At 62.9% G+C, this 50,599-nt stretch carries 62 protein-coding genes (1 of these 62 running past the window's edge); 40 read left to right on the top strand and 22 right to left on the bottom strand.

Going from position 1 to position 50,599, the window contains the following annotated elements; genetic code table 11:
- The 7 genes from ACEQXE_RS13590 to ACEQXE_RS13560 all read right to left on the bottom strand — a co-directional run.
- On the bottom strand, positions 1-1,405 hold a 1,405-nt coding region (locus ACEQXE_RS13590; RefSeq protein ID WP_372524244.1), incomplete at its 3' end, for an FHIPEP family type III secretion protein.
- A complete protein-coding gene (locus ACEQXE_RS13585; protein ID WP_370180109.1) occupies positions 1,402-2,304 on the bottom strand; it encodes a lytic transglycosylase domain-containing protein in 903 nt (300 codons plus the stop codon). The genes ACEQXE_RS13585 and ACEQXE_RS13590, both read right to left, overlap by 4 nt.
- 74 nt (positions 2,305-2,378) lie before the next feature.
- Positions 2,379-2,699: a hypothetical protein gene (locus ACEQXE_RS13580; RefSeq protein ID WP_370180107.1), complete on the bottom strand. Its 321-nt coding sequence runs from the start codon at positions 2,697-2,699 to the stop codon at positions 2,379-2,381.
- An 11-nt stretch (positions 2,700-2,710) separates the two neighbouring features.
- The gene (locus ACEQXE_RS13575; protein ID WP_370180105.1) at positions 2,711-2,923 is read right to left on the bottom strand and encodes a flagellar biosynthesis anti-sigma factor FlgM; all 213 of its coding nucleotides are present in this window, start codon (positions 2,921-2,923) and stop codon (positions 2,711-2,713) included.
- 191 nt (positions 2,924-3,114) lie between these two features.
- Entirely contained in the window at positions 3,115-3,552 is a 438-nt protein-coding gene (locus ACEQXE_RS13570; protein ID WP_370182889.1) for a flagella basal body P-ring formation protein FlgA, read from the bottom strand.
- Positions 3,553-3,675: 123 nt separating this feature from the next.
- Positions 3,676-4,116: a hypothetical protein gene (locus ACEQXE_RS13565; RefSeq protein ID WP_370180102.1), complete on the bottom strand. Its 441-nt coding sequence runs from the start codon at positions 4,114-4,116 to the stop codon at positions 3,676-3,678.
- A complete protein-coding gene (locus tag ACEQXE_RS13560; RefSeq protein WP_370182887.1) occupies positions 4,113-4,793 on the bottom strand; it encodes a MotA/TolQ/ExbB proton channel family protein in 681 nt (226 codons plus the stop codon). Before ACEQXE_RS13560 ends, ACEQXE_RS13565 begins: the two co-directional genes overlap by 4 nt.
- A gap of 188 nt (positions 4,794-4,981) precedes the next feature.
- On the opposite strand from ACEQXE_RS13560, the gene flgB reads away from it, so the two are divergent.
- The 14 genes from flgB (at position 4,982) to ACEQXE_RS13490 (ending at position 15,420) form a co-directional block, all read left to right on the top strand.
- The gene (gene flgB / locus ACEQXE_RS13555) at positions 4,982-5,329 is read left to right on the top strand and encodes a flagellar basal body rod protein FlgB (protein WP_370180099.1); all 348 of its coding nucleotides are present in this window, start codon (positions 4,982-4,984) and stop codon (positions 5,327-5,329) included.
- A complete protein-coding gene (gene flgC, locus ACEQXE_RS13550) occupies positions 5,326-5,736 on the top strand; it encodes a flagellar basal body rod protein FlgC (RefSeq protein WP_370180097.1) in 411 nt (136 codons plus the stop codon). The genes flgB and flgC overlap by 4 nt, the downstream gene beginning before the upstream one ends.
- The gene (locus tag ACEQXE_RS13545; RefSeq protein ID WP_370180095.1) at positions 5,733-6,050 is read left to right on the top strand and encodes a flagellar hook assembly protein FlgD; all 318 of its coding nucleotides are present in this window, start codon (positions 5,733-5,735) and stop codon (positions 6,048-6,050) included. Before flgC ends, ACEQXE_RS13545 begins: the two co-directional genes overlap by 4 nt.
- 16 nt (positions 6,051-6,066) lie before the next feature.
- Entirely contained in the window at positions 6,067-6,876 is an 810-nt protein-coding gene (locus ACEQXE_RS13540; RefSeq protein WP_370180093.1) for a flagellar hook-basal body complex protein, read from the top strand.
- 4 nt (positions 6,877-6,880) lie between these two features.
- The gene (locus ACEQXE_RS13535) at positions 6,881-7,621 is read left to right on the top strand and encodes a flagellar basal body rod protein FlgF (protein ID WP_370180092.1); all 741 of its coding nucleotides are present in this window, start codon (positions 6,881-6,883) and stop codon (positions 7,619-7,621) included.
- 18 nt (positions 7,622-7,639) lie between these two features.
- The gene (gene flgG, locus ACEQXE_RS13530) at positions 7,640-8,428 is read left to right on the top strand and encodes a flagellar basal-body rod protein FlgG (protein ID WP_370180090.1); all 789 of its coding nucleotides are present in this window, start codon (positions 7,640-7,642) and stop codon (positions 8,426-8,428) included.
- 24 nt (positions 8,429-8,452) lie between these two features.
- Positions 8,453-9,124, top strand: a complete 672-nt coding sequence (locus ACEQXE_RS13525; RefSeq protein WP_370180088.1) for a flagellar basal body L-ring protein FlgH — start codon at positions 8,453-8,455, stop codon at positions 9,122-9,124.
- Between the two features lie 15 nt (positions 9,125-9,139).
- Positions 9,140-10,237 (top strand): flagellar basal body P-ring protein FlgI, encoded by a 1,098-nt coding sequence (locus tag ACEQXE_RS13520; RefSeq protein WP_370180087.1) that lies wholly within the window; start codon positions 9,140-9,142, stop codon positions 10,235-10,237.
- Positions 10,234-10,569, top strand: a complete 336-nt coding sequence (locus ACEQXE_RS13515; RefSeq protein WP_370180086.1) for a rod-binding protein — start codon at positions 10,234-10,236, stop codon at positions 10,567-10,569. Before ACEQXE_RS13520 ends, ACEQXE_RS13515 begins: the two co-directional genes overlap by 4 nt.
- Positions 10,570-11,910, top strand: a complete 1,341-nt coding sequence (gene flgK, locus ACEQXE_RS13510; protein ID WP_370180085.1) for a flagellar hook-associated protein FlgK — start codon at positions 10,570-10,572, stop codon at positions 11,908-11,910.
- Complete coding sequence (gene flgL, locus ACEQXE_RS13505) at positions 11,907-12,827, top strand: flagellar hook-associated protein FlgL (RefSeq protein ID WP_370180084.1); 921 nt, start codon at positions 11,907-11,909, stop codon at positions 12,825-12,827. The genes flgK and flgL overlap by 4 nt, the downstream gene beginning before the upstream one ends.
- Before the next feature lie 27 nt (positions 12,828-12,854).
- Positions 12,855-13,718 (top strand): flagellar motor stator protein MotA, encoded by an 864-nt coding sequence (gene motA, locus ACEQXE_RS13500; RefSeq protein ID WP_370180082.1) that lies wholly within the window; start codon positions 12,855-12,857, stop codon positions 13,716-13,718.
- Between the two features lies 1 nt (position 13,719).
- Entirely contained in the window at positions 13,720-14,541 is an 822-nt protein-coding gene (locus tag ACEQXE_RS13495) for a flagellar motor protein MotB (RefSeq protein WP_370180080.1), read from the top strand.
- A 210-nt stretch (positions 14,542-14,751) separates the two neighbouring features.
- Positions 14,752-15,420: a TonB family protein gene (locus ACEQXE_RS13490; RefSeq protein WP_370180078.1), complete on the top strand. Its 669-nt coding sequence runs from the start codon at positions 14,752-14,754 to the stop codon at positions 15,418-15,420.
- A 108-nt stretch (positions 15,421-15,528) separates the two neighbouring features.
- On the opposite strand, the gene ACEQXE_RS13485 is transcribed toward ACEQXE_RS13490, so the two are convergent.
- Positions 15,529-16,332, bottom strand: coding sequence for a flagellin (locus ACEQXE_RS13485; RefSeq protein WP_370180076.1), 804 nt, complete (start codon positions 16,330-16,332; stop codon positions 15,529-15,531).
- Positions 16,333-16,567: 235 nt separating this feature from the next.
- Here ACEQXE_RS13485 and ACEQXE_RS13480 point away from each other — a divergent pair, with 235 nt between their 5' ends.
- The 19 genes from ACEQXE_RS13480 (at position 16,568) to ACEQXE_RS13390 (ending at position 32,821) form a co-directional block, all read left to right on the top strand.
- Positions 16,568-17,872 (top strand): sigma-54 interaction domain-containing protein, encoded by a 1,305-nt coding sequence (locus tag ACEQXE_RS13480; RefSeq protein ID WP_370180074.1) that lies wholly within the window; start codon positions 16,568-16,570, stop codon positions 17,870-17,872.
- Positions 17,869-18,234: a flagellar hook-basal body complex protein FliE gene (fliE, locus tag ACEQXE_RS13475; RefSeq protein WP_370180072.1), complete on the top strand. Its 366-nt coding sequence runs from the start codon at positions 17,869-17,871 to the stop codon at positions 18,232-18,234. Before ACEQXE_RS13480 ends, fliE begins: the two co-directional genes overlap by 4 nt.
- Positions 18,235-18,237: 3 nt before the next feature.
- The gene (gene fliF, locus ACEQXE_RS13470; RefSeq protein WP_370180070.1) at positions 18,238-19,872 is read left to right on the top strand and encodes a flagellar basal-body MS-ring/collar protein FliF; all 1,635 of its coding nucleotides are present in this window, start codon (positions 18,238-18,240) and stop codon (positions 19,870-19,872) included.
- Positions 19,869-20,891, top strand: coding sequence for a flagellar motor switch protein FliG (locus ACEQXE_RS13465; protein WP_370180068.1), 1,023 nt, complete (start codon positions 19,869-19,871; stop codon positions 20,889-20,891). Before fliF ends, ACEQXE_RS13465 begins: the two co-directional genes overlap by 4 nt.
- Entirely contained in the window at positions 20,875-21,468 is a 594-nt protein-coding gene (locus tag ACEQXE_RS13460; RefSeq protein ID WP_370180066.1) for a FliH/SctL family protein, read from the top strand. The genes ACEQXE_RS13465 and ACEQXE_RS13460 overlap by 17 nt, the downstream gene beginning before the upstream one ends.
- Before the next feature lie 10 nt (positions 21,469-21,478).
- Positions 21,479-22,810 carry a FliI/YscN family ATPase gene (locus ACEQXE_RS13455; protein ID WP_370180116.1) on the top strand — a complete coding sequence of 444 codons (1,332 nt, stop codon included), beginning with the start codon at positions 21,479-21,481 and terminating at the stop codon, positions 22,808-22,810.
- Positions 22,800-23,186 (top strand): hypothetical protein, encoded by a 387-nt coding sequence (locus ACEQXE_RS13450; RefSeq protein WP_370180064.1) that lies wholly within the window; start codon positions 22,800-22,802, stop codon positions 23,184-23,186. Before ACEQXE_RS13455 ends, ACEQXE_RS13450 begins: the two co-directional genes overlap by 11 nt.
- 72 nt (positions 23,187-23,258) lie before the next feature.
- Complete coding sequence (locus ACEQXE_RS13445; RefSeq protein WP_370180062.1) at positions 23,259-24,824, top strand: hypothetical protein; 1,566 nt, start codon at positions 23,259-23,261, stop codon at positions 24,822-24,824.
- A 30-nt stretch (positions 24,825-24,854) separates the two neighbouring features.
- Entirely contained in the window at positions 24,855-25,442 is a 588-nt protein-coding gene (gene fliL / locus ACEQXE_RS13440) for a flagellar basal body-associated protein FliL (RefSeq protein WP_370180060.1), read from the top strand.
- Complete coding sequence (locus ACEQXE_RS13435; protein ID WP_370180058.1) at positions 25,439-26,341, top strand: FliM/FliN family flagellar motor C-terminal domain-containing protein; 903 nt, start codon at positions 25,439-25,441, stop codon at positions 26,339-26,341. The genes fliL and ACEQXE_RS13435 overlap by 4 nt, the downstream gene beginning before the upstream one ends.
- A 3-nt stretch (positions 26,342-26,344) precedes the next feature.
- Positions 26,345-26,710, top strand: a complete 366-nt coding sequence (fliN, locus tag ACEQXE_RS13430; RefSeq protein WP_370180055.1) for a flagellar motor switch protein FliN — start codon at positions 26,345-26,347, stop codon at positions 26,708-26,710.
- Entirely contained in the window at positions 26,710-27,021 is a 312-nt protein-coding gene (locus ACEQXE_RS13425) for a flagellar biosynthetic protein FliO (protein WP_370180054.1), read from the top strand. Before fliN ends, ACEQXE_RS13425 begins: the two co-directional genes overlap by 1 nt.
- Positions 27,018-27,794, top strand: coding sequence for a flagellar type III secretion system pore protein FliP (gene fliP / locus ACEQXE_RS13420; protein ID WP_370180053.1), 777 nt, complete (start codon positions 27,018-27,020; stop codon positions 27,792-27,794). Before ACEQXE_RS13425 ends, fliP begins: the two co-directional genes overlap by 4 nt.
- Positions 27,795-27,802: 8 nt before the next feature.
- Positions 27,803-28,075, top strand: coding sequence for a flagellar biosynthetic protein FliQ (locus ACEQXE_RS13415; protein WP_370180052.1), 273 nt, complete (start codon positions 27,803-27,805; stop codon positions 28,073-28,075).
- Between the two features lie 6 nt (positions 28,076-28,081).
- A complete protein-coding gene (gene fliR, locus ACEQXE_RS13410) occupies positions 28,082-28,867 on the top strand; it encodes a flagellar biosynthetic protein FliR (protein WP_370180049.1) in 786 nt (261 codons plus the stop codon).
- Entirely contained in the window at positions 28,864-29,988 is a 1,125-nt protein-coding gene (locus tag ACEQXE_RS13405; protein WP_370180047.1) for a flagellar biosynthesis protein FlhB, read from the top strand. Before fliR ends, ACEQXE_RS13405 begins: the two co-directional genes overlap by 4 nt.
- A gap of 214 nt (positions 29,989-30,202) precedes the next feature.
- A complete protein-coding gene (gene fliD / locus ACEQXE_RS13400; RefSeq protein WP_370180045.1) occupies positions 30,203-31,630 on the top strand; it encodes a flagellar filament capping protein FliD in 1,428 nt (475 codons plus the stop codon).
- Positions 31,631-31,632: 2 nt separating this feature from the next.
- Positions 31,633-32,019 carry a flagellar export chaperone FliS gene (gene fliS / locus ACEQXE_RS13395; protein ID WP_370180043.1) on the top strand — a complete coding sequence of 129 codons (387 nt, stop codon included), beginning with the start codon at positions 31,633-31,635 and terminating at the stop codon, positions 32,017-32,019.
- Positions 32,020-32,179: 160 nt separating this feature from the next.
- Positions 32,180-32,821 carry a response regulator transcription factor gene (locus ACEQXE_RS13390; RefSeq protein ID WP_370180041.1) on the top strand — a complete coding sequence of 214 codons (642 nt, stop codon included), beginning with the start codon at positions 32,180-32,182 and terminating at the stop codon, positions 32,819-32,821.
- Positions 32,822-32,830: 9 nt separating this feature from the next.
- Here the strand turns inward: ACEQXE_RS13390 and ACEQXE_RS13385 are convergent, their stop codons facing one another.
- Together ACEQXE_RS13385 and ACEQXE_RS13380 are read right to left on the bottom strand one after the other, a co-directional pair.
- Complete coding sequence (locus tag ACEQXE_RS13385) at positions 32,831-33,574, bottom strand: Crp/Fnr family transcriptional regulator (protein ID WP_370180039.1); 744 nt, start codon at positions 33,572-33,574, stop codon at positions 32,831-32,833.
- Positions 33,575-33,733: 159 nt separating this feature from the next.
- Entirely contained in the window at positions 33,734-34,516 is a 783-nt protein-coding gene (locus tag ACEQXE_RS13380; protein WP_370180038.1) for a Crp/Fnr family transcriptional regulator, read from the bottom strand.
- 178 nt (positions 34,517-34,694) lie between these two features.
- Between ACEQXE_RS13380 and putA the strand changes: the two genes are divergently transcribed.
- From putA to ACEQXE_RS13365, 3 genes are all read left to right on the top strand, one after another.
- On the top strand, positions 34,695-37,865 hold the full coding sequence (gene putA, locus ACEQXE_RS13375; protein WP_370180036.1) for a bifunctional proline dehydrogenase/L-glutamate gamma-semialdehyde dehydrogenase PutA: 3,171 nt from the start codon (positions 34,695-34,697) through the stop codon (positions 37,863-37,865).
- A gap of 69 nt (positions 37,866-37,934) precedes the next feature.
- On the top strand, positions 37,935-38,489 hold the full coding sequence (gene dcd, locus ACEQXE_RS13370) for a dCTP deaminase (protein ID WP_370180035.1): 555 nt from the start codon (positions 37,935-37,937) through the stop codon (positions 38,487-38,489).
- A 910-nt stretch (positions 38,490-39,399) separates the two neighbouring features.
- Positions 39,400-40,119, top strand: coding sequence for a type II toxin-antitoxin system antitoxin SocA domain-containing protein (locus ACEQXE_RS13365; protein ID WP_370180033.1), 720 nt, complete (start codon positions 39,400-39,402; stop codon positions 40,117-40,119).
- Positions 40,120-40,607: 488 nt separating this feature from the next.
- On the opposite strand, the gene ACEQXE_RS13360 is transcribed toward ACEQXE_RS13365, so the two are convergent.
- From ACEQXE_RS13360 to ACEQXE_RS13340, 5 genes are read right to left on the bottom strand one after another with little or no spacing between them, the layout of a single operon-like run.
- Positions 40,608-41,090 carry a hypothetical protein gene (locus ACEQXE_RS13360; RefSeq protein WP_370180031.1) on the bottom strand — a complete coding sequence of 161 codons (483 nt, stop codon included), beginning with the start codon at positions 41,088-41,090 and terminating at the stop codon, positions 40,608-40,610.
- The gene (locus tag ACEQXE_RS13355) at positions 41,083-41,583 is read right to left on the bottom strand and encodes a group III truncated hemoglobin (RefSeq protein WP_370180029.1); all 501 of its coding nucleotides are present in this window, start codon (positions 41,581-41,583) and stop codon (positions 41,083-41,085) included. Before ACEQXE_RS13355 ends, ACEQXE_RS13360 begins: the two co-directional genes overlap by 8 nt.
- Positions 41,580-41,915 carry a DUF1971 domain-containing protein gene (locus ACEQXE_RS13350; RefSeq protein ID WP_370180027.1) on the bottom strand — a complete coding sequence of 112 codons (336 nt, stop codon included), beginning with the start codon at positions 41,913-41,915 and terminating at the stop codon, positions 41,580-41,582. Before ACEQXE_RS13350 ends, ACEQXE_RS13355 begins: the two co-directional genes overlap by 4 nt.
- A 1-nt stretch (position 41,916) precedes the next feature.
- Positions 41,917-42,276, bottom strand: a complete 360-nt coding sequence (locus ACEQXE_RS13345) for a histidine kinase (RefSeq protein ID WP_370180026.1) — start codon at positions 42,274-42,276, stop codon at positions 41,917-41,919.
- Positions 42,277-42,305: 29 nt separating this feature from the next.
- The gene (locus ACEQXE_RS13340; protein ID WP_370180024.1) at positions 42,306-42,995 is read right to left on the bottom strand and encodes an alternative oxidase; all 690 of its coding nucleotides are present in this window, start codon (positions 42,993-42,995) and stop codon (positions 42,306-42,308) included.
- Positions 42,996-43,121: 126 nt separating this feature from the next.
- Here ACEQXE_RS13340 and ACEQXE_RS13335 point away from each other — a divergent pair, with 126 nt between their 5' ends.
- Together ACEQXE_RS13335 and fixJ are read left to right on the top strand one after the other, a co-directional pair.
- On the top strand, positions 43,122-44,621 hold the full coding sequence (locus ACEQXE_RS13335) for a sensor histidine kinase (RefSeq protein ID WP_370180022.1): 1,500 nt from the start codon (positions 43,122-43,124) through the stop codon (positions 44,619-44,621).
- Complete coding sequence (gene fixJ / locus ACEQXE_RS13330; protein WP_370180020.1) at positions 44,611-45,234, top strand: response regulator FixJ; 624 nt, start codon at positions 44,611-44,613, stop codon at positions 45,232-45,234. Before ACEQXE_RS13335 ends, fixJ begins: the two co-directional genes overlap by 11 nt.
- A 61-nt stretch (positions 45,235-45,295) precedes the next feature.
- On the opposite strand, the gene ACEQXE_RS13325 is transcribed toward fixJ, so the two are convergent.
- The 6 genes from ACEQXE_RS13325 to ACEQXE_RS13300 form a co-directional block, all read right to left on the bottom strand.
- Positions 45,296-45,613: a multidrug efflux SMR transporter gene (locus ACEQXE_RS13325; RefSeq protein ID WP_370180018.1), complete on the bottom strand. Its 318-nt coding sequence runs from the start codon at positions 45,611-45,613 to the stop codon at positions 45,296-45,298.
- A gap of 136 nt (positions 45,614-45,749) precedes the next feature.
- Positions 45,750-46,418, bottom strand: coding sequence for a hypothetical protein (locus ACEQXE_RS13320; RefSeq protein WP_370180016.1), 669 nt, complete (start codon positions 46,416-46,418; stop codon positions 45,750-45,752).
- Positions 46,363-47,217, bottom strand: coding sequence for a hypothetical protein (locus tag ACEQXE_RS13315; protein WP_370180014.1), 855 nt, complete (start codon positions 47,215-47,217; stop codon positions 46,363-46,365). Before ACEQXE_RS13315 ends, ACEQXE_RS13320 begins: the two co-directional genes overlap by 56 nt.
- Positions 47,217-47,960, bottom strand: coding sequence for a hypothetical protein (locus ACEQXE_RS13310; RefSeq protein ID WP_370180012.1), 744 nt, complete (start codon positions 47,958-47,960; stop codon positions 47,217-47,219). The genes ACEQXE_RS13315 and ACEQXE_RS13310 overlap by 1 nt, the downstream gene beginning before the upstream one ends.
- A 61-nt stretch (positions 47,961-48,021) precedes the next feature.
- Entirely contained in the window at positions 48,022-48,933 is a 912-nt protein-coding gene (locus tag ACEQXE_RS13305) for a 3'-5' exonuclease (protein WP_370180114.1), read from the bottom strand.
- A complete protein-coding gene (locus ACEQXE_RS13300) occupies positions 48,930-49,322 on the bottom strand; it encodes a hypothetical protein (protein ID WP_370180011.1) in 393 nt (130 codons plus the stop codon). The genes ACEQXE_RS13305 and ACEQXE_RS13300 overlap by 4 nt, the downstream gene beginning before the upstream one ends.
- Positions 49,323-49,459: 137 nt before the next feature.
- Here ACEQXE_RS13300 and ACEQXE_RS13295 point away from each other — a divergent pair, with 137 nt between their 5' ends.
- Complete coding sequence (locus ACEQXE_RS13295) at positions 49,460-49,735, top strand: ArsR/SmtB family transcription factor (RefSeq protein WP_370183381.1); 276 nt, start codon at positions 49,460-49,462, stop codon at positions 49,733-49,735.
- 106 nt (positions 49,736-49,841) lie between these two features.
- On the opposite strand, the gene ACEQXE_RS13290 is transcribed toward ACEQXE_RS13295, so the two are convergent.
- The gene (locus ACEQXE_RS13290) at positions 49,842-50,327 is read right to left on the bottom strand and encodes an Lrp/AsnC family transcriptional regulator (protein ID WP_370183379.1); all 486 of its coding nucleotides are present in this window, start codon (positions 50,325-50,327) and stop codon (positions 49,842-49,844) included.
- 138 nt (positions 50,328-50,465) lie between these two features.
- Between ACEQXE_RS13290 and ACEQXE_RS13285 the strand changes: the two genes are divergently transcribed.
- Positions 50,466-50,599 carry the start of a DMT family transporter gene (locus tag ACEQXE_RS13285; RefSeq protein WP_370180005.1) on the top strand. 778 nt of this gene lie beyond the right edge of the window, so only the first 134 of its 912 coding nucleotides appear in the window; its start codon is at positions 50,466-50,468; its stop codon lies beyond the right edge, outside the window.

Here is a 50,599-nt window from a genome sequence, read left to right as displayed (position 1 = left end):
CAAGATAGCCTTCCGCCACCGCCAGATCGCGCGATCCCGCATCGATCCACTTGGCATCGCAGCCGAAGCTCGGATCCTTGGTCGGCTCACCCTGCAAGACATGCGCGTCGAGCACTTCGCCCGTGTCGATCGCGAGCAGCTTGCCCGCACGCAAAGTGCCCGAACCTACCGGCGCGCCGCCGAGCATGATGCGATATTCGTCGGGCGCAATGTCGAAGCTGTCCGCGATGCGGAACTGCGGGACGACGAAGCCAAAAGCCTGGCACATCTGCTTGCGCAGGCCGGTCAGGCGGGCAACCAGCGGCGCACCCTGCTTGTCGTCGGCCAGTTGGACCAGTCCGTAGCCAAGCTGGATGGTAACCAGCGTCTGGTCGGACACTTCGCCGATGGAAATGCGCGAGGGATCGGGCTTTTCTTCGGGCTCTGGCACGAAGGCATTCGCCGCATCCTCCCGCTTCTTGAGCCCGCGCCACAGCAGCAACGCGCCAGCCGCGAGCGGCAGGAAGATCATCTGCGGCATCGCCGGGATACAACCGATGGCGCCCAGAATGCAGCCGACCGGCAGCCAGATCTTGGAATCCGCCAGCTGACCGCCGATCTGGCCAGTCAGGTCGCGCGTGTCGGACACGCGGGTCACGATCACGGCAGCGGCAATCGACAGCAGCAGCGCGGGGATCGAGGCGACCAGCGCATCGCCCACCGCCAGGGTCACGTACATCGCGCCAGCCTCGCCAGCGGAAAGCCCGTGGCTGCTCATGCCCAGCACCAGGCCGGCGATCACGTTGACGATCAGGATCAGCAACGCGGCGATCGCATCGCCCTTCACGAACTTGCTGGCACCATCCATCGAACCGTAGAAATCGGCCTCGGTCGCGATCTCGCGGCGGCGTGCCTTGGCTTCGTCCGCCGTGAGCAGCCCGGCTGCGAGATCGGCGTCGATCGCCATCTGCTTGCCGGGCAAGGCATCCAGGGTGAAGCGCGCGGTCACTTCGGACACGCGGCCTGCACCCTTGGTCACCACGACCATGTTGATGATCGTCAGGATGATGAAGACGATCAGGCCGACGGCGAAATTGCCGCCGATCAGGAAGGCGCCGAAAGCCTCGATCACCTTGCCCGCTGCATCGCCGCCCTCGTGCCCGTTGAGCAGCACGATGCGGGTCGAAGCGACGTTGAGTGCCAGCCGCATCAGTGTCGCGAACAGCAGCACCGAGGGGAAGGACGAGAAATCGAGCGGCTTCTGCGCGTTCATCGCCGCCATCAGGATGGAAACCGACAGCGCGATGTTGAGCACGAAGAACAGGTCGAGCATCAGCGCCGGAATCGGCACGACCATCAGCACGATGACCGCAAGGATACCGGCGGGAAGCGCGAGCGCCGGCGAGATGAAGGAAGGAAGCTTCACAGGCCGAACACCTCGAATTTGCTATAGGCTTGGTCGATCCGGTCGCGGGCACGCGCGCCGATATCATTGTCTGCTCCGGTGCTGCCGAAGGTCGCGCGCAGCGTCTGCGCCATCGAAGGACGCTGCTTCGGGCCGTCGGTGGGCATGACTGCCGCGGCCCGCGTCGTGCGGCCCGGGATCATCGATGAACTGGCGTAGCGCGCCTGCGCGAACTCTTCCGACATGCCGCCCACTGCGCCCGGCGAGAAGGGCATGCCCCTGTCCTGGGCCATCGCGCTGGCGACCTTGGTCTGCATCAGGCTCATCACCTCGGCGACCGATCGCGCACGTCCGTTGTCATAGAATATCGGCCTGTTGGCCGCCGCGGCCTTGGGCATCAGGGCCACAGCCGATTGCCCGGCGTCGGTGCGGTAGGCGCCCAGGAACTTCTGCGCCCCGCCCAGCCCCATGAAATGCGCGAGATACATCTCCGTCGCATCGGGCTCGCGCCCCAGGAAGCCGCGCAGGCCAGCCGAGTTATCGCGCGCCAGTTCAGCCGCCATCAGGGCGGAGACATCGGCATCGTATCGCAGAGAAAGCAACTGCTCGCGCGTGCCGCGATTGGCGACCGCGCCGCCGGGGCCGATCTGGTCCGCCGCCCAGCCGTAGCCATATTTGGCACCGTGACGGTCCATCGTGCGCAGCCACGTCGAATCGATGAACTGGTAGAGCCCGGTCGCGCTGGATGTGCGCGCCTTGGCATCTGCGTCGAGCCCGGATTCGAGCCGGGCCTGGGCGACCAGGTAATCGAAATCGACGCCCGTGCTCTGCGAGGCGCGCGCAATGGCTGCGCGAACCTGCGTGTCGCTCGAGGGTGCATTCGCTGTCGAAATGCCAGATACTGGACTTGCGGTGGGCACTGAACCTCCCGGAGTTTTCTTCCGGTTAGTTCAAGCAAGCTCCGTGCCAGTTTGGCGGAGGGCCCGAAATCCGATTATGCGGGGTGTGCGCCGGGCCCGCGCTGGCCGCTGTCGTAAGTGCCTGCCGCCCCTGCCATTGCGTCGATCCGCGACTGGACATTGGTGGCGATAAGATTGCGCAAACGGCGGTTAATCGTGTTCAGGCGGCGAACCGCGTCGAGCAGGCCGAGGCATTCCTCGTCCAGCTCTTCCGGCCGAACCTTGTCCAGCCGATCGCACAATTCCATCTTGCCGCTGGTGCAGTTTGTTATGCGGTCGATGTCCAGGGCGGCAAGGGCCTGCCGCTCCCCTTCAAGAAGGGCAAGCATTTGCCGCAATGCGGTACGCGTCGTCATTCGTAGGCCCTTTACTCGCCGACGATTTGGAACAGGCCGGCAGCAATAATGCCATCGGCAATTTCGTTCGGGATCAGCGGGTAAGTGCCGGTCTCGATCGCTTTACGGATTTCGGCGACACGGTCGCCATCGACCGGGGCGGCATCGCCCGCACTTAGCGCGCTCACCGCGCTCATCGTTTCGGTCGTCGCAGCCTGGTCGGCCGCCTTTCTCGGAGCAGACACGCGCTCGACCGGCTCGACGCCGCGACGCAAGCCAGCTGGTCCTCCGATTCCTGGCAATCCGAAATCTCGCATTGCTTGTGTCCTTTCCTAATCCGCTCGACAGAACGGCCTCGTCATATCCAAGAACGGCATCCGCACGCCTGCTTTAAGGGCACGGCAACTTTTTTCTCGAAAAGCCGGAAATCGGCGCCTCAGCGCAGGCGCACCGCGACCTGTCCGGGGCGTACGACCTGCGCGCTGACGGGATCGGCCTTCCTGTCCTGCGCGGGGCGAACCTTGATCCACTGGCCGATGGCGCCTTCTTCCAGCGCAACCGCCTGCCGCGACAGCGAAAATCCGCCGCCTTCGACGATAATGGCAACGGTTTCTCCCCGCGATACGACGACTTGCTGCGTTTCCTGCGCGCTCGCCTGCCGGGTCTGGGCCACCGCGACATAGATGCGCCACCCCGCATCGGGGCAATGCACCTGCACGCTGTCGCGGCTGCTGCCGTACCAGCTGAGCTGCAAGGGCGCGCCGCATGCATTCAGCCGCATCCGGCGATCGACAGGCAGGCGTGCGCCACCCGGCTGGCCGATCCCCGCCCCGGTAAATTCCATCACCGCATGATCGATCGCGGCTGGGTCCATCGGGCCATTGGCGGTTGCAGGGGCCGCGACGGCAAAAAGGCCGGCGGCTAAGGTAGCGGTAAGGGTGCGCATGGTTGCGGTGCTCCAGACTGAAATGGACGACAGGCCACGGGCCCGCCAGTGCTACCGCTTATGTGCAATATCCGTGCCAGCCCCAGTATCGGGAAACTCGTGCTGGTCATGCGCAATGACCACCAGCGTTTCGGGATAGCGTGACGGCTCCACCATCAGGCGCGCCTGGTGGCCGCCTGCCTCGATCTGCTCGACCAGGCTCGCAGCCTCGCGCGCCGCACTGGTCGCCTCACCGGGCAGGTGTCGCACGACCACGGTTGCGACCTCGCCCTGTCCCATGCCTTGCGTGGTCAGCCAGCGAGAAAGATCCGCATCGCCCACGGGACGGAAGACCGCCATCGGCTGGCCCTGCGCGATCTCGACAGCATCCTCGGACCGGGCCTCGTCGGCCCCGTCCGAATCTTCGCGATAGGACGCGGCGACCACCGCGAACAGGATCAGCGATAGATCGGCGAGCGCCGTCTGCCAGCTGCTGAGACCGCGAATGGTCACACCGCTTCTCGGATCACATCGTTACTTGCCACCACGCGCGGGCCCGGCACCGCCTTGCGCACGCCGTTCTCGAGCCAGTCGAGCACCGCCTGCCGATCGCGCTCCTCACGCGCGGAGCGGCGCATTATCGCCGACGATAGCGGGCTGAAGACGAAGTTTGCCGCCGCGAGGCCATAGAGCGTCGTCACCACCGCCATTGCGATGGCACCGGTCATGCCGCCCTCGCTCGCGTCCGAGGGCATGGTGCCGAGCGCGACGAGCGTACCCGCAAGCCCCAGCACGGGCGCAAGCTCTGCCGCTTGGCCGAGCACATGCATGGCGGTGCGCGCCGCCTCCGTCCGCTGGCGTTTGTAGGCGTCATGCTCGCCATGTAGCGTATCGATGGAGCGGCGGCTCACCATCACATCGGTCAGGTGGTCGAATTCGCCATCGCCGAAATGAACCGGCTCTGCACGGACGAAGCCCTCGCTCGCGATACCGCGGATCTGGCGGGCCATTTCCGCCTTTGCGCACGCGGGATCGAAGGGTTTCGTGGTCAGCGCGCAGACCTTCGCCAGCGCCAGCCGCACTTCGGCAGGGCCACAGCGCAGCAGGGTCGCCAGCAGCGTCCCGCCCAGCACGATACCCAGCGATGCGGGGTCGAACCAGTGGTCGAACAGGGTCACGAGATTGTCCACGGCAACAAGAACGGCGCCGGATTGCGGGTTTTCAGGTCGAAGCGCCCGATTTTTGCCGCCGACCGGCAATTGTTTGCCGCCCGCAGTCTGAAATAGCGCGTTTCTGCGGCTTTGAAGCAAACTGGCACGGCCCTTGCTTACATATTCGGCGCAGACGAACACACGAATGTTTCGGCGGAGAAGTTACGATGAGCGAAGGCCTTTTCGGCATTCATGGAGCAGCGCTGGAGGTCCGTGCACAGCGGATGAGCGTGCTGGGCTCCAACATCGCGAATGCGGGTACGCCCGGTTACAAGGCACGCGACATCGATTTCGGTGCCGCGCTGCAGGCACGCCTCGCCGGCAATGATACCGAACAGGCTGCCACGCGTGCGACCGTCTATCGCATTCCGACCATGGCCAGCCTGGACGGCAACACCGTGGAGATGGGCACCGAACAGGCAGCCTTCGCGGAAAACGCCGTCGCCTACACCGCCACGCTCGGTTTCCTGCGCGGCCGCGTCGAAACCGTCACTCGCGCAATTCGAGGCGAATGAGCATGAGCGGACCCATGACCATGTTCCAGATGGGCTATCGCGCAATGTCCGCGCAGATGGTCCGTATGAACACCGCGGCGAGCAACCTCGCCAATGCGGGAAGCGTCGCAGGCAGCGCGGACGAGGCCTATCGCCCCATGCGCACCGTGTTTTCCGAAGAGCTGGACCGCCAGAGCGGCATGAGCTCCGTGCGCGTGGACAGCGTCGTGCGGTCCGATGCCGCGCCGATCCGCCGCCACGATCCCAACCACCCGCTCGCCGACGAGAACGGCGATGTGTGGGAATCGCCGGTCGATGAGAACGCCGAGATGATCGAGATGCTCGAAGCCTCGCGCCAGTATTCGAACATGGTCGAAGCCATGTCGACCGCCAAACAGCTGATGCTCGAAACCATGAGGATGAAATGATTAGCAGCGTGAATCCCTTTACGGGCGCGGCCTCCACCACGACTTCTACGGCTGGCCAGACGAATGCCACCCAGGGGCGCGGCATGGACCAGCTGGGCCAGGCCGACTTCCTGCGCCTGCTGACCGTCCAGGTGCAGCAGCAGGACCCGTTCGATCCGGTCGATAACAAGGAGATGCTGGCGCAGATGGCGCAGTTCTCCTCCCTCGCCGGCACCGCCGAAACCAACGAAACCTTGGGCAAGATCGTCGAGAAACTCGACGCGCTGATCGAAGCCCAGACACAGGGCGAAAGCCCCGCCGCCAACGACATTTAACCCGGGAGTCGCATCAATGTCCTTTTATACTTCGCTCAACGGTCTCAAGAACGCGCAGTCCTCGCTCGGCACGATCGCGCATAATATTGCCAACTCGGAAACCTACGGCTTCAAGCGTGGGCGCACAGAGTTTGCGGAGATCGTTGCCGGCTCGGCCAATTCCAACCCGCGCACGATCCAGGGCATCGGGGCGTCGGTCGAGGCGATCACGCAGAACTTCTCGCTCGGTCCGCTCGAACAGACCGGCGCAGCACTGGATCTGGCGATCACGGGCGACGGATTCTTCACCCTGTCGGGCGAGAATGGCGAAACGCTCTATACCCGTGCGGGTTCGTTCACCATCAACGAGGTCGGCAGCATCGTCGATTCCGGTGGCAATGGCCTCCAGGTCTTTCCGGTCGATGCGACCGGCACGCCTACGGGCACCACGCTGCAAAGCCTGCAGATCCCGGCGCAGAATGCCGCCGGTGCGGATTATGCCGGCGTGTCGGTTGGCAATGACGGTATCGTTCGCGCATCCTACGCCGATGGCTCGGTCGAGCCGGTCGGCATGGTCGCACTGGCATCCTTCATGGCGCCCAACGGCCTCAAGCCGGTCGGCTCGTCCAACTGGCAGAGCACGGGCTTCTCCGGCGCCGCAAGCTATGGCGAACCCGGCAACGGCCAGTACGGCGCGCTGCTGTCTGGCGCACTCGAACGTTCCAACGTCGATATTGCCGAGGAACTCGTCGGCCTGATCACCGCCCAGCGGAACTTCCAGGCCAACGCCAAGGCGATCGACACTGCGACTCAGATTTCGCAGACCGTCATCAACCTGCGGACCTAAGTAGATGGACCGCCTGATCTATACTGCGCTTTCGGGGATGCAGGCCTCGATGGATCGGCAGCGCGCGATCGCCAGCAACATGGCGAACTCGAACACGGTCGGCTTTCGCGCCGAACTGGTCGAGCAGCGTGCGATGACCATCGAGGGACACCCGAACGAGGCACGCGCGATGCAAATCTCACGGGTCACGGGCGCGGACATGTCCGGCGGTTCGATCATCGAAACGGGCCGCGAGCTCGATATCGCCATCGCGACCGAATCGCTGATGGCGGTCCAGGCCAGCGACGGCAACGAAGCCTATACGCGTCGCGGCGATCTTTCCCTTTCCGCCACCGGCTTGCTGGTGACGGGAGACGGCCACCCGGTGTTGGGGGACACGGGACCTATTACGGTCCCACCGGGTGGCCGCATCTCCATTTCAGAGAACGGCACGGTCACCCGTACCGATCCGCAAGCACCCGACCAGCCGCCCGCCGAAGTCGGCCGGATCAAGCTGGCCAGCTGGGAAGGCTCGCCGATCGCCAAGGGGCTGGACGGGCTGTTCCGCGTCGAAGGCGGGGGCATCCTGCCGACCGACGAAGAAGCGCGGGTCATGACCGGCTCGCTCGAACAATCCAACGTCAAGCCGACCGAGGTGCTTGTGGCCATGATCGAAGAGCAGCGCCTTTTCGCCATGCGCTCGAAGCTCGTGTCGACCGCCCGCCAGCTCGACGAGACCGGCGCGCAGCTGATGCGTCTCACCTAATCTAAGGACGAATAGACAATGCCCACTTCAGCACTCCAGGTCGCCCGTACGGGCCTCGAAGCGCAGGATGCGCGCATGCGCGTGATCGCCAACAACCTGGCGAACGTCGGCACCACCGGGTTCAAGCGCGACCGTGCGAACTTCGCAACGCTCGCCTATCAGGACGCGCGCGTGGCCGGGCAGCAGTCTTCGGGTGAGACCGCCTATGCCGAAGGGCTGAATCTGGGCACCGGTGTGGCGGTCCAGTCGACCAGCCAGATCATGACGCAGGGCACGATGGATACCACCGGCAATGCCTTCGACCTGGCGCTGGATGGCGAAGGCTTTTTCCAGATCGCGATGCCGGGCGGCCGCACGGGCTATACCCGCGCAGGCAACTTCACCCGCTCCGCCGAAGGCATGCTCGTGACCCAGCAGGGTTTTGCCGTGCAGCCGGAAATCACCGTGCCCGAAGGCGCAACCGCGATCTCGATTGCGCCCGACGGGACGGTATCGGCAACGATCAACGGCGAAGCGGAGCCGACCCAGCTGGGCCAGATCCAAGTCGCGCGCTTCACCAATCCCGCAGGCCTGCAGGCCATCGGCGACAACTTCCTGGTCGAAACCGCCGCCAGCGGCGCTGCGGAGCTGGGTGTCGCGGGTGAAGATGGCCGCGGCAATATCCGCCAAGGCATGCTCGAAGGATCGAACGTCAACATCGTCGAGGAACTTGTGGCGATGATCGAGGCGCAGCGCGCCTACGAAATCAGCTCGAAGATGGTCTCAGCCGTCGACGAGATGCTCCGCAACGCCAACCAGACCCTGTAATCAGACCGCGCGAGATCGAACTTCATGACCTATCGCACCCCCCTTGCCCTGCCCGTCGCGCTCGCGATGGCCGTATCGCTCTCCGCCTGCGGAGAGGGCTCGCGCCCGGCAGGCTTTTCCGCGACGCTTCCGCCCGCACCGGCCACCGCATACGCCACTCCGCAGTCCGCCGACGGGGCGATTTTCAATGTCTCGCAGGGCTATGCCCCGCTGTATAATGGCAACCGCGCCGCGAAGGTGGGCGATCTCGTCACCATCGTGCTGATCGAGCGGACCACCACCAGCAAGGCGACCAGCGCCAAGACACAGCGCGATGGCAATGCCGGGCTCACGCTGCCCGACTTCATCGGGATCGACCAGGGCGACCTGACCGCTTCCGCCGGATCGTCGTTCAACGGATCGGGCAATGCATCGCAGACCTCGACGCTGCGCGGCGACCTGACCGTGACCATTGCAGAAGTCCGCCCGAACGGCACGGCGCTAGTACGCGGCGAGAAGGTGATGAACCTCAGCCAAGGCGAAGAATGGGTGCAGGTTTCCGGCATCATCCGCCTGGCGGACATCGATGCGGATAATCGCATCTCTTCGATCCGCGTCGCCGACGCGCAGATTTCCTACAGTGGTAAGGGCGCCGTGCAGCAGTCGAGCAAACCCGGCTGGCTGTCGCGCTTCTTCAACGCCGTATCGCCGTTCTGATCGGGAGCTGACCGAATGACCCGCATCTTCCTCTTCTTCGCCGCATTCTGCGCGCTTGCCCTGCCCTCCACCGCGTCGGCAGAACGCGTGCGCGATATCGGCCAGTTCCAGTCGGTCCGTTCGAACCAGCTGACCGGCTATGGCATCGTCGTCGGGCTCGATGGCACGGGCGACGACAATTTCGCCTATGCTACGCAGGCCATGCGCGGCGTTTCGGGCCGTCTCGGCCTGCAGCTGCCGCCGGGGGTCAACCCGGCCCTGAAGAACGCCGCCGCCGTGCTCATCACCGCCGACCTGCCGGCGTTCGCAAAGCCGGGCCAGCGGATCGACATCACCGTATCGACCATCGGCAAGGCCAAGAGCCTGCGTGGCGGGGCGCTGATCCTGACGCCGCTCTATGGTGCCGATGGAGAGATCTATGCGATGGCACAGGGCAACCTGACCGTCGGGGGCCTTGGCATTTCGGCCAATGACGGATCGAAGCTGACCGTCAATGTGCCGACTGTCGGCCGCATTTCGGACGGAGCCAGCGTCGAACGCGCGGTCACCACCAATTTCGATTTCTCGGACGTGCTGCGCTGGAACATGTTCCACGCCGACTTCCTCACCATCAGCCGCGTGCGCGATGCGATCAACGACCGGTTCCCCGGCATGGCGCGGATCGAAGACGGCGTGACGCTCGCGCTGATGCTGCCGCCCGGTGCCGACACCCGCGCGACCATCATGGCCGAGATAGAGATGCTCGACATCACGCCCGCCGAACGTGCGGCCAAGGTGATCGTCAACAGCCGGACCGGCACCATTGTGATCTCCAGCGCGGTGCGCCTGGCGCCTGCTGCGGTGAGCCACGGCAGCCTGGTGGTGCGGATCGACGAGAACCCGACAATCGTCCAGCCCCAGCCATTCGCGAATGGTCGCACGGCATTGCAGCCGAACAGCAATATCGAAGCGCGCCAGAGCGGTGGCTACGTGACTCCGCTGCCCGCCGGCGCCAACCTGGCCGACGTGGTCGATGCACTCAACATGCTGGGCGCCAGCCCCGCAGACCTGGTCGCGATCCTCGAAGCCTTGAAGCAGGCCGGGTCGCTCACGGCGGAGGTGGTGGTGATATGACGCCGCTCGGCCCGACAGATTTCTCGCTGCTGCGCCAGCCCACTCCGGTGGGCGGGGAGCGCACCGGTGCGGCCGAGAACCGCGCCGAACTGCGCGAGGCCGCCCAGGCTTTCGAAGCGATCCTGCTGCGCCAGATGCTCGCGTCTGCCCGGTCGACCGATTTCGGCGGTGAGGATTTGTTCGAAGGCAGTGACGATACGTTTACTCAAATGCGCGATGAGCGCTTCGCGGACATCGCGTCGCAATCGGGACAGCTCGGGTTCGCGGACGCGATCGAGCGCCAGCTCGCGCGCTTCCTTCCGCACGATGAAACCTCCGGGGTAGAGCAGTAAATGGCTTCCGATCTCCTCTCCATTGGCGCGAGCGGCGCCCGCGCGGCACGCGGCGCGCTCGAAGTGACGGCGAACAACATCGCCAATGCTTCGACCGACGGCTACGTGCGCCGCAGCGTCCGGATCGAGGAGGTCTCGGGCGGGGCGATTGCAGGCCGTGGCAGCGATATTGCCGTATCGGGTTCGCGCGTAGGCGAGGTGCGCCGCAATGCCGACGCCTTCCGCCAGGCCGAGCTACGCCGCACGCAGGCCGATCTCCAGCGCGCGAATGTCGAGCTGGCGGGACTCCAGAACATCGAGTCCGCAGTCGAGCAGTCAGGCATCTTCAGCTCGATCGTCGAGTTCGAAGCCACGCTCCAGCAGCTTTCGGGCGATCCGACGGACAGCGCGCGCCGCGCGGCCGTGCTCGGCGAGGCGGAAACGCTCGCCAGCAAGTTCAACATCACGGCCGGCAGCCTTGCCTCGGTCGGTGAAGGCCTGCGGTTCAATGCCCTGGCCGACGTCGACAACATGAACACCTACGGCGCGGAGCTGGCGCGTGTGAACCTGCGTCTTGCCCGTTCGGGCGTCGGCAGCAACGATCAGGCCGCCCTGCTCGACCAGCGCGACAACCTGCTCGAGCGGATGAGCGCATTCGCCAGCATCACGACCACCTTCTCCGCCGACGGGACGGTTGCCGTAGGCGTCGGCCCTGCACCGGCAACCAGCTTCGTCAGTGGCGGAACCGCAGGCACGATGAGCGCGGCAATTGCGGCGGACGGCACGATGTCTTTTGCCATCGACGGCGCTGCGATCACGCCCGGGTCGGGCAGCCTCGCAGGTGCGTCGCTTGCGCTGACCGATCTTGCCGCAATGGGAACCCGGCTCGATACGGCAGCCGCGGCAATCGCCACGACCATCAATACCGCACAGGCCAACGGCGTTGCGCTTGACGGCAGTGCCGGTCAGCCGATCTTCAGCGGCTCGACCGCCGCCGACCTGCGTGTCGTGCTCACCAGCGGCGCTGGCATCGCGACGGCTCCGGCAGGGTCGGCCACGAACGAGCGCAATCAGCAGAACCTGATCGAAATGCGGCAGGCGCTTGCCACCGCCAACCCGGCCGAAACGGTCAACTCGATCCTGTTCGACATTTCGAGCAAGGTCGCCGGACGCACGGTTACGCAGAGCGCGCTTGAAACGATCGCTTCTTCGGCACGGATCGCGCTGGAAGAACAATCGGGCGTCGATCTCGACAACGAGGCGGCCAATCTCATCCGCTACCAGCAGGCATTCCAGGCTTCGGGCCGGGCAATGCAGGTGGCGAGCGACATCTTCGACACCTTGATAGGGATCGGCCGATGATCAACCTGAGCACCGGCGCATTCTACGAGCGCTCGACCACCCAGATCAGTTCTCTGCGCGCACGCGCCGAGACCCTGCAGAAGCAGATCGGCACGGGCGAAAGGCTGACAAAGTCTTCCGACGATCCCGTCGCCGCAGCGCGGCTCCGCATGCTCGATCGCGAAGAGCGGATCAGCAAGGTCGACACGCGCAATTCGCAGTCGGCGGAAAACAACCTGCAGTTCACCGACGAAGCTTTCGCCCAGATCGCCGTCATCATCAGCCGTGCGCGCGAACTATCGCTGCAGGCGTCCAGTGCGACCACCAGCGATAGCCAGCGCGCGTCGATCGCGACCGAGCTGGATGGCTTGCGCGAGAACCTGCTGGGCCTTGCGAATGGTCGCAATGCATCGGGCCACTCGCTGTTCGGCGGGCAGGCGATCGGCAATGCCTACGAGGTCGACGCAACCACCGGCGTCGCGACCTATGTCGGCACCGCCACGCTGGACTCAGTGGAGATCGGCGAAGGCCAGACCATCGTACCGGGCAATACCGGCCCGCAGGTGTTCAGCTTCGAAGATGCCAACGGCAACCAGACCGATATCTTCGCCGAACTGTCTGCGCTTGCCACCGCGCTTCGGGCCGGCGGCGAGACGGCCGCCGATGCCGGGCGCGACGGCCTGACCATGCTGGACGCCAGTTTCGACAAGGTGACGACCGCGCAGACCGTGCTCGGCTCTCGTCTCGCATGGCTCGAACTGATGACCGACCGGCGGACGGATAATCTCGAACGGATCGAGGACGAGCGCTCGGTCATGGGCGAAGCGGATCTCGCGGTGACCATGAGCCGCCTGCAGGAAATGCTGACCGTGCTCGAAGCGAGCCAGTCCAGTTTCGTGCGCCTTGCCAACCTTAACCTGTTTTCGATGCTGCGCTGATCGCGTGGGCCTGGGGGGAATTGAATAATGTACGCGATTATCGGCATCGTTGTCTTGCTGGTCCTGGTTTTCGGGGGCTTCGTGCTCAGCGGTGGCGCCATGGGCCCGGTGCTTCACGCCCTGCCTTACGAAATGCTCATCATCGGCGGCGCTGCGCTTGGCGCGACGATCGCCGGCAACTCGCTGCATCACCTCAAGGCCATCGGCGGCGCCTTCATGAAGATCTTCAAAGGCCCGCAGCACACCAAGCAGGATCATATCGATGCCATCGCGCTGACCACTCAGCTAATGAAAGTGCTCAAGACCGATGGGCCGGTTGCGCTGGAAAGCCACGTGAGCGAACCTGAAAACTCGACCATTTTCAGCGCCTATCCCAACCTGATGAAGAACAAGCCGCTGATCGGCCTGATCAGCGATACGCTGACCCTGCTGGTGGTCTCGTCCGGCACGCTCGATACCCACGCCGTCGAGGAAGTGATGGACAATGCGATGAAAACGCATTTCCACGAGCTGCACGAACCGCAGCACGCGCTCCAGTCGCTCGCCGACGCACTTCCCGCGCTGGGGATCGTCGCCGCCGTGCTCGGCGTCGTCAAAACGATGGGATCGATCAACAAGCCGCCCGAAATTCTCGGCAAGATGATCGGTGCCGCGCTGGTCGGCACCTTCCTGGGCGTGTTGCTGGCCTATGGCATCGTCGGCCCTCTTTCGAGCCGCCTGAAACAGGTGCTGGAACAGGACGAACAGATTTTCCATGCGGTCAAGCAGGTCATCATCGCCTCGCTCTACGGACATCCGCAACCCTTGGTGGTGGAGAGCGCACGCTCCGGCCTCGGACACGAAGTACGCCCGGGCCTGACCGAACTCCTCGACGCGCTGCGGGGCCGCTAGGATGCCCGCGAAGACGGGAGACAACTTGCCGCCCATCATCGTCAAGAAGGTGACGGTGATCGAAGGCGGGCACCACGGCGGGGCCTGGAAGGTCGCCTATGCGGACTTCGTGACCGCGATGATGGCGTTCTTCCTGCTGCTGTGGCTGCTGGGCGCGACGACGGAGGACCAGCGCAAGGGGCTGGCCGACTATTTCACGCCCACCCTGGTCAAGATCAAGGATAGCGGAGCGGGTGCGAACGGGTTGCTCAAGGGCGATTCGCTGACTTCGGTCGACGACTACCCCAACCGCCAGGGGCAGACCGGCAACAAGGGCATCACCATTCCCAAAGACGCCGTCGGCGGGCCGAAGGAAGCCGCGCGGATGATCGAACGGATCACTTCGCGGACCAAGGAACGGCTCGAGAAGGATCCCAGGCTCGCCAAGCTGATGAGCCAGATCAAGATGGTCGACACCACCGAAGGCGTGCGGATCGACCTGGTCGACGATGCCGACTTCTCGATGTTCAACCTCGGCACCACGGTGCTGACGCGCGAGGCGACCGAACTGCTCACGGCGATCGCGCTGGCGATCGAGCCGGAGGATCGCAAGATCATCGTGCGCGGCCATACCGACAGCCTGAAATGGAAGAGCCCCGGCCGGGTGAACAACTGGTCGCTTTCGGCAGGCCGTGCAGAGGCGACCCGCCAGACGCTGATGGTCGAAGGCATTCCCGATGGAAGCTTTCGTCGGATCGAAGGCGTTGCCGATACCGAGCTGCTGGTGAAGGACGACCCGTCCGATCCGCGCAATCGCCGGATCTCGATCGTCCTCGCGCACTGACCACCACCAGAAACGCCTCGCGCGAACAACGCGGTTAACGCATTGCCCGATTTCGCCCGTATTGCGGGGCGTGTCGAGCACGTTGTCCCAATTCGCCCCGCATCGTCGTAAAACGGATTGGTCAATCCGCACGGTAATCGTGTAAAGTAAATCCCGCAGCAGGGTGCACATGCCGATCGGCGTGTTATTGTGCGATTGTGGGGGTTTACGATGCTTAAATTGGTGTTCGCAGCTGGCCTGCCGGCAGGTGCCGCGTTTGCGGGCTCTGCTCCGCTCGCGGCGCAGGAGCCAGTACCGGCGCAGATCATCACTCAGTCTGGCCCAGGTTACTGGTATCCTGCCGCTGCCATGCGCAATGGAGAGCAGGGCCAGGTCGGTTTCAAGGTAGAAGTGGCAGAGGATGGACGGGCAGTCAGCTGCACCGTGACCGAGCCGAGCCCATCCGCCACGCTGAACAAGGCGACCTGCGAACAGTTTGTTCGATGGGCGCGGTTCGAACCGGCCACCGACGAGAGCGGGTCGCCCGTACCAGGTTCCTACAAAAGCAGGGTCGTGTGGATGATGCCGGTCGAAAATGTCAGCGGCGAGATGCCGTCGTCGACGAACCTTCCCTTCTCCGCCTACGCGAACGGGCGATCCAAGCTCGTGATCGGTTACAAGCTGACGATCGATCCTTCGGGATCGGCCACGTCGTGCGAGGTCGCCTATCCCTCGGGCGACGAAGGCTTCGATGCCGTCGTGTGCGACGCGATCATGGAGGTTGTGGCGGATACGCGCTTTACCGAGGGGTTCGACGACCTCGATGGCGAGCCGTTCATGCGTACATTCAAGAGCTCGGTCGTCTGGAACGACCCTGCGAGGTTCGATAAGAAGGACTGACGGGGCCCAACGACACGCCAAGGCCTTCGCACCGGACAAGCAAATGGCCCGCCGCTCGAAAGCGACGGGCCATCAGCCTTAGGTTGGTTGAAACTTACTTCTTCGGTCTTAGCGCAGCAGCGACAGGACGTTCTGCTGGCTCTGGTTCGCCTGGGCGAGCATCGCGTTCGACGCCTGGCCAAGGATCTGCGCCTTCGCGAGGGCAGTCGTTTCGGCCGAGTAGTCGGTATCTTCGATCCGCGAACGCGCATCGGAGAGGTTGGCGATGTTGTTGCTCAGGTTGGTGACAGCCGATTCCAGCTGGTTCTGCGAGGCACCCATGCCGGCGCGGAAGGTCGAAACCGCCTTGATCGCCGTGTCATAGTTGGCCAGCGTGGCGGTATCCGGGTTGGCAGTAACCGTGGTGATGTCGGTGTTGGCCGAGAGGCCACCCACGTTCAGGGTCACCGTGTCCGAAGCATTCGCACCGGCCTGGACGGTCAGCGTAGCAGCTGCGCCGCTGAACAGTGCGGTACCGTTGAACTGCGTGTCCGACAGGACCTTGCCGACCTGGGTGGCGAGCGCGTCCATTTCGGAGTTGATGTTCGCCTTGTCGTCGGCCGAGTAGGTGCCGTTGTCGTACTGGACCTTCAGTTCACGCATACGCTGGAACATGTTGGTCACTTCGGCCAGCGCGCCTTCGGCGGTCTGGGCCATCGAGATGCCGTCGTTGGCATTGCGGATGCCCTGGCTCATGCCACGGATCTGCGAGGTCATGCTGTTGGCAATCGCGAGGCCGGCCGCATCGTCCTTGGCCGAGTTGATGCGCTTGCCGGTGGAAAGACGTTCCATCGCGGTGCCCAGGGCCTTGTTGGCCGAGGCCGATGCATTGGCCGCCTTCATCGCGCTGATGTTGGTGTTGATAACGCTCATGTTCAAAGTCTCCCTGACATAAAAAACACACTGCCGTGGGTTGGATCGGTTCGCAGCAGCTGGGACACAGACCGGCAGGGAGCGAGCGAAGTTAAGGGCTCGGGGCAGAAAGATTTATCATATGGGTATTTTTACCAGTGGGGATTTCACTGGGACTAAAAGTAAGCACATCTTGCACGTCCACCGGCAAAAAGCTGCCTCAACGGATGACGTAATAGGGTTGAACGGGGTCGTCATGATTGGGGTTAACGAGACTGCGCGCTTTGCGCGCGAACATGGTGCGGTGGCATCGCGACTGACGGGGATTGCCACCTCGCTGTTCTTTGACCGGCCCGTGCAACTGGTCGATGGGAGCGATCCCAAGAGCACACATGAGGGCCGCACGATCATTGTCGAGCGTGGCGAGAGCAACGCGATCGAGATGGCGGGCAAGGGCGGAACCATCCGCTATAACGACCCGTCGGGCGAGACGACCACCGCCGCGCTGGTAGCGCTCCTTTGCGCCAATAGCGGCCCTGTAGCTGCCGATCCCGTGTCGCTTGCGGTCATCTCGCTGGCCGACCGGCTCGCCCAGACCGACATTCCCGTGCTGATCCACGGGCCGACCGGCACCGGCAAGGAAGTGCTGTCGAAGTTCATCCACCAGCGCAGCGATCGTGCGGACAAGCCGTTCATTGCGGTCAACTGCGCTGCGATCCCCGAAACAATGCTCGAAGCACTGCTGTTCGGGCACGAGAAAGGCGCCTTCACCGGCGCAAACGCGAGCGGCGAAGGATTCTTCCGTGCGGCCGATGGCGGCACGCTGCTGCTCGACGAAATCGCGGAAATGCCCCTGCCGCTGCAGGCCAAGCTGCTGCGCGCGCTGCAGGAAGGCGAAGTCGTGCCGATCGGTGCGACCAGCCCGGTCAAGGTCGATGTGCGGGTGATCGCCTGCGCCAACCGCGACCTGCCTGCCGAAGTGGCAGCCGGTCGGTTCCGGGAAGACCTTTTCTACCGCCTCAACGTGTTTCCGATGACGCTCAACCCGCTCGCCGAGCGGCCGGGCGACATCGCGCCGCTCGCCTTCGCGATGATCCTGCGTCACCACACCAAGGGCCAGCCCATTCCGTGGCTGTCCGAAAGTGCGCTCGCCGTGCTGCGCGCACACAAGTGGCCGGGCAATGTCCGCGAGCTGGAAAACGTGATCCGCCGCGCACTGCTGCTCGCATCGGGCAAGAGCGCGATCTGGACCGAACATATCGTGTTCGACACCGCGGTCCGTTCGGTTTCTGCTCAAGAGCGCACTGCACCGCAGGAAGAGCCTGCTTCGAAAGAAGACATGCTCGCCCGCAACAGCGTCTATGAAGTGAAGCCCGGCGGTGCCCGCAGGCTTTCCAAGATCGTGCGGGAATCGGAAGCAAACGCCATCATGCAGACGCTCGATGCCTGTAACGGCCGCCGCGCCGAAGCTGCGCGCCAGCTCGGCATCAGCGAACGCACGCTGCGCTATCGCCTCGCCTCGTTCCGCGAGGCCGGTATCGCGGTCGGAGGCGCACGATGAACCCCGTATCGGGAGCCGGCGGCGCCGGCATCAGCCAGGTGATGGCGCTGCGCCAGCAGATCATCGACCGTTCGTCGGTGCTGCAGGAACTGCACCAGGACAAGGCGGCTGCACCGACCGAAGCCAAGCCTGCCCAGGAAAACGGTGGATTTGCGGATTCGCTGCGCAGCGCGCTCGACGGCGTCAATGCCGCTCAGCAACGCTCGGGCGATATCACCGCCGCCTACGAGCGCGGCGAGGTCACCGATATCGCCAAGGTCATGCTCGCCCGCCAGGAAGCTGGCGTGGCGTTCGAAGCAACCCTGCAGGTGCGCAACAAACTGCTCAGCGCCTATCAGGAAATCATGCGGATGGGGGTCTGATAAATGGCTGGTCTGGTACCTGCTGGCGCGCCGCAAGGCGCGGCCCATCCTCCCGGACAGGGCTCGATCCTCGAACCGCTCACCTCGGGTAGCGGCAACATGGGTGAACGCGCGCGTGCCTTCGCTGCGCAGCCCGTGGTCAGGAAGGCCCTGCCGTGGTTCATCGGCATGGCCGGTCTCGGCGTTGCCGCCCTGCTATGGGCGACCCTCGCCCCGGGCCCGCAACGCGTGCTCTATTCCTCGCTCGACGATGCCAGCCGCGCCTCGGTGGTCGCGACGCTCGACCAGAACGGGATCGGCTACAAGATCAACAACAATACCGGCGCGCTGACCGTGAGCGAGGGCGATCTCTATCGCGCGCGCATGCTGGTTGCCGCCGACGGCTCGGTCGCCGCACCCGAAACCGGTTCGGACATGCTCGAAAGCCTGCCGCTGGGTGCCAGCCGCACGCTGGAGGGCGATCGCCTGCGCGCCGCGCAGGAACGCGAGCTGATGCTCACGATCAAGGAAATCGACGGGGTCGAGGCGGTGCGCGTGCATATCGCGAAGGCCGAACGCTCCGTCTTCGTGCGCGACGATGTGGCGCCTTCCGCCTCGATCATGGTGCGCATGGCATCGGGACGCCAGCTGGCGGATAGCCAGGTTGCAGCCATTGTAAACCTTGTCGCAGGGTCTGTTCCCGGGCTGTCGGTCGACGCGGTGCGCGTGGTCGACCAGCATGGCAAGCTGCTGACCGACAAGGGCACGGGCGCGAACAACGAACGGCTCGACCTGCAAACGCAGATGGAAGCCAAACTGACCGCGCAGGTCGACAGGCTGCTCGCCCCGATGATCGGCGCGAACGCCTTCTCCAGCCAGGTCCAGGTCGAGCTCGACATGAACGAGGTCACTTCGGCGCGCGAAAGCTACGACAAGGATGGCGTGGTCCGTCGCGAGACGACCCAGCAGACGTCCAGCTCGCAGGCGCCCGCCGCCGGCATTCCGGGCGCGACGGCCAATACGCCGCCCGCCGACGCGGAGCTGGCCGATCGTGCCCCGCAGGATACGCCGCCCGCCGAAGGCGCGCAAACGACGGGCGACAGCTCGGCGACGCGGACCTACGAACTGGGCCGTGAAGTCTCGGTCTCCAACCTCACGCCGGGCGCGCTCAAGCACGTTTCCGTCGCGGTGGCGATCGACAAGAACGCGATGGCCAATGCCAGCCAGGCCGATATCAAGAACATCGAAAAGCTGGTGTCCGCTGCTGTGGGTGCGCGCGAAGACCGCGGCGATACCGTAACCGTCATGGTCCGTCCCTTCTCCGAAGTGACGATGGAAGAGCCGCCCTTCTACGAAACCGGCTGGTTCGCGATGGTCGTGCGCAATGTCGTCGCGCTGCTGGCCGTGCTGCTGGTGCTGGTGCTGGGCGTGCGCCCTGCCCTCAAGATGTTCAAGTCAAAGGGTGGGAAGGCTGAAAAGGCCGCTGAAAATGCAAGCGATACCCCGCAGATCGCTGCACAAAGCGCCCAGTTCGATCGCGAAGGCCTGGATGCACAGATCCAGCTGGCGCAGCAGATTGCACGCGAGCAGCCCGAGGACGCCGTTATGGCGCTTCGCCGGATGCTGGCCGAGCCCGTAACAAGCGAGGTGGCACGATGAGCGACCTTTCCACCGCACCGGTCAGCGGCGGGATCGACCGCGCCGCGATCATGGTCATGCTCATGAGCGAAGAGGACGCCACCAGCATCCTTTCGCAGATGGAGCCCGACGAACTGCGCCAGCTGGCGGCACGCATGTGCACGCTGGGCGAGATCGATCCGCAATCCATTTCCGATGCGATCTCCGGCTTTTCGCGCTCTATCGATACGGGCACGATTCCGGCGCATGGCCGCGTCGACAGTGTGAAACGCATGCTCACAAGCGCGGTCGGCGACATGAAGGCCCACAGCCTGATCCGCCAGGTCGCCCCCGACCAGAAGGAAGAGCCCTCCCCCACGCTGGCCGTGCTGCGGTGGCTCGACCCGGAAGTGATCGCCGAAATGCTGGCAGAGGAGCATCCGCAGGCCATCGCCGTGCTGCTGCTCCAGCTGGATACGGATACCGCCGCCGCCACGCTCGCCGCGTTGCCGCGCGTATTGCACACGCCCGTCTTGCACAGGGTTGCGCGCCTTGGCCCGGTCTCACGCCAGGCCATCGCGATTCTGGAAGAAACGGTCGAGGGTATGATCCAGCAGCGCCACGGCTCGGTCCCGCTCACCATGGGCGGGGTCAAGGAAGCGGCCGAGATCATCAACCGCGCGCATCGCAGCGTGGAAAAGGAAGTGATGCCGAAGATCGGCAAGCTCGACAAGGTCCTGCATCAGCAGCTGGAACACGAGATGTTCAAGTTCGAGCACCTGTTCGTGCTCGACCCGAAGCAGATCGGCACGCTGCTGCGCGAAGTCGAGAGCGAAACGCTCATCAATTCGCTGCGTGGCCTTGGCGAAGAGGATCGCGAGATCTTCTACGGCGCCATGTCGACCCGCGCGGCGGATGGCCTGCGCGACGAGATCGATACGATGGGCCGCATCAAGCGCGCCGAGGTAGACTCCGCACAGCGCGAGGTGATCGCGGTTGCCAAGCGCCTGATCGCCGATGGCGAACTGATCATGGGCGAGGCCGATGACGACTACGTATAGGTTGCCGCTCACCGAACTGCGCGAGCGGCGCGGATTCACCCGCAATGTCGCGCTGCATGCCGGCCATGTGCCGACCGAACCGGCCGCACCTTCCGGCTCGGGCAAGGCAGACCCGGTTGCAGACGCCTATGCCCGCGGACGCGAAGAAGGTCGCCACGAAGCGCTTGCCGAAATGGCCGCGCAGCGCGCCGAAGAAGACGCCGCACGCGAGGCAATCACCCTCGCCTTCGCCAAGTTCGACGAAGAAAGCGGCAAGCAGCTGCGCGAACGGCTGCACCAGACCGTGCTGGCCCTGTGCGAAGACGCGGTCTTGCCGATGACGCTCGACACCGAAGGCCTGGCACGGCGTGTGGAAGCCGCCGCCACCTTGCTCCAGCGCAAGACAGACGAGCGGATCATCCGCCTCCACCCGAGCGACCATGCACTGGTCCTCCCGCTGGTCGATCCCTCGCTAACGCTGGTCCCCGATCCTAGTATCGAGCGCGGCGGGCTGAGGATCGATACAGACGACGGCGGGGTCGAGGATGGCCCGACGCAGTGGCGCCTGGCAATTGCCGAGGCGCTTTCCCAATGTTGAGTACGAAAGCGTGCTGAAGCTGTTCGACGAAACCCTTGGCGAATTTGCTCGCGGATCGGTCGATCTCGCGCCGCGTCGCTTCGGCCGCGTGGTCGCGTGCGACGGAGGTCTGATCGAGGTCAGCGGCCTCGGCGTGCCGATCGGCAGTGTCTGCTCGATCGTGCATGGCGGCGGGCAACAGCACCTTGCGGAGGCCATCGGCTTTCGCAACGGCCACACGATCATGATGATGCTCGGCGACACCGTATTGCTGCGCCCCGGCGCGATGGTGCGCCCCGAAGGCCGCCCGGGCATGGTCCGGGTCGGCAGGGAGTTTCTTGGCCGCGCGGTCGACGCCTCGGGCGAGCCGATCGATGGCGGCGGTCCGATCCACGCGACGCGCGAATGGCCCGCTGGCGGCTGGCGCACGGGCGCACTGGACCGCACCAGCGTGTCGCAGCCCTTCGATACCGGAATCCGTTCGCTCAACGCGCTGACCACCATCGGGGTCGGCCAGCGCGTAGGCATCATGGCAGGCTCGGGCGTCGGCAAATCGGTGCTGATGGACATGATCGTGGGCGGCGCGGAGGCAGATGCCATCGTGGTCGGCCTGATCGGTGAACGCGCGCGCGAAGTTTCCGACTTCGTCACCCGCCACATGAGCGGCCCGGCAGGTGCGCGCACCGCGATTGTCGCGGTTCCGGCGGATCATGCCGCCAACCTGCGGCTGCGCGGCGCGATGCTGGCGACCTCCATCGCCGAAGAGCTTCGTTCGCAGGGCAAGAAGGTGCTGCTGATCCTCGACAGCATGACCCGCGTGGCGCACGCCGCGCGCGAAATCGGCATGCTGCTGGGCGAACCGGGCGCCGCACGCGGATACCCGCCCTCGGCCCTCTCGACGATCACCAAGCTGATCGAACGTGCGGGTAATTCGGGCGAAACCGGCGGCGCAATTACCGGCATCTACACCGTACTTGCCGATGGCGACGACCAGAACGATCCGGTTGTCGATACGGCCCGCTCGATCCTTGACGGGCATATCGTCCTCTCGCGCGATATCGCGCAGCGCGGGCGTTACCCCGCAGTCGATGTGGGTGCATCGCTCAGCCGCGTGATGAACGATATCGTGCCACCCGCGCATGTGGTGGCGGCGCGCAAGTTCCGCGCACTGAACGCGGTCTACGAAGAAAACCGCGATCTGGTGCTAATGGGCGCCTATCGACCGGGGCAGGACGCCACGCTCGACAAGGCGATTGCGATGCACCAGTCGATGGCCGGGTTCCTCGGCCAGGATGTCGCCGAACATGTTCCGCTGTTCGAGGCTGTCGGGCAATTGCAGGAACTGATGGCGGATGACGCCTGAGCAGCGCCGCCTCAAACGCACCCGCCTGATCGAGCGTGTCCGCACGGTCGAACAGCGGCAGTCCGCCCTCGCCGCCGCCGAAGCCGAAGCCCAGCGCGCCCGGCTCGACGCGGTGTCGGCCAAGACCCGCGCGCTTGCCGCACATTATTCCTCCACCACGGATGCGGCTGATGCGCAGAGCCTTCGCCAGACGGGTGCGATGAGCAGCCACCTGCGCGATCTCAGCCATCTGGCGGAACGCCATGCGCAGGACGCACGCAGCCAGTCCGAAGCATCCATGGCCGCGCTCGCCAAGACCGAACGGCGCCGCCGCAAGGCGGAGGAAGAATATCGCGAAGCCGCGTCTGCCCTGCGAGGAAAACTCGCTGCGGGATAAGCAGTTGCGTGCTGAGGCTAGCGGTTGGCACGCATCTTGAATGGTTAGCTCCGATCAACCGACGGGGCCCCGATGACAGCGCTTTCTCTCAACCTCACTCCTGCACATTCCATCGACATTGCCGGTCTTCCGCTCGAGGGCCTTCCGCCGCTCGAAGCGGGGCGTACGCTGCCGCAAGCCTTCGCCGAACTGCTGAATAATTCGGGCCAATCCGCCGACCAGACGCCCGTCGATGGCGAGGGTGAGGGCATCGGGACGAAGGTGGACGGGTCCGAGACAGGTCAGGCCATTGCACCCGAAGGGCAAGCTCTCGCCAATGTCGTAAAGCCGCAAGTCACTTCCGTCGGTCGCCAGCCGATCGGATCGAAGGCCGAAGCGCCCGACAACGAACCGGCAGAGACCGGCAAAACCTTGCCGCCCGCACGGCCCGAAATTGCCGCCATGCGCTCGCCGGTACCCGGATCGAAACCAGGGGCAGACTTTCAGACAGGGGAAGCCCAGTCGGACCCCGCGACTAAGGATAGCGCGGCAGGAGCACCCCGGCCTATTGAACCCGATACCGTCCCTCTGGGTGCCAAAGAGGCCGGACCGGAAGTTGCGACCAAGACCGTCACGGTAGCGAGCGACACGCTTCTGGTCGCCAGCGCTGGCATCGCCGCTTCGCAGGCAGGAGTGGCTGCGGACCTCACCGCACAAGCGAAAGGACCGGCACGCTCCATCGCATCGGGCGCAAGCGCGGCACAGCCAACAGTGGCAGGAGCCGCTGTGCCAGGCATTGTCACGCCCGGAGCCGATCAGGATTTCTCCAACGCACAGCAGGGCGGCAGCAATGGCGGGCAGTCGGAGCAGCGCGCAGCGCACTCAGGTGCCGTCCAGTCGCGGACCATTGCGACCACGCAGGACGCTGCCCTTCCGTCCACTCCCCTTCAGGGTACCGGTTCTTCGGGCAACGCACCCGCAAGCCCCGCGCCTCAGGCTGCCGTCCCGCAAGGTGCGCTCGCTCAAGCCGCCTCCACACAAGAAGCGGCCCAGACCGGCATCAGCCTGCAATTGCGCGCCGCCGACAAGCCTGTGGCGGACATTGCGTCGCCCGCTTCGGCCAGCACCTTGTCGAGCGTATCGACATCGCTCGTAGCCACATCGTTTGGCAGCCAGCCGGCGGCTGCTTCATTCGCCGCCGCACCCCAGGCCGCAATGGCGCCGCAGTTTACGGAGCTGGCCGCACTGGTCGATCGCATCGAAGCGGCGCGCGCCAGCACGGGGAATGCCTCCGCCACGATTGCGCTCGCGCACAAGGAACTCGGCAACCTGGCGCTGACTTTCGAAACCAGCGGGCGCACACTCGCGGTCGAAGTCGCCGCGCAGGATAGCGAGACCCAGCGCTCGCTCGCCGCTGCGATTGCCAATGACCGGCCCCAGCTACGCACGGCCGAAACCCAGGCGCAGGCCCCAAGCTTGCAGAACCAGCTTGCCAGTTCGGCGCATGGCGGCAGCGGCGGCGACGCACGCGGCTCCGCAATGGCGGGCGACGCCCAGTCCGACCGGCGCGGCGACCCGCGAAACACCGGGAGGCAGGGCGGCTCCGGCGAGAGCCAGGCGCGCCCCGATCCGAAATCCGACGGCGGAATTTACGCCTGATTAACCATCACGACATAGACGGGATTAACCATGAGCAATGACGCTGAAACCACCGACGAAACGCCCAAGAAGAAGAAGGGTGGCTTCATGAAACTCCTGCTGGTCGGGCTGGTCCTGATCGGCGCAGGCGGCGGCGGTACCTATGCCGCCTTTGCCACCGGCATGATCGGTGGCGGGCACGAGGAAAATGAAGACAAGGGCCCCGAATACGTCCTGAAAGGCGAGGAAGATCCCTACGCCGTGAAGGGCGAAAAGGACGAAAAGGGCGGCAAGGTCGTCCACGGCAAGGGCGGTAGCAAATATCGCACCGCCTATTACGAATTCCAGCAGGAGTTCACCTCCAACCTCGCGGGCGGTGCCAACCTGATCCAGGTCAGCCTCGCCGCGTCGACTCACAAGGACGGGCGCGTGCTGATGTGGCTGCACGATCACGAGCTGTCGATCCGCTCGCGCATCCTGGTAGAGCTCGCCTCGACCGAGATGGGCGATGTTTCCTCTGCCGCAGGCAAGGTAAAGCTCCAGAAGCGCCTCACCGATGCGATCAACGAAGAACTGATCGCGCATGAGGGCTTCGGCGGGGTCGACAACGTCTACTTCCGGTCGCTCATCATCCAATGATCGAAGGCGCCGCCCCTACCGGCACCACGCGTGCCGCGCAGCACTGCGAAGAGCTGCTGGCGAATTCGCTCGAGACGGTCGACGTCGCGGGCGATTTTGCGCGGTTCGGCACGCGGCTGGCGCGCGCCTTGCAGCCGCGGCTCGCCGCGCTGTTCGACGTGCGCAAGCTCGAAACCGAACTGGCCGACACCTCTTCGTGCAGCGTCGAAGACCTGCCGCAGGCGTTGGGCGATAAGATGCACCACGCGCGCTTTGCCCTGCCCGGCAAGGGGCTCGGCATCCTTGCCAGTGCAAGGGTCAGCGCCGTGATCGGTGAATTCGATCGCATGCTCGGCGGCGATGGCGAAGGCCCGCCCGAAGCAGCGGTACTGCCCAGCTCGGCCAACCGCTTTGCCTGCCAGATCGAAGCCGAACTGCTCGATGCCTGTGTCGAAGCCACCGGGCGCGGCGACCTCTCGGTTTCGGATCGCGGCAGCGACCTGGGCGAGATCGTACCGGCAGGTGCGCGATCCGACATTCACACCGCGACGATCGAAGTCAGCCGTCCCGGCCTGCCGAAACTGGTGCTGACTTTCAGCACCTGCGAGGCGAGCTTCGTCCAGTTCGCAGGCGGCGAGGCTCCGGTAGGCAAGCCGGTTCGCCGCAGCATCGGCCAGGGCGGGATCGACAATTCCGCCATCGGCCAGGTCGAGCTGTCGACCACCGCCACGCTCGTCGACATGGCAATACCGCTGCACCGCATCGTCGCCTTGCAGGTCGGCGCCATGCTGCCGGTGCCGATCCAGCGCAGCGTGCCGCTCTCCATTTCGGACATCACCATCGCCCGCGGGACCGTGGGCACGCTCGACGATCGCGTCGCGCTCGAAATTCTCCAGATCGCTTTCACGAGGGATAGTTAAGCCATGACCATGCCATTCGATGGCCTCGGCCTGATTCAGGAAATCGACGTTCGCCTGACGGTCGAACTCGGCCGCAAGAACCTCCCCTTGCGAGAAATCCTCGCACTTGGAGAGAACAGCGTGGTCGAGCTGGACCGGCTGACCGACGAACCGCTCGACATCATGGTCAATGGTCGCCTGATCGCGCGCGGCGAAGTGGTGGCGCAGGGCAATCGCTTCGCGATCCGCATCCTCGAACTGGTCGGGCCCAGCGCATCGGGTGCATCGCCGGCAGCGGCGCCGATGGCCGCACCGCAAATGGCCGCGCCAGACGCCCAGCAGCCGGTCGAGGACCGCCGCGCACCGCCGCCGACCGTGGAACAGATCTGATGCTCCTCTACATCCTCAAACTGCTGATCCTCCTGCCGCTGATCGGCGGCATGATCTGGGGCAGCCTGAAACTGGCCAAGCGGATGCAGGGCCAGCTGGGCGGGCCGACCGGCGGTGGCGAGAAAGCCGTGCGCGTGGTCGAGACGACCATGCTCTCGCCCACGTTGCGCCTCGCGGTGATCGAATTTCACGGACGCGAAATCCTCGTTTCGACCTCCAAGGGCGGGCTGACCCGCTTGGCCGAGGCACCGGCACGGCCCAAGCCGGCCGCTACCGATCCTGCCACCGACATTCTGGAGGACGCGGCGTGATCGCACGTCTTGCGAAGTGGGCCGCCGCATTCGGCGCGCTCGCCTACACCACTGCCGCTTCCGCTGCAGCTGCCGCCCCTACCGACAGCGCCACGGCTGGCGCGCTCGACCGGGCGTTCGGCGAGCTTGGCGGCGCTGGCGGAGAACCGCTGAGCCTTTCGCTCCAGCTGCTCCTCATCATGGGGCTGCTGACGATCCTGCCCGCGATGCTGCTGATGATGACCAGCTTCACACGCATCATCGTGGTGCTGGCGATCCTGCGGCAGGCGCTGGGCCTGCAGCAATCCCCGCCCAACCAAGTGCTGATCGGGATTTCGCTGTTCCTCTCGCTGTTCATCATGGCGCCCACGCTCGACCGGGTGAACACCGCCGCGATCGAGCCCTATTCCGCCGGAGAGATCAACGCGGAGGTCGCGATCGAACGCGCCGGGGGCGAGTTCCACAAGTTCATGATCAAGCAGACGCGCGAGAACGACCTGCGGATGTTCGCCGACATCGCCGATGCACCCAAATTCGAAAGCCCGCAGGACGTGCCCTTCTCTATCCTGCTGCCCGCCTTCGTGACCAGCGAGCTGAAAACCGCATTCCAGATCGGCTTCATGCTGTTCCTGCCCTTCCTCGTCATCGACCTCGTCGTGTCGTCGGTGCTGATGAGTCTGGGTATGATGATGATGAGCCCGATGCTCGTCTCGCTCCCCTTCAAGCTGCTGCTGTTCGTCCTTGTCGACGGGTGGTCGCTGCTGATGGGGTCCCTCGCCTCAAGTTTCGTGTGACCTAGACCATGGATGAAATGTCCCTCCTCCTTTCCATGGCCGACCGGATGCTGTGGACCACCGCGCTGGTCGCTGCGCCGATCCTGCTCGCGGCACTGGGCCTCGGCCTCGTGATCGGCCTGATCCAGGCGGCAACCTCGGTGAACGAGCAGACGCTGACCTTCGTGCCAAAGCTGGGCGCGGTCGCCTTCGTGCTCGTGGTCTTCGGCGCCTCGATGATGGCGCTGGTGACCGACTTCACGCAGGATATCTTCGTCGAGATCGCGCAGATCGGGGACTAGGCAGCCATGGTGGCGCTGGATTTCGGGCTTGGTGGACTGGAGGGGGACCTCTGGCGTGTCGTCTTCCTGATGACGCGCATTGGCGCCGCGCTGCTCGCCGCACCGTTCTTCGGCGCATCGAACATCCCCGTCATGGTGCGCGTCTCCTTCACCGGGGCGATGGCGATCTTCACCTCGATCTGGCTGCCGGATATCGCCACGCCCGAAGCGCTGCTGACGCTCGAAGGGATGCTTGCGCTGGCAGGCGAAGCGCTGATCGGCCTGATGCTGGGCTTCGTGCTGCAGCTGGCCTTTGCCGCACCGACCATCGCCGCCGAAGTGATCGGTGGTGCGATGGGGATGAGCATGGCGCAGACCACCGATCCCGGCACCGGCGGCACCACCACCGCCTTTGGCCAGTATTTCATCATCGTCCTGACGCTGATCTTCCTCGCCACAGGCGCGCACCTGCACTGGATCGCGCTGGTGACCGAAAGCTATCGCGCCTTCCCGCCGGGCGAAACCTGGCTCGGTCCCGAACGGTTCGAAGCGATTGCCGGCTTCGGCGGGGCGCTGTTCGAAACCGCCTTGCGCATTGCCCTGCCCGTCACGCTGATCCTGTTGCTGGTGCAGATCGTCACCGGCATCCTCAGCCGCTCGGCACCCTCGCTCAACCTCTTCGCGCTCGGCCTGCCGGCAGGCGTGCTGGCAGGAATTGCCGCGCTGATCATCGCCGCGCCGCTGATCTACGACCAGTTTACCGACCTGGTCGAGGTGGCGCTGGGCCAGGCGGAAAGCGTGGTGACGCCATGAGCCAGGACACCGCAGGCGAAAAGACATTTGCACCAACCGAGAAGCGGCTGCGCGATGCCGCGAACAAGGGCGATGTGCTACGCTCCAAAGATTTGGGGACAGCGGTCGTCATGTTGGTGGGCGCCGCATGGCTGGCGTTTGGCGGGCCATGGCTGATCGGCGATATGTCCAGCCTGCTGCGTGAAAGCTTCCAGTTCGATTCGGGCGAGATTGCCGATTTCCGCCCCGACCAGCTGATGATGCAGGGGCTCAGGACCACACTCCCGCCGATTTTCGCGCTGGCGGTGCCCGTCATCCTGGTGACGCTGGCCAGCCAGCTCGCCTTCGGCAAGGGCCGGTTCGTGGCCAAGAACCTGGAGTTCAAGCACACCCGCATCAATCCCCTGTCGGGCCTCAAACGCATGTTCGGGCCGAACGGCCTGATCGAGATGGGCAAGGGCATCCTCAAGATCGTGCTGCTGGGCGCAATCGCCGGCCTGTGGTGGTATTATTCCTACGAAAACCTGCTCGGGCTCGGGCGTGGCAATCTCTCGGCCCAGCTGACGACCGCATGGTCCTCCATCATTTCTCTGTTCGTCTGCCTGTGCGGGGGGCTGATCGTGATCGCGGCGGTCGACCTGCCGATCCAGTGGGTCCGCCGGAACAAGAAGCTCAAGATGAGCCACCAGGAAATGAAGGACGAGAACAAGGAAAGCGAAGGCTCGCCCGAAGCAAAGGCGCAGCGGCGCCAGCGCCAGCGCGACATTGCCGCAGGCTCGGTTTCCGGCGCGATGCGCGAAGCGCAATTCGTGATCACCAACCCGACGCACTTTGCCGTCGCGCTGACCTACGATCCCGAAAAGGCCTCCGCCCCCATCGTGCTGGCCAAGGGCCGCGGCGACAAGGCGCTGGCGATGAAGGAGTTGGCAGCGGAATTCGGCCTGCCGACGCTCGAATACCCGCAGCTAGCCCGCTCGGTCTATTTCACCAGCCGCGAACGCCAGATGATCTGCGAGGATCTGTACGGCGCGATTGCCGCGGTGCTCGCCTATGTCCTCTCGCTCAAGCGCGGGGAACTGCCGCCCCTGCCCGCGATCGAAGTGCCCGTGGCGCTGCGCTTCGATGCCGATGGGCGCCTGTAAATAAGGTCCTTTTTGAGAGTTCGCATTCGCGATCTCCATCCTCCACCCACCTCCCCACCCGGCCACCAATGATCCCATCAGGCTATGGTGGCCGGGCGGGGAGGTGGGTGGACGGCTGCCGCTTGGCAAACCCGAGAGGAGAGGCGGGAGGTCTGACGATAATCCTTCCGATTCTGCCTTAAAAACGAATGCACCCGCGCCGTTCTAACTCCCGATGACAACGAGCAATTCCATAGGATCGTCGATCGCCAGCACGCTTGGCGCAGGCAGCGGGGTCGATATGGTCGCGCTGGCCGAAGACCTGGCGCGCGCGCAGTTCGAGAATCGCCAGGTCCGGCTTGAGACCAAGTCCGAACTGGTCGAGCGGCAGATTTCGCTCGCCTCGACCTTGCGCAACCTGCTGTCGACCTTCGCCTCCTCGCTGGGAGAACGCGTCCGGGAAGGCGATCTGTCGGCCCAGCCGACCATTGCCAACGCATCGGTCGCCAAGGTCAGCGCGCCCCTTGGCACTTCGGGCAAGGGCACCTACTCGCTCGAAGTCACGCAGCTCGCCAAGGCGCAAACGCTGGCCGGGCCTGCCTATACCGCATCGACCGACACGGTCGGCGCGGGCACGCTGACGATCCGTTTCGGCCAGACCGACAATTCGACCTTCGCCGCCGATGCCGCAAAAAGCCCGATCGACATCACGATCGCGCCCGGTGCCACGCTGGCGGAGGTGGCGACGGCGATCAACGCCAAGAATGCGGGCGTGACAGCCTATGTCTCGCAGACCACCAGCGGCGCGCAGCTGGTCCTCAAAGGGCCCGAAGGCCTGCAGAACGGTTTTGTGGTGGAAGCGACCGAAGACGGCGCCAATCCCGGCCTTGCCAACCTCGCATGGTCGCCCGGTGACGATCCCGCGCGCCTGCTCACCACATCGGTCGATGCGCAATACAAGCTCGATGGGCTTTCGCGTAGCAGCGCCAGCAACAAGATCGAAAGCGCGGCTCCCGGCCTGTCGCTCGACCTGACCGGCACCAATGCGGGCGCCCCGACCACCATCGGTTTCGGCGACCCCAAGGCGGCAGTCTCCAGTGCGATGAACGATATCGTCGGCGCGCTGAACGAGATCGCCGCCGAGCTGAACGCGGCGACCGACCCGCTGAATGGAGACCTTGCCCGCGACTATGGCGCGCGTGCACTGCGCCGCGAATTTTCCGCGCTCGGCAGCAAGGTCATCATGCCCAACGCGCCCGATGGCGCCCCGCGCACGCTTTCCGAACTCGGCGTTGCGATCCAGCGCGACGGGACCTTCAAGCTCGACAGCGCGCGGCTCGAACAGGCGCTGACCGATTACCCGGAAGATGTCGCCGCGATGTTCACGCCGGGCCTGTACGGCATCTTCGCGACAATCGACGGAATCTCGCGCAGCAATGCGATCCAGTCCGATCCCGGCTCGCTGGCCGGATCGGTCGCGCGTTACACCAGCCAGTCGCAGGCGATCAGCGAAGACCTGACCGAACTGGCGGAAAAGCAGGAAAAGCTTCGCGCTTCGATGGTCGCGCGCTTCTCCGCATCGGATTCGCGCGTCTCGGCAGCCCAATCCACCCTGTCATTCCTGCAGTCGCAGATTGACGCCTGGAATGCGCAGAAGAGCTGATCGTGCTGGCTCTCAACGAACCTCGCGCTGCCTATCAGCAAAGCAATTTCGACGCGCGCGTCAAAGGCGGGACCTCGCAGGATATCGTGGTCTATTGCCTGGACGAGCTCGCCCTGACGATTGGCATGCTGCGGCAGGCGGACGTGCGCGGCAATCGCGCGGGGCGCAGCGAGGCGATCACGCGCGGCATCGCGATCCTGACAGCACTCGAAATGGGCGTCGACCGTGACACCGAACTCGCGGCCAGCCTGCTCCATTTCTACGAAGGATCGCGGCGCCTGCTGCTAGGCTCGATCAGCACGACCCAGGTCGAAGCGATCGAAACCCTGCGTGCCGACGTCATGGAAATCCGGGATGCCCTGAAGCTTGCCCGCAATACGGCGGACTGATCGCCCACGCATTTTCCGAAAAGAGACGACCCGATTCTCTCACGGATTGACAAACCGCCTCGCGATCTTGGACAAGGTCGAACCAAGAGCTTGAAGAAGTTGGGTTTCCCTTCGCCACCGATTGGGACCGGATAGTCTTCGGGCGGGCAACGGGGCAGGCATGAACACCATTTTCGTGATCGATTCTCATGCCGAGCGGCGTGCAGAAGTGTGTCGCGTATTGCTTCAGGGCGATCGCCACGCCGAACCCTTCGAGACATGCGAAGAATTCCTGGCCTTCAGCCGGTCGGACGGGCTGGCGCTGGTGCACGACGAGGATGGAGCCGCAATCCGCCTGAGCGAAAAGCTGGAGGCCGATCCTCGCATGGTACCCCTCATCGGGTTCGATGCCTCGCCGCAACTGGCAAGCGTGGTCGCAGCGATGCAGGCCGGTGCAGTGAGCTATCTTGCCTGGCCATTCACCTTGCAGGAGTTCGAGACCGAAATAGATCGGATCGACGCGGGCGTGCGCGAGGAAACGGACCGCAAACGGCGTACCGCCCACGCCAGGTCGCTATTGGCCAGCCTGACCGGGCGCGAAAAGGAAGTGCTGGTCAGCCTCATCTCGCACGGCACCAACAAGGCCATCGCCAAGCAGCTCGATATCAGTCCGCGCACGGTCGAGAAATATCGTGCGGCGATTCTCGTCCGGCTCGGCGTGGCCAACAGCGCGCAGGCCATCCGTGTGGCGGTGGAAGGCGGCGCGTTCGACGATACGGCGATCGATCCCGGCAATCATGATGATGACGCGATGATCCGCTGACGCGCGCTATCAGAGCCAGTTCTGGTCGAACCGCAGGGGCCCGTCGCCATACAGGTAGTCCGGTTCGAATTGCGCGTAATGGCGCAGCGCGTTCCAGTCCGAGGTATAGAGGTCTCCGCGTCGGATCTCTGCCAGGCCCAGCTCGCGAAGCTTGCCCACCGCGCGATTGGCATGGATCGCGCTGACCCCGCACATATCGGCCAGGTCGAGCTGGGTGAAAGGTGTCCGCAGCGAACGCGCGTTGGCCTGCCCGATCTGTTCGAACCGGGACTGCAATTCGCAATAGATATGCGCGATCCGCCGGGGCGCATCGAGCTGCTCCAGCATCTGGATCCATTTGCGGTGGATCGCCGCGTCGAGCAGGGTCGCGAACCACAGCGCGCGGGCCACCCGCGGGCGCTCTTCAAGAGCTTCGCGCAGCCGCGCATGCGGCGCGACACCATAGGTAACCGGGCCGGCTGCAACGACATCGTGATCGAGGCGCTTGAGGGCGAAACCATGTAGATCGACAAAGTCGCCGGGCACATGAACACCGACGATGAAGCGGCGGTCGCCGCTTTGGATCGTACGGAAAATATACCCTGAAATCAGGATCGTGCTGGCATCGGCGATTGCCCCGCGCGACAGCAGGACATCGCCTGTCTCGGCTTCGCGGCGTTCCGTTACAAGCGATTCAATATACTCGAGATCGTCCTGGTCGAGCTTGTCGCGAAGTCGCCCAGCGAGAAAATCGCCGGTATTCGGAAATTCCATCGCCCCCCGTCTTTCCACCAGTATCGTTAAGCTTTGCAAGCCGATAGCCAGCCGCCGCGCAAACCGTCTACTGATGCATGTTAGATTACGTGCATTACCTCTCGAAACCCATGTGGAAAGGCACCCGATCGCCCGCCAGTGATCGGGAAAGCCACCATCTCAGATTGCAAAATGCTCGCGCGCAAGCGCCAGTTGCCCCTCCCCGTAAAGATAATCCGCCGCGAAATCGGCATAGTCTTGCAGCGCGCCGCGATCCTGCACGATCACCTTGCCGCGCCGGAATTCCGCAATTCCCTTCTCCCGCAACTCGCGCAAGGCCCGGTTGGCGTGCACTGCGGTCGATCCGCTCATGTCGGCAAGATCGGCCTGCGTCAGCGGCGTCTCGAACCCGTCCGCGTTCGCCAGCCCGACCATTTCCAGCCGCCGCCACAACTCTGCGAAAATATGTGCGATACGGCGCGGTGTGGTGAGTTGCTCCAGCTTCATGATCCATTGCCGGTGCATCGCGGCATCGAGCAGCGTCGACGACCACAATAGCCGCGCCAGATGCGGCTTTTCGCGCAACACCTCCTGCAGCTTTTCGTGCGGGACGTAGGCCAGCTTGGCAGGGCCGATCGTGTCGACATTGTGATCGAGCCGTTTCAACGCGAAGCAATGCAGATCGACGAAATCGCCCGGTACGTGCAGGCTCAGCGCAGAGCGTTTCTCTCCCCCTCCGTTGAGATGTTCGAGCCCGCGAACGATAAAACCCTCGACCAGCAGGGTGCTGCGCCCGCAGACCGAGCCCGAAGCAACGATCCGCGAACTGCTCTGATAGGTCGCGATCTCTTCCGGCAGCGATTCAATGACCGCCCGCTCTTCGTGGGTGAGGGTCTGCCGCAGCCGGCCGAAAAGGAAACGCCCGGTCAACGGAAACGCGCGCAGCTCCTCCTCTAGTGTCATCGCACAGCCCCCCCGGCCGCTTGCTTTATCGCGGCTCGCCTTGGCCTCAGTCTAAAGCCTTGTCCGATCCGCGTCGACCCTCGGGCCTTACCACCGTAATCGCCCCAAGGTTTGTAGGCCCAAGGCACACCACAAAGCTTGATCTGCGGGCCACTCGGGTCCACCTCGCGTCGCGAGTATGGACATGCAAACCAAGAACCCGCCCGCCGATCACGCCCCCATGCCCAGCGCAGAGCCGCTCGATCGCAATGCGATCCGGCGCGCGTTCCGGCAGGAGGAGGCGGAATGCATCGCCGAGCTGTTGCGCAAGACGCAGGATTTTACGCGCGAACATGGCGAAATCCACCGGCGCGCAGTGGATCTGATCCGGGATGCGCGTGAGCGGGACGTGGGCGGGATCGACGCGTTCCTGCACCAGTACGGGCTCAATACCGAGGAAGGTATCGCGCTGATGTGCCTTGCCGAAGCCCTGCTGAGGGTGCCCGATTCGCGCACGGCCGATGCCCTCATCAGAGACAAGATCGGCGACATCGACTGGGCGGAGCATCTCGGGGAATCGAAATCGACTTTTGTCAACGCGGCGACCTTCTCCCTCATGCTGACGGGCGAAGTGCTCGACCGGCCGGAGCAGCACCAGCGCGGCATGGGCCGTACGCTTCGCGGCGCGATGAACCGGCTGGGCGAACCCGTCATCCGCCAGGCGACCTTGCAGGCGATGCGTATTTTGGGCGGGCAGTTCGTCTTCGGGCGGACCATCGGCGAAGCGCTCAAGCGCGCGGCGCCCGAACGTGCCAAGGGCCTGACCCACAGTTTCGACATGCTGGGCGAAGCGGCGATGACCTTCGACGATGCGGAGCGTTATCGGCTGGCCTACCTCGACGCGATCAAGCGGCTTGAGAACGAAAGCGACGGAACGATCTCCGGCAGCCCGGGCATCTCGGTCAAGCTGACGGCGCTGTACCCGAAATACGATATCTTCCACGCAGACAAGGCCGTGACCAAACTGGTGCCGATCGTCACGGAGCTGGCTGCGCGCGCGCGGGACGCGAATATTCACTTCACCATCGACGCGGAAGAAGCCGACCGGCTGGAACTCTCGCTTGACGTCTTCGAAGCAATGGCGGCGGACGATGCGCTGTTCACCCGGCCCGACGGTTCGCGCTGGGAAGGCTTCGGCATGGCTGTGCAGGCCTACCAGAAGCGCGGCGTGCCCCTGTGCCGCTGGCTTATCGACCTCGCTGAAAAGCACGACCGCAAGTTCATGGTGCGGCTGGTCAAGGGTGCCTACTGGGATACCGAAATCAAGGTTACGCAGGTCGCGGGGCTGGACGATTTCCCGGTGTTCACCCGCAAGGTGTCGACCGACGTTTCCTACCTCGCATGTGCGGACGTGATGCTGGGCGCGCCCGACCGGATTTACGGCGCCTTCGCCACGCACAACGCCTACACGATCGCCGCGATCAAACATCGCGCGAGCGCCAGCACGCGGTTCGAGTTCCAGCGGCTGCACGGCATGGGCGAGGAGCTGTATGCCGCGCTCGCCAAGGCGGAAGGCAACGCGAAAACGCCCGTGCGCATCTACGCGCCCGTCGGCGGGCACAAGGACCTGCTCGCCTATCTCGTTCGCCGCCTGCTGGAGAACGGCGCAAACAGCTCTTTCGTCAACCGCATGGCCGATGCCGACCTCTCGGCAGAAGAGCTGGCGGGCGATCCGGTCGCCGAACTTGCCGCGCTGGAGCCCAAGCGTAATCCGGCGATCCCGCTGCCCAAGGACATTTTCCCGGGTCGCCTGAACAGCGCCGGGGTGGACCTTGCCGACCCACTGGTGCGCGAGCCCCTGCTCAAGCGGCTGGGCGAGCTACGCGGTCGCCACTGGGAGGCTGCGCCCACTTTCAAGGCGGAGATCCCGGGTGAAATCGCGCCCATCACCGCGCCTTTCGATCATGGCCTCAGGATCGGAACCCGGCGCGATGCGAGCGCCGAAGAGGTCGAGAACGCGATCACGCGCGCGCAGGCGATCCAGCCGGGCTGGGATGCCCTGGGCGGGGAACGACGCGCGCTGCTGCTGGAGGCGGCGGCCAACGAGTTCGAAGCGCATACCGACGAAATCCTGTCGCTGTGCCAGTTGGAAGCGGGCAAGACGCTGGTCGATGCGGTGCTGGAGCTGCGCGAGGCGGTCGATTTCCTGCGCTATTACGCGGTCGAGGCGCGGCGGCTTTTCACCAAGCCGACCGAGCTGCCCGGGCCGACGGGTGAGCATAACTACCTGAAGCTGGCCGGACGCGGCGTATTCGCGACGATCAGCCCGTGGAACTTCCCGCTCGCCATCTTCATCGGCCCCGCCGCTGCGGCGCTGGCCGCGGGCAACACGGTGATCGCCAAGCCAGCCGAGCAGACCCCGCTGATCGCCGCGCTCGCGGTGAAACTGTGCCACGCCGCTGGCATTCCCGAAGAGGTCTTCCAGCTGCTGCCGGGCGGCGGCGAAGTGGGCCAGCTGATCACTGCCGACGCGCGCATCGCGGGCGTGGCCTTCACCGGATCGACCCAGACCGCGCAGGCCATCAACCGCGGGCTCGCCGCACGCGATGGCTCGATTGCCGCTTTGATCGCCGAGACGGGCGGGCAGAACGCGATGATCGTCGATAGTACTGCGCTGCCTGAACAGGTGACGCGCGATGTCGTCTCCAGCGCATTTCAGAGCGCGGGCCAGCGCTGCTCCGCCCAGCGGGTGCTCTACATCCAGGACGACGTCTACGACGAGATGCTCACGATGATCCGCGGCGCCTTCCAGGCGCTGGACGTGGGCGACCCGACCGAATTTTCGACCGATGTTGGCCCGGTGATCGACCATGACGCGCAGGCCGCGCTGGAGCGGCATATTGCCCGCTCCGAAACGATCGGCCGCACGATCTGGCGGGGCGAGGACGACCCATCCTTCGCGCGCGGCAGCTTCGTGCTGCCCACGATCATCGAGATCGATGCGATCGGCGACCTGCAGCGCGAGAATTTCGGCCCCGTGCTGCACGTGGCGAAGTTCAAGGCGAAGGACCTCGGCAAGGTGGTGGACGATATCAACGCGGTCGGCTTCGGCCTGACCTGCGGGCTTCACAGCCGGGTCGAGGAAACGCGCCGCTTCGTCGAATCGCGGATCCGGGTCGGCAATTTCTACGTCAATCGCAACCAGATCGGCGCGGTGGTCGAAAGCCAGCCTTTCGGCGGCGAAGGCCTGTCGGGCACCGGCCCCAAGGCGGGCGGACCGCACTATGTCGCACGCTTCGCGACCGAGCGTGTGGTGACGGTGGATACGACGGCGGCGGGCGGCAACGCGAGCCTGCTGGCCAGCCTGTAAGCGATGCCGGCGGATAAACTTGCCGCATAGGGCTTGCGCCGCGCGCGCGCCTTCCACATCACATCCGCCATGGCCATTCTCTCCGACCGCTGGATTCGCGAACAGGCACAAAAGCACGGCATGATCGAGCCGTTCGAGGAGGCGCAGCGGCGTGACGGCTGCATCTCCTACGGGCTGTCGTCCTACGGGTACGACGCGCGGGTAGCGCCCGAGTTCAAGATTTTCACAAACGTCGATTCCGCCGTAGTCGACCCGAAGGATTTCGCGGCCAACAGCTTCGTCGATCGCGAGACCGACGTGTGCACGATCCCGCCCAACAGCTTCGCACTCGCGCGCACGGTCGAATATTTCCGCGTGCCCGAGGATGTGCTGGTGATCTGCCTCGGCAAATCAACCTATGCGCGCTGCGGGATCATCGTGAACGTCACTCCGCTGGAGCCGGGCTGGGAAGGCCATGTGACGCTGGAATTCTCCAACACCACGCCGCTGCCTGCGAAGATCTACGCCAACGAGGGCGCGTGCCAGTTCCTGTTCCTCAAAGGCAACGAACGGTGCGAGACGAGCTACAAGGACCGTGCGGGCAAATATATGGGCCAGCGCGGGGTTACGCTGCCGAGGCTGTAGGCACTGTTACAGTCTTGCATTGGCATTCTTCAAATCTTGCATTTTCATAACATTGATTTTGCAGGATTTTTCAGCGGCCCTTCAGCTTTGGAAGCCTCTGGGCTACCCGTTTTCCAGCTTATCGTCAGGGTAGGGCGTAACGCCCTTCTCTCCGTAGAAATGAGGCTGGTTTCCCAGCGCAGCATATCTACCGGCAATGAAGTCGGTGATAGCTTCCCATCTGGGTGCTTCCTTCGACCATCAGTCCCGGTGAGAGGAATGGCAGTTCTATCCGCGTTCTGACTGGTTTCCCCACGAGAGCCATTGCGGTTGCTGCGGGCGATGCAACATCGATCCACACTTCATCGCCAAGCAATGAGACGCTCCAATTTGGAGCTACGATAGCTGCGGCTACCAACTCGCTCGTGCGGCGTAGCATTAGCTCCGCGCCAAAAGGACAAGGGCCCAAACCGACCGCTGCCTGAAGCGGAGCGGTTACCACGCTCCACAGTCCGGTTTGCGCGCACCTCTGGATCAATTTTGAAGCGGTCTTTGACGCATCCTCGGCTCGCGTGGCGACGTAAGCTTCGAGCGAAGCTGGAATGGATACAGCTTGATCGATCCCGTGCGACGCAGCGCCAAAGTCTACTCTGCTCTCATTTCTCTCTTCGTCGACTCTCACGGAGCTTCGCGCCTCAAATGATCTGTTTGCGATCAGTGTCGGCCCACGGTCAGCGGCACGATCGCAGACCCGCTTAAGCGGGTCGGGTTAATGACTCTATTCCGGCGGATCGAGGGGGGATCGCCCCCCGCCTCTCTCTCGAAATCAATTGGAAGACAGAAGCGCGCACGGCGGCAGCGTGCGCGTCTTTCAGAGTGCGTGGAGGAGATACGAAATTTTCAATTGAGTGGAAAAATAGAGGTAGAACCAATGCAAAAGAACAACCTGATGTCGATGTTCAACTCGCGCACCACCACCGGCGGGCAACAGATCAAAAAGGCAATCTCCAGCTTTTTGCTTGCGATTTCTGGGTGGTTCGAGAAGATCGCCGGGATGATTCACTCGACAGAATCCGACGAACTTCTGAGCTACGTTCCGAAGCAGGATAAGATCGTGGAAGGTGCCCTCCTCCTGCTTGAGAAGGCAGCTGAGGCTGGCCAAGCGCTGCCGGCAGAAAAGCTGATTACGGCGATGTTCCTCGCAGACAAGGGACACCTGGACGCTTACGCGCGCCCTGTCTTCTTCGACAACTACATTGCCACGAGAAGCGGCCCCGAAGGTGTTGCGGCAACACAAATGCTGGATTCCAATTATGATTGGAGCTCGAGCGGAGAGGCCACTTCACCTTGGACAATCGAGCACAAGGACGACCTCATTGTGGTGCGCTCGTCACGCGCCCCTAACATGCGACGCCTCTCTGAAACGGATGTCGAAGCGCTGGAGAGCGCCCTGGCGATCGTCTCGAACCTCGATCGCGAACAGCTCCGTCTCTTCACCCATCGCGATCAAGCTTTCCTTGCAGCGTGGAACGACGGCAAGGGAGTAGGGTCCAGGCTCGATCCGCGGCTCATTCCCGATACGCGAGATGACGAGATGATCGACGACCTACTCTACGCGTCACGGCACGCTTTTGTAGCGCCCTCACGATGATGAAACCCTGCCCAAGCGAAGTATGGACTTTCAAAAGTCCCACCGCCCCAAAGGGCGAGCTGAAGCCGAAGCATCACTTATGCATAGGCAGCGATGCCGTGTTCCTTTTCGTAAGCACGCATCGTTTGCGCAAGCAGGATCACCGTGGGGTAATGATCATACCGAACAGCGAGGTTCCGTTCCTTCCGCCAACTGAAACCAAGCGCAGTGAGATTTCCTGCACCACGATTATCCAGCGAATGTTCCCAGATCCTACGGTGTCTCGCAACAACCTTCGAGGGGTCGTCGATCGACGGCTTATGAAACAATTGCTCGATTATGTGCGGAAATCGAGACAGCTGACCGAGGACGAACGCGACGCGATCCTTGATTATATCTACGACTACTACGGCGCCGATCTGGCGTAATGGGATAGCTGAGAAAGCGCACGGCCCGTGCCGCAACGTGATGCATCGACAGCGCAAGCTTGATAGTTTCCTGAGAGAATTTTACGCCAAGACGGCACTGATCACGCTAATCGCTATGCCGAAAAGTGCGACCGCTGCCGGCACGATTAGCACTTGTGCATATACTTCGCGACGCGCCAATGGCCCGTAGATGGTTTGCAGCACCGCGCCTGGTCGATTGAGAGTATTGCGCTCTTGTGGCGGAGCCTGACGCAAGACCAAACGCGCCGATCCGAAAAACATGGCGACGTAGAGCGCCGAGATGACGATCGCAAAACCAGCATGAGCTCCGCCAGTGGCGCCGAGCAAAGCGATCAGGAAGATGGCGTAACATGCAACCATCACACGCCAGATCGCCGCCGGTAATTCGAACATTTTCGATTCTGGTTGCTGAGGCGGCATATGTGCTTGGTTGTCGTTGGCCTCCAAGTCCGGGAGTGGAACAAGCACAGCGAGTTCAGCAGCCCGGGTCCGGGTCTCTGGCAGCGAGGTCGAAGAGTTCGAACGAAGAATTGTGTCAGGCATGGGGTAGCTCCTTTCCTGCGCGGCCTCCGGCCAGACCGTTGCGGCGCATTTCGATGGCAGTCAGCAGGCTGTCGGCGATCATCCTGGCTCTTGCGCCGACGAGATCTGTCGCAGCTGAGTGTCCTTCTGCTTCCCGCAGCGTTTCGTAGAAGAGATCGAGCCAGCGCGAGAAATGCCGAAGCTCGAGGCCGGGAATGGCGAGATGCTTGAGCATAGGGTTGCCGGAGAACTCGCCGCTGTTGTGGAGCACCGCACGCCAGAACGCCTTCATTCTGGTAAGGTGCGGGGGCCAGTCAGCGATGCGTTCGGCGAAGATCGGGCCGAGCAAGTCATCCTCGCGTATCTTCGCGTAGAATGCTTCAACCAGATGATCGATAAACACGGCATCGACGCCGATTTCCTCGGCCGCAAGGCGCTTTTCAGCTCGCTTTTTCTCTACGAAGGTGCGCGTGTCGTCATGTGCCGCCTGCGAATGGATGGGGGTGCTGGTCATAAGTTGCTCCCGTGGTCGTTCTGGACCGAAGGCGTTGCGTCTGCCGAGCGCAGAAACTGGACGTGAAACCGAACAGCTCCGACCGGCTCGACACGGTGAAGGATTGTCGGTTCAACTATGCCGAGCTCGCTGTCGGGCGTGAGCAGCGTCTCTACCGCCGCGCGTCGCGGATCGGTCACGAGATAACGCAAAGCGCCGTCTTCCACCTCGATGAGCCCCCAAACGCCGTCCTTGGTGGAATGCTCGGAAAGCAGACCTGCCGGCACGGTGTCTTCGGTAAAGGTAGGCGTGCGCTTGTATGGCTCTAAGCTATCAGGAAGTTTGGTGGTCATGTCAGGCCGCCTTTCGCGTTTCGAAGATGGCGCGGATCGCGCCACTCAGTTCGTCGCCCATAAGGGGCTTTTCGATAAGCTCGGCGTTGGCTGCGACGATACGGCCGCGCAGCTGGGCGGTGGGATTGGTCGCAAGGACTATCGCGGGCGCTACGCAGCCTTGTTTCTTCAATTCATCGAGCGCGGCAAGACCGTCGCCGCCGTAGCGTTCGTCAATTACCAGTGCGGCCGTCACGGAAGGATGCTCGCTCACTCCAAGCCCTTCGGCGATTTCGAACCCTTCAATTGAAAGGGAGAAACAAAGCGCGGAAAGGACGGAGATGTCTTCGACCAACAACAGGATCTTGGATTGATCGGTCATGTTCCGTCCTCCTCGCGAGACGACCTGGTTCAGGCCGCCTTCTTCCAATTCGGTTCAAGCGCCACATGCGGCGGGCATTCGGCGAGTTCTCCAACCGGAAGACCTGCCAGTTCGTTGGCGAAGCCGTGGTTGACATCGCGGTGGTGGGCCTCGTCGGCGCGCACGACCAGCACCACGTCGCGCAGCGTCGCATCGTCGGGCAGACTCCAGTAGCGCTTGGCGATCTCGGGCGCGGGGACATTGGGGCTGCGACCTTCGTCGATCTCGGCAAGATAATGTGTGTAGCTAATGACCGCTTCTTCCTCGAAGTAGCCCACCACACGGTGCGCGGTTTTCGAGCTCACCAGGTAGAGCGCGAAGAAGAAGAGGTAGAAGACCCACTGCACGCCGATGATCACTGCTCGCTCGAACCAGGTTGGCTGCGAAACCTCGATGAAGGTCATGAGGTGCATGCGCTCGTTCTCGGCTTCGTCCATGAGCGTCTTGATCCAGCCCTTGTCGTCGCACATGCGGCGCAGACAGGCGAGATGGTTGATCGTTGCCCCGACCATGCCTGGCACCGCCGCTACTGTTTCCAGCACGACAGCGCGGTGGCCATAACGCTCCGCAAAGAAGGTGTCGGCGCACCAGCGCAGTGCCTTGGTAAAGCCGAACGCGATCCGGTCCGACAGACCGCGAGGGTTGTGGTGGACAGCGAGATCGATGGAGGGTGCAGTCATTGAAATTTCTCCGCTTGCGGCAGATGTTGTTGGAGCGCCGCTGATGACCTCCTTCTATGCCGATGCACGGAGCAGCTAAATTTGGATGATCACCCTACGCCGAGCACCCTAAGGGCCTTACCGGAGGTGGGACGCACCAGTTTTGTCAGCCGCTTCCTTCCGCGGCTGACGTTTTCGACCGCATTGCTCTTGGCGCTGCTCGCCATAGCGGCGGGCGTGGCGGTTCGTCTGCTGGCCGACGATCAACTCGGACAGCGCGCCACGTTTATTTTCTTCGTTCCCGGCGTGGTTGTCGCCAGCGCGCTTTCCGGAATTCGCGCAGGCAGTCTTGCGGCCGTAGCTGGTGCTGCTGCCGGCCTTTGGTGCGACGCGCTGAGCGGCCCGGTTGAGAGCGGCAGCCTGATAGCCGCCGCAGCCTTTGTGCTCATCGGAGTGGCCGTGGCTATGGGGGGCGAGTGGTTCCAGCACGCACGGACAGCAACAGAGACCGCAGCTGCCGCTCTCAGTCGGCGCGAAGCGCACCTTCAATCCATTCTCGATACCGTGCCCGATGCGATGATCGTCATCGATGAAGACGGTTTGATTCGAGATTTCAGTCCGGCAGCCGAGCGTATGTTTGGGTGGCAGAACGACGAGGTGACCGGAAGAAAGGTCAACGTGCTGATGCCCAAGCCCTATCGCAGCGCGCATGATGGATATCTCGAGCGCTATTACCGGACTGGGGAAAGGCGCATTATAGGCAAGGGCCGCGTCGTTGTGGGTGAACGGAAGGATGGCTCGACCTTTCCCATCGAATTGGCCGTGGGCGAGATGCAGGCCGAACAACGGTTTTTCACCGGCTTCATTCGGGATCTAACCGAGCGCCAGCAGGCCGAAGCAAGATTGCAAGAGCTGCAAGCTGAACTGGTGCACGTCTCACGGCTCACCGCATTGGGTGAAATGGCATCGGCGCTCGCGCACGAGATCAATCAGCCTCTCTCGGCCATCGCCAACTATCTCAAAGGTAGCCGAGTGCTGCTCACACGCGAAGAGGTTGATCACGAGCGCGTAGCGGAGGCCGTGGATCGAGCAGCTACAGAGGCGCTCAGGGCGGGCGACATTATTCGGCGCTTGCGGGATTTCGTCGCCCGAGGAGAAACCGAACGCACGATCGAAAGCCTGCCGAAGCTCGTAGAGGAAGCCAGTGCGCTGGCGCTCGTGGGTGCAAAGGAACACGGCATCCGTGTGCATTATGCATTCAATTCTGCGATCGAGCTCGTGCTTGCGGACAGGGTGCAAATTCAGCAGGTGGTGCTCAATCTCGTGCGGAACGCCGTCGATGCGATGGCCGAAATGGCTAGCCCGCATCGCGATTTGACCATCGCCATTGAGCCGCTCGAAGACGATATGGCTCAAGTATCGGTGACCGACACAGGACCCGGTATTAACCCTGAGGTTGCGGACCGCCTCTTCCAGCCCTTCATCTCGACCAAGCTCACAGGTATGGGCGTGGGCCTTTCGATCTCGCGGACGATAATCGAGGCGCATGGCGGGCGTATATGGGCCCGATCGGTTCCCGCGGGTGGTGCGCAGTTCGGTTTCACAATCCAGCGCGTTGTGAGCGAGGAAATATTCGATGGCCAGTAACGAAGCCAGTGATCCGATTGTTTACATTATCGATGACGACGAGAGCGCGAGGGACTCGCTAGAATTCCTTCTCGATGTCGCCGAAATTCGCGTCCGCTCTTTCGTCTCGGCCGATGCTTTTTTGAAGTCGGCGCCTCCGCTTTCTGGTGCTTGCGTGGTAACCGATGTGCGTATGCCGGGGACGAGCGGCGTCGAACTGGCCGAGCAGCTGAAAAAGCGCGACGATAGGGTGCCGGTGATAGTCATCACTGGTCACGCCGATGTGCCGTTGGCGATCCAGGCCATGAAGGCAGGCGCTGCTGATTTTATCGAAAAACCGTTCGACGACGAGGCCTTGCTGGCAGCCATTCGAAAAGCAATGTCCGCCAGTGCAGGTGACGCCCAAGCACAGAAGGAGCGTCGCGAAATCCTGGAGCGCCTTGCGCTACTTTCAGCAAGGGAGCGCGAAGTGGTTGATGGTCTTGTGGACGGCAAGGCCAACAAGATGATTGCCTTCGATCTCGACATCAGTCCGCGGACAGTCGAGGTCTATCGCGCCAATGCCATGATGAAGATGCAAGCCAAGACCCTCTCCGATCTTGTGCGGATGGTCACGATTGCCCGATTGGCTTAGCCGACTGTTCAAGCGCTCTGTGCGCAACCAGCAGTCCAGCCACCGGAACAATTGCAGAGGATCAATGCGCTAGCTTCAAGGTGGCAACTCCTGCGATTATCAAAGCGAGCCCCAGATATCTCAGAAACGAAGTGGGATCGCCATAAACCAGCACACCGACGATAAACGTGCCCGCTGCGCCGATCCCGGTCCAAATCGCGTAGGCAGTCCGAATTGGGATTTGTCGCTGAGCATACCACAGCAGGCCACCGCTGATCAGCATGAACATTACCGCTACGACAACCCCAGTAAGCCGGGTTTTCGGATCTCCGGTCATCTTCAGCCCGATAGGCCAGCCGATTTCAAACAGTCCGGCAAAGACAAGCGCAAGCCAAGCCACCGCAGCCTCCATCCAAAACTGCCGGGCCGTCCCGGTCTTGAAACCCTTGCAAGGGCGGGAACGTGGTCACCGCAACCCTCAGTTGGCTGTTCCGTAGGGAATCTTCAATGAGCGCAAACTTACTCGTTTCAGCCGATCAGAATGGCAAAGGTCGCGCTCGTTTGATTGCACTCCAAGCCTGATAGGCGGCGAACAGACTATCGCAGATTCTTCGCTTGGTGCGGTGATGAACATACCCGAGCCAAAATAGCTGCGCCCGATCGAGCGCAATCCGCGCCGCTTCCAGAGAGCTGCTCTGGCCGAGATGGCGAAGCTTCATTCGCCGAGCGATTTCATCCAGCTGCGCTCCCGGCAAGCTTAGCAGCGACATTCCCGAAGGTTGCAATTCGTAATGTGCCTTGATGGAGGACATGAAAAGATCGCCTATCGAAAGCATCTCACCCCAATCCCAGAAATTTCCATGCAGTGCTGGCTGCGCCAAGAGAACGTGCCGGTTGGCTGAAAGCTGTGCCAAGCGTTCGTCCAAGGTTTCGCTTCCTCCCATCCCCATCGCCGAAAGGTGGAATTCGCGAAACTGTGGCTGTAAACCGCGCAGGAGCACTTCGAACGCCGCGAAACACGTTAAAGCTCGATTGGACGATTGAGCATCCTCGACAAGCACGACCGACAGCATCTTTCGCGGTAAAATCTCTGAGTGATGCAAAGGCGCTTCCAATCGTCGCGGAATTTCTCGGTAGAGAGCGGTGTGCTCAGGAAGGTTCGCCGTCCGTGAATTCTGCGCCACCCTGTCGATCAGCGAAAGCAAGCTTCATCAAATGCTCGGTGAGCGCCCTCGTGCCATTATCTTCGACCATTTTGGTCCAGGCATCCCAGCGATCAATACGCTTGAGCAGCCAAAGGTAGAACCGATCGCGCGCGTGACGATCACCGTCCTCCCATGACATCGACCAGATCGTGCTCCGAAGGGGTATCTCGTTGGTGATCTTGAAGCTGATCAGCTTGACCATCGGATCGCCATCGATGGTGTCAGCTGCGAACCGGTGCTTCATGCGTGAGGCCGCCATCTCGCGTTGCTTTACCAGGTCAGCCGCCATCTCCCGATCGGCGCGCGATACGAGGGCTCTGTTCGCACTGATCCAATCCAACCCGAGTTCATCTTCGCTCTCGTCGAGCGAGCGGGTGGCGATCAGCATGAGCAGCACAGCGCGGCCTTCGCCTGTCAGTTCGTGCTGACGATGCATCAGGCCAGCCGCGACCATGTAGGCGGCGAAGAACTGCTGGAGATGTCCGTCTCCACGAAAAATATCGCGGACACGCTCCTGCCCATCCACGAACCTGCTGTCGTGAATGGCGAGATAGGACATCATGAAGCCCAGGACCGCGTCGACCCATCGATAGTGGAATTCGGGCAGGCCTAATCGCCCCGACCAGAAGGCCTCGCGGACAGAACTCCAATGGTTACCCTCTTCATCCACCAAAGGAGGCTCGCCATGCACATCTCCCGCGGATGTAAGCCAATAGCCCCATGGTAGGTCGGGGTGCCTGCCCTCTCCGTATTCCTCACCATCCCAGCGCAGACCGGAGCCGAAATAGGTCCGAACCATCACTGGTCCTCCGCGGTTGGAGGGAGAAGCGGCTGACCTAGCCCGCCGTTGCTTTTCATGGTCTTGCGATCGGCAACGTCCCTCAACCGCTTGGCAAGCGCGACACAGTTTTCGTAAATGTAAGCCTGCTGTCGGTATTCGTCGCCCTTGCGCGGCGAGTAATATCGATCATTGGGCCGACGATCGCCGGTATGGTTGGTGTCGAAGCCGAGCCACCAAAGTTCTTCGTGTTCGAATTCATCCTTGGTGGTCTGGACATTTTCGTAATCCTGAACCCATCGCGTCCGCGTGACGTGGCAGACGGTGTAGCGTTCCTGACGGGGTTTGCCCTTGGCGCGAAGTTCAGTCCGGTTGACCTCGCATTGCTTGCCATAGGTAATGCCGCGATGGACCTCACACGAAACGCTGATGGGCACGGCATCTGCCTCAAAGCCATATAGCGGGTGCTCGGGGCCGACACCGACATAACCTGACAAGGTGCCATCCTCCTGACGGAGCATAATGCAACCGAGCCCAGTAGCCTCGTCGATCCAGGCAACCTTATCCGCCTCGTTGTTCCAAGGACCATCCTCATCAGGCTTGCGCTCGGGGTTGTGATAGATCTGCAAGGCAGTGATTGTGGTATCAGCGACTGGGTAGCTAGCAGGCGCATCATTTAGCAGACCGTCTGGGGTCTCGCATTTCGCGACTTCCTGGACCGGCTGCTTTCTGCTCTTCGAAGTGCGCCCAGTAAACTTGGCCATGGTCAGTCTCCTGTCCTTATATTTTGGGGAATGCAGGCGTGTCGCCCTGAATGAACGTAAGCTAGCGGTATCGGCTGAAGGCGTTTCGCCGGGTGATGCGCGGCCCCATCGATGTGATATGCTTGCCCGCGCCGTAAACCTCGGTTGCCAGCCAAGCCTGCTCGACCAGAAGCTGGTTATCGGACACTTCACGCCACCACACTCGCTCGTCCGGATTCCAGCGATAGCCGCGGGCGCGGAGAACATCTTTTGTATCGAAGGCGGAACCGACCGCTTCGATCAGATGGCTGTCTGCAAGAGCATTTTCGTCGAGTTCATAGAGTAGCGACGAGCCGTCGGTATCTTCATGCTGGAGCAGCTGGATGACAGCATCGACATCGTTCAGCGCGCGATGGCCGTCGAAAAACCAGCCAGCCTGCATGGCAAGGTAGCCAAGTTTCCGGCCATCGAAGCCAGCAGCCCGCCAGTCAATCTGCTCGCACGAGCAGGCCCAGGGCCGGCCCGGCATGTCGGGAAGACGTTTCTCGAGCATCGGCCTATCGAACGCTGCGTTGTGAGCAATGATCAGATCTGCCTCGCCGATGATCTTGAGGACGACATCATCATCGATGGACTGCGCCGCAAGATCTGCATCTGTGAGACCGGTCAAGGACGTGATTTCAGGAGGAAGAGGAAACCCCGGATCCTCACGCCATGTCCATCCTTGGCCAATTTCGACAATGATGCCTTGGTCATCGTAACGGAAACGACGCATGGCGAGTTCGATGACCACATCGCAATCGGGCTTCAGACCGGTCGTTTCCACATCGACCACGAGTGCTGTCGTCGTATGCCCATCTAGATTGCCACGCCGCGTGACGCCCGGGCGAATGTCAATTTTCCGCAACACGCGAGTTGTGCGCGCGTCTGGAGGATCGCCATCAGTGGCCTTGGCCACCATTGCCTCGGCGCGACGCGACATTGCCGAGGTCATATTTGCCACCCTGCGTCGCTATCGACCTCAAGCAGGCCATTTTCGGCAAAGACCGCATTGAGTTCCGTCGGGGAGATATCCTTGGGCAGCCCCAAACCATGCACAAGAATGGCCAGCGAACATGCGTTCTTGCGCCGGCATGCTGCGATCGGAGGATGACCGTTAAAAAGATCGGAAGGTGACAACATCCAATCCATCGGATCTTGTCCCAAGCCATCCCGCTGGAAACGGGCCGCAGCTTCTGCCGCAACATAAGCAATCCGGACCAGATCGACGTGATCCACGACGAGATAATCGCCTGTCTGATCATCAAGAGGATCGAGCTGCCAAGCTACGGCTGACTCAGCCGGATCAACGGGCTCGAAATTTGCATCGATGGTGAAAGCCATAGCCATCGCTCCCTTCATGAGAAGCGGATGATCCGCCCTCATGCAGGAGGCATATAGCACTTAACTACAATACTGCAACGATAATTGGAGGATTGAATTAACTTGGCGGAAAGGATGTGCTTCGCTATAAGAAGGAGATGGAAAAAGTGGAACTTTCTAACCGGCTGAGCGCAATGGGGCACGAGACCCGTCTCAAGATCCTCCAGGCTCTAGGCGCAAATCCGGAAGGCATGTCCTCAACGGAAATTGCCGAGCATGTCGGAGTCATGCCCACCAATACGTCGGCTCATCTGAATGTCTTGCGGGCAGCAGGACTTGTGTCGTCCGAGAAAAATGGCCGGGTCGTGACCTACCGGTTTGAGCAAGGCACGTTGAAGGACGTGGCGGCCGAGATCGCAGCTCTTGCTAGCTAAAGATTGATTTCAAACGTCGCCGGTCTTCGACAGATTTAATTGGCTCCAATTGCGTGATCGCATCATGAGCCATGCGATACGCTGGCATCTGTTTTGGCAACTCGGCTCAGGTGGAGCCTAGTGGAACCCCGACCCATCCTTTCACCCGACGCATGACCGCGACCGTTCGGACAGTCTCGATCTTCAGTTCACCGTCGGCCAGCTCATCAGCAAGATTGGTCCAGAATTCCATGTCTGGGACAAGGAAGCGGACCAAGAAGTCATAGCTTCCACTCACCTGGTAGGCCTCGATAGCTTCCGGAATATCGGCCAATGTCTGCTCGATCTTCCGAATGCTGACCGGATCGTGCGCGGATGCGGCAACTTCGGCAAAAACGGTAAGATTGGGTCCGAGTTTGGCCGCATCGACCTGAGCCTTGTAGCCCGTAATTACCTGTTCGTTCTCCAGCCTTCGCAGTCGCGCCAGACAGGCACTGGGTGAAAGTGCAACCGCCTCAGAAAGACGTTGGTTCGAAATCCGACCGTCCCGCTGAAGGATGTCGAGGATTTTTCGATCGATCCGATCAAGCGAAGGTTTCTGCGGCAAGTCCATCTCCTTTCCGCAGATTCTATTGCGCAGAACGCCAAATTCGAAGGGAAATGCGGGGCTCTAGCCTCTATATTCTCAGTCGAGGCGCCGCAAGATCTGCGGCGCTTATCTTTTTTGCGATAAGTGACACAGGAAGTCGGCATGCAGACGATGCACATCCCCCGTCGGTTCATTCCCGAACTCGCTTTGCTTATTGCATCCGTGCTGTGGGGCGCGAGCTTTCTCGCGACCAAGATTGGCATGGAATATACAGGACCGCTTGGGTTCGTCGCTCT

Origin of the sequence: Alteriqipengyuania sp., assembly GCF_964222115.1 — a bacterium.
Classification (GTDB): domain Bacteria; phylum Pseudomonadota; class Alphaproteobacteria; order Sphingomonadales; family Sphingomonadaceae; genus Alteriqipengyuania.
The sequence above is the reverse complement of the archived record's forward strand: the minus strand, read 5'-3'. Positions and strand labels throughout refer to the sequence as shown.

Coding starts and splice junctions, on each gene's coding strand:
- ACEQXE_RS13340 (WP_370180024.1), bottom strand. CDS start 42,995: ATGACTGCACCCTCCATCGATCTCGCTGTCCACCACAACCCTCGCGGT.
- flgL (WP_370180084.1), top strand. CDS start 11,907: ATGATCAACCTGAGCACCGGCGCATTCTACGAGCGCTCGACCACCCAG.
- ACEQXE_RS13515 (WP_370180086.1), top strand. CDS start 10,234: ATGACGCCGCTCGGCCCGACAGATTTCTCGCTGCTGCGCCAGCCCACT.
- fliN (WP_370180055.1), top strand. CDS start 26,345: ATGACCATGCCATTCGATGGCCTCGGCCTGATTCAGGAAATCGACGTT.
- flgG (WP_370180090.1), top strand. CDS start 7,640: ATGCCCACTTCAGCACTCCAGGTCGCCCGTACGGGCCTCGAAGCGCAG.
- ACEQXE_RS13485 (WP_370180076.1), bottom strand. CDS start 16,332: ATGAGCGTTATCAACACCAACATCAGCGCGATGAAGGCGGCCAATGCA.
- ACEQXE_RS13435 (WP_370180058.1), top strand. CDS start 25,439: ATGATCGAAGGCGCCGCCCCTACCGGCACCACGCGTGCCGCGCAGCAC.
- ACEQXE_RS13385 (WP_370180039.1), bottom strand. CDS start 33,574: ATGGAATTTCCGAATACCGGCGATTTTCTCGCTGGGCGACTTCGCGAC.
- motA (WP_370180082.1), top strand. CDS start 12,855: ATGTACGCGATTATCGGCATCGTTGTCTTGCTGGTCCTGGTTTTCGGG.
- putA (WP_370180036.1), top strand. CDS start 34,695: ATGGACATGCAAACCAAGAACCCGCCCGCCGATCACGCCCCCATGCCC.
- ACEQXE_RS13355 (WP_370180029.1), bottom strand. CDS start 41,583: ATGACCAGCACCCCCATCCATTCGCAGGCGGCACATGACGACACGCGC.
- ACEQXE_RS13480 (WP_370180074.1), top strand. CDS start 16,568: ATGATTGGGGTTAACGAGACTGCGCGCTTTGCGCGCGAACATGGTGCG.
- ACEQXE_RS13350 (WP_370180027.1), bottom strand. CDS start 41,915: ATGACCACCAAACTTCCTGATAGCTTAGAGCCATACAAGCGCACGCCT.
- ACEQXE_RS13305 (WP_370180114.1), bottom strand. CDS start 48,933: ATGACCTCGGCAATGTCGCGTCGCGCCGAGGCAATGGTGGCCAAGGCC.
- ACEQXE_RS13315 (WP_370180014.1), bottom strand. CDS start 47,217: ATGGTTCGGACCTATTTCGGCTCCGGTCTGCGCTGGGATGGTGAGGAA.
- ACEQXE_RS13540 (WP_370180093.1), top strand. CDS start 6,067: ATGTCCTTTTATACTTCGCTCAACGGTCTCAAGAACGCGCAGTCCTCG.
- ACEQXE_RS13365 (WP_370180033.1), top strand. CDS start 39,400: ATGCAAAAGAACAACCTGATGTCGATGTTCAACTCGCGCACCACCACC.
- flgK (WP_370180085.1), top strand. CDS start 10,570: ATGGCTTCCGATCTCCTCTCCATTGGCGCGAGCGGCGCCCGCGCGGCA.
- ACEQXE_RS13525 (WP_370180088.1), top strand. CDS start 8,453: ATGACCTATCGCACCCCCCTTGCCCTGCCCGTCGCGCTCGCGATGGCC.
- ACEQXE_RS13580 (WP_370180107.1), bottom strand. CDS start 2,699: ATGACGACGCGTACCGCATTGCGGCAAATGCTTGCCCTTCTTGAAGGG.
- flgC (WP_370180097.1), top strand. CDS start 5,326: ATGAGCATGAGCGGACCCATGACCATGTTCCAGATGGGCTATCGCGCA.
- ACEQXE_RS13445 (WP_370180062.1), top strand. CDS start 23,259: ATGACAGCGCTTTCTCTCAACCTCACTCCTGCACATTCCATCGACATT.
- ACEQXE_RS13360 (WP_370180031.1), bottom strand. CDS start 41,090: ATGCCTGACACAATTCTTCGTTCGAACTCTTCGACCTCGCTGCCAGAG.
- ACEQXE_RS13545 (WP_370180095.1), top strand. CDS start 5,733: ATGATTAGCAGCGTGAATCCCTTTACGGGCGCGGCCTCCACCACGACT.
- ACEQXE_RS13405 (WP_370180047.1), top strand. CDS start 28,864: ATGAGCCAGGACACCGCAGGCGAAAAGACATTTGCACCAACCGAGAAG.
- fliL (WP_370180060.1), top strand. CDS start 24,855: ATGAGCAATGACGCTGAAACCACCGACGAAACGCCCAAGAAGAAGAAG.
- ACEQXE_RS13520 (WP_370180087.1), top strand. CDS start 9,140: ATGACCCGCATCTTCCTCTTCTTCGCCGCATTCTGCGCGCTTGCCCTG.
- ACEQXE_RS13295 (WP_370183381.1), top strand. CDS start 49,460: ATGGAAAAAGTGGAACTTTCTAACCGGCTGAGCGCAATGGGGCACGAG.
- ACEQXE_RS13450 (WP_370180064.1), top strand. CDS start 22,800: ATGACGCCTGAGCAGCGCCGCCTCAAACGCACCCGCCTGATCGAGCGT.
- ACEQXE_RS13390 (WP_370180041.1), top strand. CDS start 32,180: ATGAACACCATTTTCGTGATCGATTCTCATGCCGAGCGGCGTGCAGAA.
- ACEQXE_RS13535 (WP_370180092.1), top strand. CDS start 6,881: ATGGACCGCCTGATCTATACTGCGCTTTCGGGGATGCAGGCCTCGATG.
- fliD (WP_370180045.1), top strand. CDS start 30,203: ATGACAACGAGCAATTCCATAGGATCGTCGATCGCCAGCACGCTTGGC.
- flgB (WP_370180099.1), top strand. CDS start 4,982: ATGAGCGAAGGCCTTTTCGGCATTCATGGAGCAGCGCTGGAGGTCCGT.
- ACEQXE_RS13290 (WP_370183379.1), bottom strand. CDS start 50,327: ATGGACTTGCCGCAGAAACCTTCGCTTGATCGGATCGATCGAAAAATC.
- ACEQXE_RS13570 (WP_370182889.1), bottom strand. CDS start 3,552: ATGGACCCAGCCGCGATCGATCATGCGGTGATGGAATTTACCGGGGCG.
- ACEQXE_RS13380 (WP_370180038.1), bottom strand. CDS start 34,516: ATGACACTAGAGGAGGAGCTGCGCGCGTTTCCGTTGACCGGGCGTTTC.
- ACEQXE_RS13465 (WP_370180068.1), top strand. CDS start 19,869: ATGAGCGACCTTTCCACCGCACCGGTCAGCGGCGGGATCGACCGCGCC.
- ACEQXE_RS13415 (WP_370180052.1), top strand. CDS start 27,803: ATGGATGAAATGTCCCTCCTCCTTTCCATGGCCGACCGGATGCTGTGG.
- ACEQXE_RS13310 (WP_370180012.1), bottom strand. CDS start 47,960: ATGGCCAAGTTTACTGGGCGCACTTCGAAGAGCAGAAAGCAGCCGGTC.
- fliF (WP_370180070.1), top strand. CDS start 18,238: ATGGCTGGTCTGGTACCTGCTGGCGCGCCGCAAGGCGCGGCCCATCCT.
- fliR (WP_370180049.1), top strand. CDS start 28,082: ATGGTGGCGCTGGATTTCGGGCTTGGTGGACTGGAGGGGGACCTCTGG.
- ACEQXE_RS13490 (WP_370180078.1), top strand. CDS start 14,752: ATGCTTAAATTGGTGTTCGCAGCTGGCCTGCCGGCAGGTGCCGCGTTT.
- ACEQXE_RS13495 (WP_370180080.1), top strand. CDS start 13,720: ATGCCCGCGAAGACGGGAGACAACTTGCCGCCCATCATCGTCAAGAAG.
- ACEQXE_RS13300 (WP_370180011.1), bottom strand. CDS start 49,322: ATGGCTTTCACCATCGATGCAAATTTCGAGCCCGTTGATCCGGCTGAG.
- ACEQXE_RS13345 (WP_370180026.1), bottom strand. CDS start 42,276: ATGACCGATCAATCCAAGATCCTGTTGTTGGTCGAAGACATCTCCGTC.
- fixJ (WP_370180020.1), top strand. CDS start 44,611: ATGGCCAGTAACGAAGCCAGTGATCCGATTGTTTACATTATCGATGAC.
- fliE (WP_370180072.1), top strand. CDS start 17,869: ATGAACCCCGTATCGGGAGCCGGCGGCGCCGGCATCAGCCAGGTGATG.
- dcd (WP_370180035.1), top strand. CDS start 37,935: ATGGCCATTCTCTCCGACCGCTGGATTCGCGAACAGGCACAAAAGCAC.
- ACEQXE_RS13425 (WP_370180054.1), top strand. CDS start 26,710: ATGCTCCTCTACATCCTCAAACTGCTGATCCTCCTGCCGCTGATCGGC.
- ACEQXE_RS13460 (WP_370180066.1), top strand. CDS start 20,875: ATGACGACTACGTATAGGTTGCCGCTCACCGAACTGCGCGAGCGGCGC.